Source organism: Comamonas sp. A23, from assembly GCF_004522605.1.
Classification (GTDB): Bacteria; Pseudomonadota; Gammaproteobacteria; order Burkholderiales; family Burkholderiaceae_C; genus Comamonas; species Comamonas thiooxydans.
The window spans coordinates 113,251-170,921 of the sequence record NZ_RSDT01000009.1 but is presented as its reverse complement, the minus strand read 5'-3'; the positions used below and the strand labels follow the sequence as shown (position 1 = coordinate 170,921).

General features: G+C 61.9%; 47 protein-coding genes (2 of these 47 only partly in view). 35 read left to right on the top strand and 12 right to left on the bottom strand.

Going from position 1 to position 57,671, the window contains the following annotated elements:
- Window positions 1-253: the start of a tripartite tricarboxylate transporter substrate binding protein gene (locus EIC84_RS19275; protein ID WP_004341375.1), read on the bottom strand. Its footprint begins 722 nt before the window's first position; the window shows 253 of its 975 coding nt (coding positions 1-253); it begins with the start codon at window positions 251-253; its stop codon lies beyond the left edge, outside the window.
- A gap of 183 nt (window positions 254-436) precedes the next feature.
- On the opposite strand from EIC84_RS19275, the gene prpR reads away from it, so the two are divergent.
- Together prpR and EIC84_RS19265 are read left to right on the top strand one after the other, a co-directional pair.
- Window positions 437-2,446 carry a propionate catabolism operon regulatory protein PrpR gene (gene prpR / locus EIC84_RS19270; RefSeq protein WP_004341373.1) on the top strand — a complete coding sequence of 670 codons (2,010 nt, stop codon included), beginning with the start codon at window positions 437-439 and terminating at the stop codon, window positions 2,444-2,446.
- A gap of 238 nt (window positions 2,447-2,684) precedes the next feature.
- Complete coding sequence (locus EIC84_RS19265; RefSeq protein WP_004341372.1) at window positions 2,685-3,632, top strand: sensor domain-containing diguanylate cyclase; 948 nt, start codon at window positions 2,685-2,687, stop codon at window positions 3,630-3,632.
- A 40-nt stretch (window positions 3,633-3,672) separates the two neighbouring features.
- On the opposite strand, the gene prpF is transcribed toward EIC84_RS19265, so the two are convergent.
- Genes prpF through prpC form a run of 5 tightly spaced genes read right to left on the bottom strand, consistent with a single transcriptional unit; the run spans window position 3,673 to window position 9,868 of the window.
- Window positions 3,673-4,866: a 2-methylaconitate cis-trans isomerase PrpF gene (gene prpF / locus EIC84_RS19260; RefSeq protein WP_004341368.1), complete on the bottom strand. Its 1,194-nt coding sequence runs from the start codon at window positions 4,864-4,866 to the stop codon at window positions 3,673-3,675.
- Between the two features lie 54 nt (window positions 4,867-4,920).
- Window positions 4,921-5,496: a 2'-5' RNA ligase family protein gene (locus EIC84_RS19255; protein ID WP_004341364.1), complete on the bottom strand. Its 576-nt coding sequence runs from the start codon at window positions 5,494-5,496 to the stop codon at window positions 4,921-4,923.
- A 9-nt stretch (window positions 5,497-5,505) separates the two neighbouring features.
- Complete coding sequence (gene acnD / locus EIC84_RS19250; RefSeq protein WP_004341362.1) at window positions 5,506-8,133, bottom strand: Fe/S-dependent 2-methylisocitrate dehydratase AcnD; 2,628 nt, start codon at window positions 8,131-8,133, stop codon at window positions 5,506-5,508.
- Between the two features lie 25 nt (window positions 8,134-8,158).
- On the bottom strand, window positions 8,159-8,647 hold the full coding sequence (locus tag EIC84_RS19245; protein WP_237704529.1) for a GntR family transcriptional regulator: 489 nt from the start codon (window positions 8,645-8,647) through the stop codon (window positions 8,159-8,161).
- Window positions 8,648-8,671: 24 nt separating this feature from the next.
- On the bottom strand, window positions 8,672-9,868 hold the full coding sequence (gene prpC / locus EIC84_RS19240; RefSeq protein WP_080554267.1) for a 2-methylcitrate synthase: 1,197 nt from the start codon (window positions 9,866-9,868) through the stop codon (window positions 8,672-8,674).
- Window positions 9,869-10,038: 170 nt separating this feature from the next.
- On the opposite strand from prpC, the gene EIC84_RS19235 reads away from it, so the two are divergent.
- The 24 genes from EIC84_RS19235 to EIC84_RS19120 all read left to right on the top strand — a co-directional run bounded on the left by EIC84_RS19235 (window position 10,039) and on the right by EIC84_RS19120 (window position 36,905).
- Window positions 10,039-11,526: a short-chain fatty acyl-CoA regulator family protein gene (locus tag EIC84_RS19235; RefSeq protein WP_034363669.1), complete on the top strand. Its 1,488-nt coding sequence runs from the start codon at window positions 10,039-10,041 to the stop codon at window positions 11,524-11,526.
- A 233-nt stretch (window positions 11,527-11,759) separates the two neighbouring features.
- Window positions 11,760-12,491, top strand: coding sequence for an SDR family NAD(P)-dependent oxidoreductase (locus EIC84_RS19230; protein ID WP_004341349.1), 732 nt, complete (start codon window positions 11,760-11,762; stop codon window positions 12,489-12,491).
- 12 nt (window positions 12,492-12,503) lie between these two features.
- Window positions 12,504-13,271, top strand: coding sequence for an SDR family NAD(P)-dependent oxidoreductase (locus EIC84_RS19225; protein WP_004341345.1), 768 nt, complete (start codon window positions 12,504-12,506; stop codon window positions 13,269-13,271).
- Window positions 13,272-13,287: 16 nt separating this feature from the next.
- Window positions 13,288-13,935, top strand: coding sequence for a nuclear transport factor 2 family protein (locus EIC84_RS19220; RefSeq protein WP_004341341.1), 648 nt, complete (start codon window positions 13,288-13,290; stop codon window positions 13,933-13,935).
- A gap of 9 nt (window positions 13,936-13,944) precedes the next feature.
- Window positions 13,945-15,027, top strand: coding sequence for an alkene reductase (locus EIC84_RS19215; protein ID WP_004341337.1), 1,083 nt, complete (start codon window positions 13,945-13,947; stop codon window positions 15,025-15,027).
- A gap of 294 nt (window positions 15,028-15,321) precedes the next feature.
- Window positions 15,322-16,224: a VOC family protein gene (locus tag EIC84_RS19210; protein ID WP_034363665.1), complete on the top strand. Its 903-nt coding sequence runs from the start codon at window positions 15,322-15,324 to the stop codon at window positions 16,222-16,224.
- Window positions 16,225-16,240: 16 nt separating this feature from the next.
- On the top strand, window positions 16,241-17,119 hold the full coding sequence (locus EIC84_RS19205) for a CoA transferase subunit A (RefSeq protein WP_004341330.1): 879 nt from the start codon (window positions 16,241-16,243) through the stop codon (window positions 17,117-17,119).
- A gap of 12 nt (window positions 17,120-17,131) precedes the next feature.
- Window positions 17,132-17,902: a CoA-transferase subunit beta gene (locus EIC84_RS19200; RefSeq protein WP_004341328.1), complete on the top strand. Its 771-nt coding sequence runs from the start codon at window positions 17,132-17,134 to the stop codon at window positions 17,900-17,902.
- A gap of 1 nt (window position 17,903) precedes the next feature.
- On the top strand, window positions 17,904-18,806 hold the full coding sequence (locus tag EIC84_RS19195; protein ID WP_004341324.1) for an enoyl-CoA hydratase: 903 nt from the start codon (window positions 17,904-17,906) through the stop codon (window positions 18,804-18,806).
- Window positions 18,803-19,891 (top strand): nitronate monooxygenase family protein, encoded by a 1,089-nt coding sequence (locus tag EIC84_RS19190; RefSeq protein ID WP_004341321.1) that lies wholly within the window; start codon window positions 18,803-18,805, stop codon window positions 19,889-19,891. Before EIC84_RS19195 ends, EIC84_RS19190 begins: the two co-directional genes overlap by 4 nt.
- A gap of 22 nt (window positions 19,892-19,913) precedes the next feature.
- Window positions 19,914-20,672: an enoyl-CoA hydratase family protein gene (locus EIC84_RS19185; protein WP_004341319.1), complete on the top strand. Its 759-nt coding sequence runs from the start codon at window positions 19,914-19,916 to the stop codon at window positions 20,670-20,672.
- A 28-nt stretch (window positions 20,673-20,700) separates the two neighbouring features.
- The gene (locus EIC84_RS19180; protein WP_004341316.1) at window positions 20,701-21,855 is read left to right on the top strand and encodes an acyl-CoA dehydrogenase family protein; all 1,155 of its coding nucleotides are present in this window, start codon (window positions 20,701-20,703) and stop codon (window positions 21,853-21,855) included.
- A gap of 17 nt (window positions 21,856-21,872) precedes the next feature.
- Window positions 21,873-23,012, top strand: a complete 1,140-nt coding sequence (locus EIC84_RS19175; protein WP_004341314.1) for an acyl-CoA dehydrogenase family protein — start codon at window positions 21,873-21,875, stop codon at window positions 23,010-23,012.
- Window positions 23,009-24,163 carry an acetyl-CoA C-acetyltransferase gene (locus EIC84_RS19170; protein WP_004341312.1) on the top strand — a complete coding sequence of 385 codons (1,155 nt, stop codon included), beginning with the start codon at window positions 23,009-23,011 and terminating at the stop codon, window positions 24,161-24,163. Before EIC84_RS19175 ends, EIC84_RS19170 begins: the two co-directional genes overlap by 4 nt.
- A gap of 100 nt (window positions 24,164-24,263) precedes the next feature.
- On the top strand, window positions 24,264-25,829 hold the full coding sequence (locus EIC84_RS19165; RefSeq protein ID WP_004341310.1) for an amidase: 1,566 nt from the start codon (window positions 24,264-24,266) through the stop codon (window positions 25,827-25,829).
- Entirely contained in the window at window positions 25,830-27,419 is a 1,590-nt protein-coding gene (locus EIC84_RS19160) for an amidase (protein WP_004341308.1), read from the top strand.
- Between the two features lie 57 nt (window positions 27,420-27,476).
- A complete protein-coding gene (locus EIC84_RS19155) occupies window positions 27,477-28,352 on the top strand; it encodes an SDR family oxidoreductase (RefSeq protein ID WP_004341307.1) in 876 nt (291 codons plus the stop codon).
- 68 nt (window positions 28,353-28,420) lie between these two features.
- Complete coding sequence (locus EIC84_RS19150; RefSeq protein WP_223305661.1) at window positions 28,421-29,560, top strand: acyl-CoA dehydrogenase family protein; 1,140 nt, start codon at window positions 28,421-28,423, stop codon at window positions 29,558-29,560.
- Window positions 29,557-30,720, top strand: a complete 1,164-nt coding sequence (locus EIC84_RS19145; RefSeq protein WP_004341303.1) for an acyl-CoA dehydrogenase family protein — start codon at window positions 29,557-29,559, stop codon at window positions 30,718-30,720. Before EIC84_RS19150 ends, EIC84_RS19145 begins: the two co-directional genes overlap by 4 nt.
- Before the next feature lie 215 nt (window positions 30,721-30,935).
- The gene (locus tag EIC84_RS19140; RefSeq protein ID WP_012837482.1) at window positions 30,936-31,721 is read left to right on the top strand and encodes an SDR family oxidoreductase; all 786 of its coding nucleotides are present in this window, start codon (window positions 30,936-30,938) and stop codon (window positions 31,719-31,721) included.
- A 2-nt stretch (window positions 31,722-31,723) separates the two neighbouring features.
- Window positions 31,724-32,209 (top strand): MaoC family dehydratase, encoded by a 486-nt coding sequence (locus EIC84_RS19135; RefSeq protein WP_004341299.1) that lies wholly within the window; start codon window positions 31,724-31,726, stop codon window positions 32,207-32,209.
- 136 nt (window positions 32,210-32,345) lie between these two features.
- The gene (locus EIC84_RS19130; RefSeq protein ID WP_004341296.1) at window positions 32,346-33,548 is read left to right on the top strand and encodes an acetyl-CoA C-acyltransferase; all 1,203 of its coding nucleotides are present in this window, start codon (window positions 32,346-32,348) and stop codon (window positions 33,546-33,548) included.
- 41 nt (window positions 33,549-33,589) lie between these two features.
- Window positions 33,590-34,837 carry a LuxR C-terminal-related transcriptional regulator gene (locus tag EIC84_RS19125; RefSeq protein WP_004341294.1) on the top strand — a complete coding sequence of 416 codons (1,248 nt, stop codon included), beginning with the start codon at window positions 33,590-33,592 and terminating at the stop codon, window positions 34,835-34,837.
- Between the two features lie 616 nt (window positions 34,838-35,453).
- Window positions 35,454-36,905, top strand: coding sequence for a sensor domain-containing diguanylate cyclase (locus EIC84_RS19120; protein WP_034363660.1), 1,452 nt, complete (start codon window positions 35,454-35,456; stop codon window positions 36,903-36,905).
- 209 nt (window positions 36,906-37,114) lie between these two features.
- Here the strand turns inward: EIC84_RS19120 and EIC84_RS19115 are convergent, their stop codons facing one another.
- Window positions 37,115-38,248, bottom strand: a complete 1,134-nt coding sequence (locus tag EIC84_RS19115; RefSeq protein WP_004341290.1) for a CaiB/BaiF CoA-transferase family protein — start codon at window positions 38,246-38,248, stop codon at window positions 37,115-37,117.
- Window positions 38,249-38,432: 184 nt separating this feature from the next.
- Here EIC84_RS19115 and EIC84_RS19110 point away from each other — a divergent pair, with 184 nt between their 5' ends.
- From EIC84_RS19110 to EIC84_RS19080, 7 genes are all read left to right on the top strand, one after another.
- Window positions 38,433-39,176: an SDR family NAD(P)-dependent oxidoreductase gene (locus EIC84_RS19110; protein ID WP_004341288.1), complete on the top strand. Its 744-nt coding sequence runs from the start codon at window positions 38,433-38,435 to the stop codon at window positions 39,174-39,176.
- A gap of 289 nt (window positions 39,177-39,465) precedes the next feature.
- The gene (locus EIC84_RS19105) at window positions 39,466-40,671 is read left to right on the top strand and encodes an acetyl-CoA C-acetyltransferase (protein ID WP_004341287.1); all 1,206 of its coding nucleotides are present in this window, start codon (window positions 39,466-39,468) and stop codon (window positions 40,669-40,671) included.
- A 17-nt stretch (window positions 40,672-40,688) separates the two neighbouring features.
- Window positions 40,689-42,860 (top strand): 3-hydroxyacyl-CoA dehydrogenase NAD-binding domain-containing protein, encoded by a 2,172-nt coding sequence (locus tag EIC84_RS19100; RefSeq protein ID WP_004341284.1) that lies wholly within the window; start codon window positions 40,689-40,691, stop codon window positions 42,858-42,860.
- Window positions 42,861-42,948: 88 nt separating this feature from the next.
- Complete coding sequence (locus tag EIC84_RS19095; RefSeq protein WP_004341281.1) at window positions 42,949-44,655, top strand: GMC family oxidoreductase; 1,707 nt, start codon at window positions 42,949-42,951, stop codon at window positions 44,653-44,655.
- Between the two features lie 29 nt (window positions 44,656-44,684).
- A complete protein-coding gene (locus tag EIC84_RS19090; protein WP_004341279.1) occupies window positions 44,685-47,096 on the top strand; it encodes an acyl-CoA dehydrogenase in 2,412 nt (803 codons plus the stop codon).
- 103 nt (window positions 47,097-47,199) lie between these two features.
- Window positions 47,200-48,558 (top strand): MFS transporter, encoded by a 1,359-nt coding sequence (locus EIC84_RS19085; protein WP_004341277.1) that lies wholly within the window; start codon window positions 47,200-47,202, stop codon window positions 48,556-48,558.
- Window positions 48,559-48,822: 264 nt separating this feature from the next.
- Window positions 48,823-50,448: an AMP-binding protein gene (locus EIC84_RS19080; RefSeq protein WP_004341273.1), complete on the top strand. Its 1,626-nt coding sequence runs from the start codon at window positions 48,823-48,825 to the stop codon at window positions 50,446-50,448.
- A 101-nt stretch (window positions 50,449-50,549) separates the two neighbouring features.
- Here the strand turns inward: EIC84_RS19080 and EIC84_RS19075 are convergent, their stop codons facing one another.
- Entirely contained in the window at window positions 50,550-50,990 is a 441-nt protein-coding gene (locus EIC84_RS19075; protein WP_004341271.1) for a hypothetical protein, read from the bottom strand.
- 246 nt (window positions 50,991-51,236) lie between these two features.
- On the bottom strand, window positions 51,237-52,952 hold the full coding sequence (locus EIC84_RS19070; RefSeq protein WP_004341270.1) for an amidohydrolase family protein: 1,716 nt from the start codon (window positions 52,950-52,952) through the stop codon (window positions 51,237-51,239).
- A gap of 298 nt (window positions 52,953-53,250) precedes the next feature.
- On the opposite strand from EIC84_RS19070, the gene EIC84_RS19065 reads away from it, so the two are divergent.
- Window positions 53,251-54,546 carry an MFS transporter gene (locus EIC84_RS19065; RefSeq protein WP_237704528.1) on the top strand — a complete coding sequence of 432 codons (1,296 nt, stop codon included), beginning with the start codon at window positions 53,251-53,253 and terminating at the stop codon, window positions 54,544-54,546.
- Window positions 54,543-55,268, top strand: a complete 726-nt coding sequence (locus tag EIC84_RS19060) for an EthD domain-containing protein (RefSeq protein WP_004341265.1) — start codon at window positions 54,543-54,545, stop codon at window positions 55,266-55,268. The genes EIC84_RS19065 and EIC84_RS19060 overlap by 4 nt, the downstream gene beginning before the upstream one ends.
- A gap of 174 nt (window positions 55,269-55,442) precedes the next feature.
- On the opposite strand, the gene EIC84_RS19055 is transcribed toward EIC84_RS19060, so the two are convergent.
- From EIC84_RS19055 to EIC84_RS19045, 3 genes are all read right to left on the bottom strand, one after another.
- A complete protein-coding gene (locus EIC84_RS19055; protein WP_004341262.1) occupies window positions 55,443-56,552 on the bottom strand; it encodes a Rieske 2Fe-2S domain-containing protein in 1,110 nt (369 codons plus the stop codon).
- A gap of 158 nt (window positions 56,553-56,710) precedes the next feature.
- Window positions 56,711-57,547: an SDR family NAD(P)-dependent oxidoreductase gene (locus tag EIC84_RS19050; RefSeq protein ID WP_004341260.1), complete on the bottom strand. Its 837-nt coding sequence runs from the start codon at window positions 57,545-57,547 to the stop codon at window positions 56,711-56,713.
- A gap of 22 nt (window positions 57,548-57,569) precedes the next feature.
- A protein-coding gene (locus EIC84_RS19045) for an MFS transporter (protein ID WP_231879603.1) crosses the window boundary here: on the bottom strand, window positions 57,570-57,671 show its final stretch. Its footprint extends 1,233 nt past the window's final position; 102 of the gene's 1,335 nt are visible here — the last part of the coding sequence; its start codon lies off the right edge, out of view; it ends in the stop codon at window positions 57,570-57,572.

Sequence of the window (57,671 nt, the reverse complement as noted above, 5' to 3'; positions counted from 1 at the left end):
CCTTGGCCACGATATCGGCACCCACTGTGCCACCTGCGCCGGGGCGGTTGTCGATCACCACGGGTTGGCCGAGGATCTTGGAAGCGCCTTCGGCCGCCGAACGGGCCATCAAGTCATTGGCGCCGCCTGCGGAAAACGGTACCACGAGGCGAATCGGGCGCGTGGGCCAGTCGGCGGCCTGGGCCAGGCCAGCTGCGCCCAGCACGGAAAGAGTCAAGGCCTGGACAACAAGATTGCGACGGTTCAAAAACATGGATATCTCCTGGATCCAAATCCCTATTGGTATGGGCTGTTGCCGCAAGCACTGTGCCAGACGTATCTAGGGAAAACCCTTTGTTCTCCAAGCATTTGAAATCATTGGAATTTCTGGAGTTTTGTGGAGTGTCCATCTGCGGTTGTGTATGGCTTCTGTTTCGATGATGAAATAATAATTTTCATGAATGAAACAAATGCGATATCGAATCATGGCGTCAAACGTCTGCCGGCAGCTGGCCAGCCGCATTTGCCCCACATCGTCACCGTAGGCCGCTACCGTGTGGGGCGGGTGCTGGAGCGGCTGGCACAGCTCTGGTCGGGTGAGGCCAGGTTCTCGCATATCTCGGCCTCCTTCGATGATGCGGTAGCCCAGGTGCAGGCGCTCAATCTGCGCCAGCCCATCGATGCCCTGGTGGGGGCGGGAGCCAGTGGTGCCTGGATTCGAGAGCGCGTGGACGTTCCAATGGCCATGGTAGAAGTGCGTGGCCTGGATTTGCTGCAGGCGCTGCGCCAGGCCAAGTTGCAGACCACAGAAGAAGCTCCGCGCGTCGGCTTGGTCAACTTCGAGGTGCCGTCGCCCGTGGTGGCCCAGTTCGACAGCCTGTTCGGCCTGGGACTGGTCCAGATCGCCTATCAAGGTCCGCATGACGCGCCGGCCTGCGTGCAAAAGCTCAAGGCGGAAGGCGTTGGTGCCGTGGTGGCGCCGGGCCTGGTGGCCGATTTGGCAGAGCAGGCGGGCATGGCCAGCGTGTTGCTGTATTCCGATATTTCGGTGCGTCAGGCACTCAGCGACGCCATGCTGCTGGCCCGTCATCGACGTGCCGAGCGCGACCGGCATCAACGGCTGGAAACCGTGTTGCATCAACTGCAGGATGGTGTGGCTGCCGTGGACGAGCGTGGCCGTATTTGCGCGCTGAACCCACGAATGGCCGCCTTGCTCGGAGCCCCGGTCGATGCCTTGCACGGCCGCATGCTGGAAGAGGTGGCTCCGGCCCTGGGCACGGCTCGGGCGCTCGCTGGCGAGGAGGGCGGAGAAGAGGTGGTGCAACTGGCCCTGCGTACCCTGGTGGTGCGACGTGCGCCAATTGTGGAGAACGGGCTGGTGACCGGCGCTTTGCTGGTCTGCCGCGATCCAGCTGTCATTCAGCGGGCCGATCGCAGCCTGCGCGCCAGTCAGCGGCAAAGAGCCGCCGGTGTACGCTGGCGCATTGAGGACTATCTGGGCAGCAGCCCCGCTGCCCAGCGCGTGCGACTGCTGGCCAGGCAGTACGCGAACAGCGATGCGACGGTGCTGATTCTGGGTGAAAGCGGGACCGGAAAGGAGCTGGTGGCGCAAGGCATTCACAGCGCGGGACGGCGTGCGGAGCAGCCATTTCTGGCGGTCAACTGCGCGGCGCTCAGCGAAAGCCTGCTGGAGAGCGAGCTTTTCGGTTACGAGGAAGGCGCTTTTACCGGGGCCAGGCGCGGCGGCAAGACCGGGCTGGTCGAGGCAGCGCATACCGGGACCCTGTTTCTCGATGAAATTGGCGACATGCCGCTGGCACTGCAATCGCGGCTGCTGCGCGTGCTGCAGGAGCGCGAGGTATTGCGCGTAGGTTCCACCACGCCGATTCCCGTGGATGTGCGCGTGATTGCCGCCACCCATGCGGATCTGGCGAATCAGGTGGAGCGCGGCCGGTTCCGGCGCGATCTCTACTACCGGCTGGCGGTGCTGCGCCTGAGCACGCCTTCGCTGCAAATGCGAGGTGGTGCCGATGTTGCTGAACTGGGCCGCGCCATGCTGGCTCAGCGCCTGAGCGCTGCAAGCGGGTTGCCTCGCGCACTGCATGACAGAGTGGAGCAGCAGCTCGATGCACTGCTGGCCAGGGCTGCGGCGCATGACTGGCCCGGCAATGTCCGTGAACTGGACAACTGGGTGGAGCGCCTGCTGGCCTGCAGCGACTATCTGGACTCAGGCCGGGGTGGCCTTCTGGATATGGCGCGCTTGCTTGAAGTCTTCCCGGAGTGCGCCGACGGCCTGGCTCTGGCCGAGCCTGCCGCGGCTCGGCAGGCACAGCTCAGAGACGCGGGTCGCCTTGCCGAACAGAAGCGATTGCGCGAAGTGCTGGAGTCGGTCGGAGGTGATCAGCGCCAGGCCTGTGAAATTCTCGGCATCAGCCGGGCCACTTTGTGGCGGCGCATGAAGGCTTAGCAGCAACACTGCTTGAGCGCCTGCAGTGCACCATGCGTATGATTTCGGCCAATATCGTGAGTGCATAGCGTGAATTGCGGCATCCGGCGCAACAATCACCAGCAAGCGGAGATTGGGCTGTGCCTCGGGCTTTCTGGGTGTGAAAGACTGCAGGCTCCGCTGTCTGGTGGGCCGGGTCAAGACCAGCACCATAGCCAGCCTGATGTTTTATCGATTGAGATCGGGAGAGAGACGGGTTATGTCCGACGTGAGCGAGCTCGAGAACGAGAGTGCGGTCTATAGAACCTTGCTGGAATCCACCAAGGCCATTCCCTGGAAGATCGACTGGGCGACCATGAAGTTCGCCTATATCGGCCCTCAGATCGAGAGCCTGCTTGGCTGGAGCCGTGAAAGCTGGGTCAGTGTCGAAGACTGGGCCATGCGTATGCACCCCGAGGACCGTGAATATGTGGTGAATTTCTGCGTGAGCCAGTCCCAGGCGGGCGTGGACCATGAGGCTGACTATCGCGCGCTGACCAAGGACAACGGCTATGTCTGGATTCGCGATGTGGTCCATGTGGTGCGCAATGCGCAAGGCGAGGCCGAAGCGCTGATCGGCTTCATGTTCGACATCAGCGAGCGCAAGAAGACCGAGGAAAGGCTGCTGAGTCTGCAAAAGGAGCTGGAGGTGCTTTCCTTCAAGGATGGTCTGACCAGCATTGCCAACCGGCGCTGCTTCGATACCAGTTTCGAGCAGGAATGGGAGCGCACGCGCAGCGATGGCAAGCCCCTGTCCATGCTGCTGTTCGATGTCGACTTCTTCAAGCAATACAACGATTTATACGGTCATATCCAGGGCGACAAATGTCTGGTGGATATTGCCCAGACCCTGAGCCTGGCGCTGGACGGACAGCGTGACCTAGTGGCGCGTTACGGTGGCGAGGAGTTTGTGGTGCTGCTGCCCGAAGCCGATGCCGAAACTGCGCAAAAAGTGGCCGAGCGCTGCCAGCGCCTGATCCAGAAGCAGTCCATCGTGCATGCACTGTCGCCCCATGGCAGGCGGGTCACCATGAGCATTGGTGCGGGGACGGTGCAGCCGGCAGAGCATGATCGACCTGCCAGCTTTATCGAAGCCGTGGACCGGCAGCTCTATGCGGCCAAGAACAAAGGCCGCCACCGGATTGAAAGCGTCATCTTGAGCGCTTGAACCCTGCCCAGGCCTGCGTGCGGCAGGGCAATACCCGGTGTCAGGCCTGCAGCACCTCGCCAGGCACCCGTACCCAGCCTTCCATCAGAATGCGGGCGCTGCGGCTCATCAAGGCCTTGGTGACCTGCCATTGACCCTGGTCGCTCCTGGCTTCGGCCCCCACACGCAGGGTGCCGCTGGGATGGCCAAAGCGTACGGACTGGCGCTCGCCGCCGCCCGCCGCCAGATTGACCAGCGTGCCGGGAATGGCGGCAGCCGTGCCAATGGCGACGGCGGCCGTGCCCATCATGGCGTGGTGCAGCTTGCCCATGGACAGCGCCCGAACCACCAGATCAATATCCCTGGCTGCAATGGCTTTACCGCTTGAGGCGATATAGCTTTGCGCAGGAGCCACAAAGCCTATCTTGGGCGTGTGCTGGCGTGTGGCAGCTTCACCCAGATCCTTGATCAGACCCATCCTGAGTGCGCCATGGGCGCGGATGGCTTCGAACCTGGCCAGGGCGGGGCTATCGCTGTTGATGGCATCCTGCAGTTCGCAGCCGGTATAGCCCAGCTCTCTGGCATCGAGAAAGATGGTCGGAATGCCGGCATTGATGAGGGTCGCGCAAAAGCGGCCGACGCCGGGCACATCCAGCTCGTCGCAGACATTGCCGGTGGGAAACATGGCAGCTCCGTCCTCACCTTCATCGGCGGGGTCCAGGAACTCCAGGGCCACTTCGGCAGCGGCAAAGGTCACGCCGTCAAGTTCGAAGTCCCCGGTTTCCTGCACCTGACCATCGCGGATCTGCACATGGTTGATGATGGTCTTGCCGATATTGGCCTGCCAGATGCGAATGACGGCCACGCCGTTTTGCGGAATGCGCTCGGCCGGAATCAGACCCATGTGAATGGCGCAGGGGCCGACGGCAGCGCTCAGGTTGCCGCAGTTGCCGCTCCAGTCCACAAAAGGCTGATCGATGGAGACCTGGCCGAACAGATAGTCCACATCGTGATCGGCGCTTGCGCTCCGGCTGAGGATCACGCCTTTGCTGGTGGAGGATGAGGCATTGCCCATGCCGTCAATCTGTTTGCCATAAGGGTCGGGGCTACCCAGAGTGCGCAAAAAGATGGCGTCGCGAACAGGGCCGGGCTGCCGGGCCGCCTCGGGCAGATCCTGAAGCTTGAAGAACACACCTTTGCTGGTGCCTCCGCGCATATAGGTGGCGGGAATGCGGATTTGCGAAGTGAGGGACATGGAATGGCAAACAAACAAGGTATTCAAGGCTCAAGCCAGGGCTTGAGCCTTGAATCAGTGAAACAGGCGTAGCTGTTGAGGACGAGGCGGAGAGCCGGAAGCCAATGGCCAGCGATGCAGTAGCTGGTAGCGTAACTGCTTGCCTGTGCCGGTTCGCTCGACCAGCTGGATCTCATCGATCAGCCAGTCGACGGGATCGATACGCCGAGTGGGCAGGGCATGTAGAGCTTTGTAGCTGATGGTGATGTGCGGTCTATGGCCGTCATCCTTGAAACCGTGGGATTTCAACTCGGTCTGTAGCGTTGCCAGCAGTTGGTTGAAAGGCTCCGGACGTCCGCGGGTTAGCAAAGACCAGTGAATGCGCTCGCCCTCCTCACCGCGAATGCGGTTGAAGCTGAGCTCGAAGGCCTTCAGCTGCGCCGCTTGCACGGCATTGCCTGCGGCCAGCAAGGCGAGCAGTGCCTCTTGCCCGGAGTCAAACGGGCCACACCAGGTTTGGTGCCAGTTGTCTGGAGAGAACAGGCGCTCGCCCAGTTCCTTATCAAGGCCCAAAGCGCTGATCCGGGCACGCAGGCGATGACGTACCGGGCTTTTGGGCTGGGTGACAATCAGTATGCGTGCCTGGCTCATAGCTGCTCCTTAGCTCACAAGTTCAGCCGTCGATGTGGAATCGGCCGCTGCGCTGTCCGCCAGGAAGTCCTGGGCAAAGCGCTGCAGCACGCCACCGGCCTCGTAAATCGAGACCTCTTCCGCGGTATCGAGGCGGCACAGTACCGGCACTTCAGTGCGGACACCTGTCGTTCGGTGGATATGAAGTGTAAGCGTGGCCTGGGGGCTGCGCCGGCCGATGACATCAAAGCTCTCGGTGCCATTCAACCCCAGTGTGTGGCGGCTCGTGCCGGGCAGGAACTCCAGCGGCAACACCCCCATGCCGATCAGATTGGTGCGGTGAATGCGCTCGAAGCCCTCGGCCACGATGACCTCCACACCGGCCAGACGCACGCCCTTGGCGGCCCAGTCACGGCTCGATCCCTGGCCGTAGTCGGCGCCGGCGATGATGATCAGCGGTTGCTTGCGCTGCATATAGGTCTCTATGGCTTCCCACATGCGCATGGTCAGTCCCTCGGGCTCGACGCGGGCAAGAGAGCCCTGGCGCACCTTGCCCTGGTCGTCCACCACCATTTCGTTGAGGAGCTTGGGATTGGCAAGGGTGGCGCGCTGCGCGGTCAGGTGGTCGCCGCGATGCGTGGCATAGGAGTTGAAGTCCTCCTCGGGTAGACCCATTTTGTGCAGATACTCGCCTGCGGCCGAGTCCATCAGGATGGCATTGGAGGGCGAGAGGTGGTCGGTGGTGATGTTGTCGGGCAGGATGGCCAGAGGGCGCATGCCGCGCAGCGTGCGCTCTGTGGCCAGCGCCCCCTCCCAGTAGGGCGGACGGCGGATATAGGTGCTCTGCGGGCGCCAGTCATACAGTGCCTCGACCTTCCCGCCCTGGTCTGAGCGGATGGCAAACATGGGCTCGTAGACCGCGCGGAACTGCTCGGGCTGGACGGCAGCCTTGGCCACGGCGTCGATTTCCTCATCGCCGGGCCAGATGTCCTTGAGACGGATTTCGCGGCCCTGGAAGACGCCTAGCACATCGTTCTCGATATCGAAGCGCATGGTGCCTGCAATCGCATAGGCCACGACCAGCGGTGGCGAGGCCAGGAATGCCTGTCTGGCATGGGGGTGGATGCGGCCATCGAAGTTGCGATTGCCCGAAAGCACGGCTGTGGTGTGGAGGTCGCGATCCACGATTTCCTGCTGAATGGCCGGATCGAGTGCGCCACTCATGCCGTTGCAGGTGGTGCAGGCAAAGGCCACCACGCCAAAGCCCAGCGCTTCTAAGTCATGTAGCAGGCCGGCTTGCTGCAGATACAGCGGCACGGTTCTGGAGCCGGGGGCCAGCGAGGTCTTGACCCAGGGCTTGCGCGCCAGGCCCAGATTGCGCGCATTGCGCGCCAGCAGGCCGGCCGCGATCACATTGCGTGGGTTGCTGGTATTGGTGCAACTGGTAATGGCTGCAATGATGACCGCTCCATCTGGCATCTGCCCTTCGGTCTGCGTCCACTCACCGGCAATGCCTCTTGCTGCAAGCTCGCTGGTTGCCAGGCGAGCATGCGGATTGGAAGGGCCGGCTATATTGCGCACCACGCTGGACAGGTCAAAGCTCAGCGTACGTTCGTATTCGGCATTCTCCAGGCTGTCTGCCCACAGACCTGCCTGTTTGGCGTAGTTCTCGACCAGTTGCACCTGTGCGGGCTCGCGCCCCGTCAGACGCAGATAGTCGATCGTCTGCTCGTCGATCGCGAACATGGCCGCCGTGGCTCCATATTCGGGAGCCATATTGGAGATGGTGGCGCGGTCGCCAATCGTCAGACTCCGTGCGCCCTCCCCGAAAAATTCAAGATATGCCCCCACCACTTTTTGTCGACGCAGGAATTGCGTCAAGGCCAGCACGATATCGGTGGCAGTGATGCCTGGCTGGCGCGTGCCGGCCAGTTGTACGCCAATGATTTCGGGCAGGCGCATCCACGAGGCACGGCCCAGCATCACGTTTTCTGCCTCCAGACCGCCCACGCCCACGGCGATCACTCCCAGTGCATCGACATGTGGCGTGTGGCTGTCGGTACCTACCAGAGTATCTGGGAATGCTTCACCATCGATAGCGTGGATCACAGGGCTCATGCGCTCCAGATTGATCTGGTGCATGATTCCGTTGCCCGGTGGGATCACCTCCACATTCTTGAAGGCTCGCTTGCACCAGTCGATGAAATGAAAGCGGTCCTCATTGCGCCGGTCTTCGATGGCGCGGTTTTTCTCGAAGGCCTCACGGTCGTAGCCACCGCACTCAACGGCCAGCGAATGATCGACGATCAACTGCACGGGCACCACGGGATTGACAGCGGCCGGATCGCCACCTTGCTCGGCAATCGCATCACGCAGGCCGGCCAGGTCGACCAGCGCTGTCTGGCCCAGGATGTCATGGCAGACCACGCGGGCCGGGAACCAGGGAAAGTCGCGCTCCCGCTTGCGGTCAATGATTTGCGTGAGGTACTCGGTCAGGTGGGCCGGATCGCTGCGCCGCACCAGGTTCTCGGCATGGACGCGGCTGGTATAGGGCAGTGTGGTCCAGCTGCCGGGGCGTATGGCTTCGACGGCGGACCGGACATCGAAGTAGTGCAGCGCAGTGCCGGGCAAGGGTTTGCGGTAGGTATGGTGGGTCATTGTCTCGGGGATTCTTTTAGGAGTCTCAATAGGCCAGAGCCGAGAGTGAGGCTTCTGCGCTGCCGGCACTGTGGCAGTGCGGGGATTGTGAAAGGGGCGCAGGCAATGGGGCAAGCATCGGCGCTTGGCTTGTCGGCTGCATGGCGAGCTGTGTACCCAGTGCGAGTTGGAGCCGGGCCTGCGACACGCGCAGCAACTGTTCGCAAAGCTGCGTGCTGGCAGTCTGCATCTGGCGTTGCCGCGCCAGATGGCCAGCCAGCAGGCTGCTCAGCAAGTGAGCCTCGGCCACCTGGGCTGCACTCAGGCAGGTCACGCTCATGCCGCGCCGGGGCTGAGCCGTCAGCAATCCTTCATGGCATAGCAGCTTCATGGCCTCGCGCACAGGAGTGCGGCTCACGCCAAACTCCTGTGCCAGTGCTCCGTCATTGATGTCCGATCCGGGCGGTAACTGATGGCTCAGAATGCGCTCGCGTAGCTTGTCGGCGATGGCAATGCACAGGGAATGGGCTTGCATGGGCTGGGCAGACATTGCTGGAGCTTACTGGCGTGCCTCGATAGGCACGAAATGAAGGTCGTCCGGGCCTGTGTAGTTGGCGCTGGGACGGATGATCTTGTTGTCCTGGCGCTGCTCGATGATGTGCGCCGCCCAACCGCTGGTGCGGGCAATCACGAACAGCGGCGTGAACATGGCGGTGGGCACGCCCATCATGTGATAGCTGACGGCGCTGAACCAGTCGAGATTGGGGAACATGTTCTTGACCTCCCACATCACCGATTCCAGGCGCGCGGCAATGTCGTACATCTTGCTGCTGCCGGCCTCGTCCGAGAGCTTTTTGGCCACGCCTTTGATGACCACATTGCGAGGGTCGCTCACGGTATAGACGGGGTGGCCGAAGCCGATCACGACTTCCCTGGCATCCACGCGGCGGCGGATATCGGTCTCGGCCTCTGCCGGGTTGTCGTAGCGCTTCTGGATCTCGAACGCCACCTCATTGGCTCCGCCATGCTTGGGGCCGCGCAGAGCGCCTATCGCAGCGGTAATCGCCGAGTACATATCGCTGCCCGTGCCTGCCACCACGCGGGCCGTGAAGGTCGATGCATTGAACTCATGCTCGGCATACAGATTGAGCGAGGTATGCATGGCGCGCACCCAGCTCTCGCACGGCCTTGTGCCATGCAGCAGATGCAGAAAGTGGCCACCGATGGAGTCGTCCCCGGTTTCGACCTCGATGCGGCGGCCCGAGTTGCTGAAGTGGTACCAGTAAAGCAGCATGGAGCCCAGGCAGGCCATCAGGCGGTCGGCGATATCGCGGGCGCCAGGAAGATTGTGGTCGTCTTTCTCCGGCAGCGCGCAGCCCAGGGCGGAGACACCGGTGCGCATCACGTCCATGGGATGGCTGGCGGCGGGTAGCTGTTCCAGCGCAGTCTTCACGCTGCCGGGCAGGCCGCGCAAAGCCTTGAGCTTGGCTTTGTAGGCCTTGAGTTCGGCGTGGGTGGGCAGCTTGCCGTGTACCAGCAGGTGGGCAATCTCCTCAAACTCGCAGACCTCGGCAATGTCCAGAATGTCGTAGCCGCGGTAGTGCAGGTCGTTGCCGTTCCTGCCCACGGTGCACAGTGCCGTGTTGCCTGCTGTCACGCCGGAGAGGGCGACGGACTTTTTTGGCCTGAAGCTTGCGGCGGCGTGGTTAATGGCGGTTGAAGATATTGGGGATGTTGGGGCTGTCACAGTGCTCATGGGTGTCTCCTTTGGATGTGCAGTGCAGGTCCTTGCCGGTCTGCGATACTTCGCAATCTACGCATTTGTTTTTTATGCGTACAGAGCTGAATTGGTGAATGCTTGCGAAGGTGATTGCATGTATTTGCAAATTTTGCGAATCTTTGGAGCCGGCAATAGGGAGCAGGTAAGTGGCCAAGACATTCATGGGCGTGCGTCTGCGCAGCCTGCGTGCCGAGCGTGGTCTTACGCAGGCTGCGCTGGCCCAGGCGCTGGAGTTGTCACCGAGCTATCTGAATCAGATCGAGCAGGATCAGCGCCCGCTCACGGTGGCCGTGCTGCTCAAGATTCACCGGGTGCTGGGCGTCGATATCCAGCAGTTCTCCGAGGATGAGGAGGCCCGCTTGCTGGCGCAGCTGCGCGATGCGGTGGCCGCCATGCCTCAGCCAGAAGGCTCGGTGCCGCTTCCCGAGCTGCGTGAGGTCGCAGCCAAGCTGCCGCAGTTGGCACAGATGCTGCTGGCCATGCACCAGCGTCACCTGGCAGACGCCGAGCGGCTGGAGGCCTTGACCGCCCATCTGGGTGATGGCCGCGCCGGGCCGGATGCCGACACCTCAGTTCACAGAGGTGTCGCCGGGAATGGCGCAATGGCAGGCCTGCTGGCTGAGCCCTTGCGCCAGATGCCGTTCGAGGCGGTGCGTGATTTCTTTTTTTCCCACCGCAATTACCTTGATGCGCTTGATCGTGCAGCTGAAGCGCTGGCTCGGCAGGCTGCAGAGCAAGGCGGTCATCTGCATGATTGGCTGCAATACCGGCTGCAGGCACGACATGGTGTATTGGTTCTGCATGCTCATGTCGGGACCGCTGAGAAAGCGGGCAGCCATAGGCGCTACGATGCGCTCACGCGCACCTTGTATGTGGCTCCGCAGCTGAGTCCCATGCAGCAGGCATTTCAGCTGGCTACGCAACTGGCGCTGCTGGAGTTTGATTCACTGATTGAAAGGGAGCTGCAAAGCGTGCCCTGGCAGGACGAGGCCACGCGCCGGCTGGCACGCATGGGGCTGGCCAATTATGTAGCCGGGGCATTTGTGCTGCCATATGGGGAGTTCTTGCGTGCAGCCGAAGGCCTGCGCTACGACATAGACTTGCTGGCAAAGCACTTCGGTGTGGGCTTCGAGACCGTCTGCCATCGTCTCTCAACCCTGCAGCGAAGCGATGCGCCGGGTGTGCCGTTCTTCTTTATACGAGTGGACCGGGCCGGCAATATCAGCAAGCGCCAGTCGGCCACGCATTTTCATTTCTCCAAGACAGGCGGCACCTGCCCGTTGTGGGTGGTGTACGAGGCTTTTACCCAGCCGGGCCGCATAGTGCCCCAGCTCGCCAGCATGCCGGACGGGCGCGTCTACCTGTGGATTGCTCGCACCATCAGCCATGCTGGCCAGGGCTGGGGGGCTCCAGGCAAGACCTTCTCCATCGGCCTGGGCTGCGACTTGCAGCACGCCGCGCGGCTGGTGTATTCCCAAGGCATGGATTTGCGCAATATAGGAGCGGCCACACCTATCGGCATGGGCTGCAAGGTATGCGAGCGCAGCGCTTGCCCGCAACGTGCTTTTCCGTACGTAGCCAAACCGCTCAAAGTCAATGAAAACGAGAGCGGATTTGTCCCCTATGGCGGTTAGTTGCTGCTGCCATGTGTGGTGAAGTTGAGAGGATGCATCTGACGCTGGATTGCTGTCACCAACTGATTAACAGGTGTGAAAATGCATTGGAGCAGAAATCTGTATTGTATTTATTGCTATTTATTTGATAGCTTTCCGAGAAAATTTGCTTAGTCTTCTTGGACGATGGGCTGAGGGCGATTTCTTCATACGCTGTCTCCAAGTTTTGATTGCACATCAACAAGGAGACAAGAATGCGTTTAGCCGGAAAAGTTGCCGTGGTCACGGGGGCGGGCCAGGGCATGGGGCGAGCGATTGCACAGCGTTTTGCCGATGAAGGAGCCACTGTGGTGGCCGTGGACTTGAATGAAGAAGCAGCCAGGCAGACCCTGGAAGGCAAGGGCAGCAAGCATCTGGCCCGTTCCTCCAATGTGGCTGACAGCGCTGCGGTTGATGCGCTGTTTGTCGAAATCCGCGAAAAGCTGGGCGCCGTCGACGTGCTGGTGAACAACGCCGGCGTAGGCTCGGTGGACCAGTTTGCCGATATTCCTGACGCGACCTGGGAGCGCGTGATTGGCGTGAACCTGAACGGCGCGTTCTACTGCGCCCGTGCCGCCGTCAAGCAGATGCAGGAAGGCAAGGGCGGTGCCATCGTCAATATCTCCAGCACCTCGGCTGTCAGCGGTGACGGTCCGGCGCACTATTGCGCTTCCAAGGCCGCCCTGATGGGCTTGACCCGTGGCATGGCCAAGGAGCTGGCGTCCAAGAAGATCCGTGTGAACACACTGGTTCCCGGACCCACCAACACGCCCATGATGCAGGGCATTCCCCAGGAGTGGGCCGATGCCATCATCGCCGGCGTGCCCATGGGCCGCATGGCTGAGCCAGAAGACATCGCCAAGGTGGCAGTGTTCCTGGCCAGCGACGACAGCGGCTTTGTGACGGGGCAGAACGTGGCAGTCAACGGCGGCAGCGCCTTCCTCTAAGGAGAGACAAGCATGAGCAAGCGTCTGGAAGGAAAGATTGCGTTTGTGACCGGTGGTGGCTCCGGTATCGGCGCCGCAACGGCTGAGCGTTTCGCACAGGAGGGGGCAACCGTGGTGATCTGCGGCCGCCGCAAGCAGCCTCTCGACGAAGTCGTGGCCAGGATCAAGGCTGCAGGCGGCAGTGCCGAGGCCATCGTGGCCGACGTGGGCAACGAAGCCCAGTTTGTCGGAGCGCTGGAGCAGACTGCCAAAAAGCATGGCAGCCTGGACATTCTGGTCAACAACGCCATGGCCTACACCTGGGGTGGCATCGACGGCATGACCACGGCAGACTGGCATGCCAACTTCAGCACATCGGTGGACGGCACTTTCTGGGGAACGCGTACTGCGCTGAAGCTGATGGGGCCCAAGGGTGGTTCCATCGTCAATATCAGCTCCATCTGCGGCACGCTGGGCACACCTTTTATGTCGGGTTACTCGGCAGCCAAGGCGGCCATCATCAACTTTTCGCGTGCAGCGGCTGCCGAAGGTGCTGCAGCAGGCATCCGCGTGAACGTGGTGATCCCGGCGGTGGTGGAAACGCCTGCCACGGCCGGCATGCTGGCTGATGAGGCATCGCGCAAGAACACCGAAAAACTCATTCCCATGGGGCGCGTGGGTCAGTCCGGCGAGCTGGCCAATGCCGTGCTGTTTCTGGCCAGCGACGAGGCCAGCTATGTGACAGGTGCCGCCTTGCCCGTGGATGGCGGCCGCTCCGCGGTGCTGGTGACGGCACTGTAAGAAAGAGGCTGAAGAGATGAGTGAACCCGTGAATCAGTGGCCACAAACGCTGGAAGAGCGTATCGACAGGCTGGAGTCGCTGGATGCGATTCGTCAACTGGCTGGCAAGTATTCCCTGTCGCTGGACATGCGCGACATGGACGCCCATGTGAACCTGTTCGCTCCCGATATCAAGGTGGGCAAGGAAAAAGTGGGGCGGGCGCATTTCATGGCCTGGCAGGACAGCACGCTGCGTGACCAGTTCACGGGAACCTCGCACCACCTGGGCCAGCACATCATCGAGTTTGTGGATCGAGATCACGCCACCGGCGTGGTCTACTCCAAGAACGAGCATGAATGCGGTGCCGAGTGGGTCATCATGCAGATGCTGTACTGGGACGACTACGAGCGCATTGACGGCCAGTGGTACTTCCGTCGTCGTCTGCCCTGTTACTGGTATGCCACGGATCTGAACAAGCCACCGATTGGCGACATGAAGATGCGCTGGCCCGGTCGTGAGCCCTACCATGGCGCTTTCCACGACCTGTTCCCGAGCTGGAAGGAGTTCTGGGCCCAGCGCCCCGACAAGGATGAGTTGCCGCAAGTGGCCGCGCCCGCGCCGCTGGAGCAGTTCCTCAAAAGCATGCGCCGTGGCACACCTGCGCCGCGCATGCGTGTGCGCTAAGGAGCCGGCATGAGTCAAACGCTTTTCACTCCCATCCAGCTGGGCAAGATTGCTCTGCAGAACCGCGTGGTCATGGCCCCCATGACGCGCAACCGCGCCGATGCCGATGGCACGCCCACCGACATCATGGCCGAGCACTATGGCCAGCGCGCTGATGCCGGCCTGATCGTGGCTGAAGGGGCCTGGCCCGAGGTCACGGGTCAAGCCTACTGTCGTCAGCCCGGCATCGAAACTGCCGCTCATGTGCGCGGCTGGCGCCGTGTGACGGACGCCGTGCATGCGCGTGGCGGATCCATCGTGCTGCAGATCATGCACTCCGGTCGTATCGGCAGCAGCCATATCAAACCCGCTGGTGTGCGTTCCGTATCGGCGTCCGCCATTCAGGCTCAGGGCAAGATCTGGACCGATGCGGCAGGCATGCAGGATTTCGACCAGCCCCAGGCATTGACCACCGAAGAAGTGCGCAAGGCGATTGCCGGGCATGCTGCGGCTGCTCGGCGCGCCATGGATGCGGGCTTTGACGGCGTCGAGCTGCATGGCACCAGCGGCTATCTGAGTCTGCAGTTCCTGCATTCCAGTACCAATCAGCGTACCGATGAATATGGTGGCAACGCCAGCAGCCGCTCACGTTTCGCCGTGGAATGCCTTGGCTCCATGGGAGAGGCCATCGGCATCGATCGCGTGGGGCTGCGCCTGAACCCCGGCAACACCTTCAATGACACAGCGGATGAAAACTCCGCGGCAACCCATGCCGAGCTGATGCGTCAGGCCGCCAAGCTGGGCATTGCCTATCTGCATGTGATGCGTGCAGTCTTCGATCCTTCAATCGATGCCTTCAAGCTGGCGCGTGAGAACTTTGGCGAGAACCTGATTCTCAACGATGGCTTTGATGCGCAAAGCGCCGAAGCCGCGTTGCAGGCAGGCGAGGGCAAGGCGGTATCTTTTGCGCGGCATTTCATCGCCAACCCCGATCTTGTGCAGCGCATGCGCCAGGGCCTGCCTTTGGCCAGGTTTGACCGCAACACGCTCTACACCCCTGGTGCCAGGGGCTACAACGACTATGCGTCTGCAGAGGAAGTGCAGACCGTCTGATCCATCAAGAAACTGAGTTCATCGTGTTGGCCGCATTCCCGCATGGGGGTGCGGCCTTTTTTTTTGTACCGAGGGTTTTCACGGCTGTCGCAAGGGTGTCGGTTCGGCCTGTTTCAAAAGGTTGAAAGCAATCTAGTCTATTCCGCTGAAATACATGCTGATTCTTGTATGAGTGCTATTAAATTTGGGTGATGAAGCGGCAAATCGTTAGTCTCAATGGACGATGTTTGCAAAGGCTCTCCTCTTCAGAATCCTCTGCATCACTAAAGGATTTGGGTTGGAGGCCCCGACATCATGATGGAAATACGTGGACTAGCGTACGTTGTTGCCGAGAGCTCTGATTTGGATCGCTGGGTCAGCTACGCACGTGACGTGCTTGGCATGATGCCGAGCACCACTGCCGATGGCGATCTGCTGATCAAGATGGATGAGCGTCAGTTCCGCTTCCAGGTTCAACCTGGCAGCAATGACAGATACTCCGCATCCGGTTGGGAAGTGGCCAACAAGCAAGCCTTCGAGCAGGCGCTCGAGGTGTTGCAGGCCGCTGATGTGCACTACGAAATGGGCAGCCACGAACTGTGTGCCAAGCGCCATGTGCAGGAGTTGGCCATCGTGATGGATCCGTCCGGAAACCGTCATGAGATCGTCTGGGGCTTCAAGTCCGACTTCAGCCATTTCGCATCGCCCCAGGGCGTGTCGCGTTTCATCACCGGTGACTATGGTCTGGGCCACACCGTGCTGCCTGCTCCCGACTTTGACAAGACCGTGGCCTTTGTGCGCAATGTGCTGGGCTTTGGCCTCTCGGATATTTACAACTTCAAGCCCGCAGGCGATGCCGGCCCTACGGTCCGAATTCACTTCTTCCACTGCGCCAACGCTCGTCACCACAGCCTGGCGCTGGCCGAATTCCCTTCTCCCTCGGGTTGCGTGCACGTGATGGTGGAGGTGGACAACATGCCCGAAGTGGGCCGTGCCATGGACCGCATGCAAAAGAGCCAGGTCAAGCTCTCTGCCACTCTGGGTCAGCACACCAACGACAAGATGATCTCGTTCTACATGAAGACGCCCTCCAACTTCGACCTGGAGTTCGGCTATGGCGGCGCCATCATCGACTGGGAACACCACATCACGCACGAGTTCACGACCGTAAGCCTCTGGGGGCACGACTTCAGCGTGGGCCGCCCTGAAAACAACTGATAGGAGGCTTGGAGACATGGCCAATAAATTGATGACAGCGAAGGACGTTGTGGCATCCATCAAGGACGGCATGGCGATCGGGATTGGTGGCTGGGGGCCCCGGCGCAAGCCCATGGCTCTGGTGCGCGAGCTGCTGCGCAGCCCCGTCAAGGATCTGACCGTGGTGGCCTATGGCGGTGCCGATGTGGGCATGCTGTGTGCGGCAGGCAAGGTCAAGAAGTTGATCTTCGCCTTCGTGTCGCTGGACTTCATCCCGCTGGAGCCGTACTTTCGCAAGGCCCGCCAGAGTGGTGAGATCGAGGTCATGGAAATTGACGAAGGTCATATGGTGCTGGGCCTGAAGGCTGCCGGCATGCGCATTCCCTATATTCCCACCCGAGTCGGTCTGGGCACCGATGTGCTCAAGCACAACAGCTCCATTCGCCTTATCGAATCGCCCTACGACGGCAAGGAGTGGGTGGCGATGCCCGCCATCAATCTGGATGTGGCCCTGCTGCACGTGGATCGCGCGGACTCTCGCGGTGTCTGCCAGATTGCCGGTCCCGATATCTATATGGACGACCTGTTTGCGCGAGCCGCAACCAATACGTTTGTGAGCTGCGACGAACTGGTCGAGTCCAGCAGCTTCGAGTCGGAGCAAGCCGCTCGCCTGGTGTTCTGGGAGCGCTCTGAAACCACAGGTGTCGTGCATCTGCCCGGCGGTGCTCACCCATCGTCCTGCGCTCCTCTGTATGGCTTTGATGTCAAGCACTTCAAGGAATACGCGGCCAGCAGCAAGGAGGAGGGCGGCTGGAGCAGCTACCAGCAGAAATACGTGCAGTGCACGGAGCAGGAATATCTGGAAAAAGTGGGTGGCATGGAAGCAATCAAGCGCCTGCCCTTGCCCGTGTTCTGAGGAGGCACAGAGATGAGTGAAATTGCATTGGTAGATCGCGTCATCTGCGCCGCGGCACGTGCCTGGGAAAACGACGGCGAGGTGTTGGCCACCGGCATTGGCCTGGTGCCACGTCTGGCGGCTTCGCTGTGCATGCGTTCCATCAACACCGATCTGATGATGACGGACTCTGAAGCCTGGGTGGTCAATGAACCCGTGCCCGTAGGTCCACGAGGTGAATACAAGATCAAGCGTGAAAGCTGGATGGGTTTCTCGCGCATCTTCGACAACGTCTGGGGAGGCAAGCGCCACGCCATGGTGGGTCCCGTGCAGGTGGACCGCTTCGGTCAGGGCAATATTTCCATGGTGGGCAGCGACTACGCTCGTCCCAAGTCCATGATGCTGGGGGTGCGCGGCTTCCCCGGCAATTCGATCAACCACGCGAATTCCTTCTTTGTGCCCAACCACAGCACCAAGGTTTTTGTCCCGGGTGAGGTCGATGCCGTGGGCAGCGTGGGCTACAACCCTGCGCGCCTGGCCAAGGGCTGGACGCTGGAGGAGACCACCGACATTCGCTTCATCTTCACCAATCTGTGTGTGATGGACTTTGGCGGACCCAGTCATCAAGTGCGCCTGGTGTCGCTGCATCCCGGCGTGACGGCGGTGCAGGTCAAGGAGGCCACGGGCTTTCCGATCCATGTTCCCGAGAGCGTGGGTGTGACACCTGATCCCACGCCCGAGCAACTGGCCTTGCTGGCTCAGCTCGATCCGCACAATCTGCGCGCTACGGCCATGGGAGTCTGATATGGATGATGCATCCAGCGAATTTGTGACACGCGAGGACAAAGCCGTCTATGAAACGGACGAGCCCGTTCTCTATAGCGTGGACAACGGCATTGCCACGGTCACCATGAATCGGCCCACGTTCAACAACGTGCAGAACTCGCAGATGACCTATGCGTTGGATGCTGCATTTCGCAAGGCGACCGATGACGATCGCGTCAAGGTCATCGTGCTGCGCGGCGAAGGCAAGCACTTCAGTGCGGGTCACGATATCGGCACGCCCGGCCGAGACATCAACAAGTCCTTTGACCGTGCACACCTGTGGTGGGATCACACCAACAAGCCCGGCGGCGAGCAGCTGTTTGCCCGTGAGCAGGAGGTCTACCTGGGCATGTGCCGGCGCTGGCGCGACATCCCCAAACCCATGATTGCCATGGTGCAGGGGGCATGCGTGGCGGGCGGTCTGATGCTGGCCTGGGTCTGCGACCTGATCGTGGCCAGCGACGATGCGTTTTTCCAGGATCCCGTGGTGCGCATGGGCATCCCCGGTGTGGAGTACTTCGCCCACGCCCACGAACTGCATCCGCGTATTGCCAAGGAGTTCCTGCTGCTGGGCGAGCGCATGCCGGCAGAGCGCGCCTATCAGATGGGCATGGTCAACCGCGTGGTTCCGCGTGCCGAGCTGCAGGATCAGGTCTATGCCATGGCCCAGCGCATGGCGGCCCAGCCGCGTCTGGGCCTGGCGCTGACCAAGATGGTCGTCAACAAGGCCGAGGAGCTGCAGGGCCTGCGTTCCACCATGGACATGGCTTTTGGCTACCACCACTTTGCTCACGCGCACAGTCAGGCGATGGGCATGGGGCAACTGGGCGGCCAGGATGCCAGGTCCATGGCAAAGGCCAATAAAGAAGAGTCAAAGGCATGAGCAATATGAACGATATGGGCAGTCTGCGCACTCCTATCTGCGACCTGCTGGGGTGCCGCTACCCCGTCATCCAGACGGCCATGGGCTATGTGGCGGGCGCTGATCTGGTGATAGGTACTACCAACGCCGGCGGCTTCGGCTTTCTGGCCGGCGCCACCATTCCCGCCGACAGGATCGAAGCCGAAATTCTGCGTGTCAAGCGCGAGACCGATGACCAGCCTTTCGGCCTGAATTTCCATATGTTCCAGCCCAACGCTCAGCAGTTGCTGGACCTGGCTGTGAAGCATCGTCTGCGTGCCGTCAGTTACGGCCGAGGTCCGGACAAGAAGGTGATCGGCCGTCTGCGTGATGCCGGCATCGTCTGCATGCCCACAGTGGGGGCCTTGAAGCATGCTCAGAAGGCGATCGAGATGGGCGCCAATGCCATCACCGTACAAGGCGGTGAAGGGGGAGGCCATACCGGCAGCGTTCCCACCACGGTGCTGCTGCCTCAGGTAGTGGATGCGGTCGATGTGCCCGTGATTGCCGCAGGCGGCTTTTATGACGGCCGTGGCCTGCTGGCTGCTCTGGCCTATGGCGCATCGGGTATTGCCATGGGCACGCGGTTCTTGATGACCAGTGATTCCAAGGTGCCCGCCGCCACGTTGCAGCGCTATCTGGCTGCAAGGGATGCGGAAAAGATCGCCATCTCGCATCTGGTCGATGGCATGCCCCAGCGCATGATTCCCAACGAATACCTGGCCATGCTCGAAAAAGCGAGCCCCATGAAGCGCTTGCGCATCGCCCTGGGTCTGGCATTGCAGTGGAAGGCCGAGACCGGCATGACCACGGGTCAGGCCTTGAGCATCTTCATGAAGGCCATGCGCGAAGACTCGTCTTCCGTCGCCCAGACCGTGATGGCTGCCAATGCCCCCATGTTGTTGCAGCGCTCCATGGTCGATGGCAATCCCGCAGAGGGTGTGATGTCTGCCGGCCAGGTGGCCGCGTTGATTGGCCGGCTCGACAGCTGTGAGGAAGTGATAGGCGGAATTGTCCGCCAGGCCATGGACCGTCGCAACGCATTGAACGCATTGACTCCCGCATAACAACAAGCCAACGAGACCGGATATGTCCACTCAACAATTTCACTCCAATATTCATGACAACGGCGTGGCGGAGCTGGTGATAGACCGTGCTCCCGTGAATGCCTTGAATGCAGCCGGCTGGAATGGCCTGGCCCGGGAAATCCAGGCGCTGGGCGACCGGCCCGAGGTGCGCGTGATCGTCATCCGTGCCGAGAACCGTGGTTTCTGCGCGGGTGTGGACATCAAGGAGCTGGCTACCGACGACAAGCTCATCATCGACGTGAACGCAGGCAACTACGCCACGTTCAAGGCCGTGCACCTGAACAAGGTGCCTGTGATTGCGGCCGTGCACGGCTTTGTGCTGGGCGGCGGCATCGGTATCTGCGGGGCATCGGACATCGTGATCGCCGCGGAAGACGCCACTTTCGGCCTGCCTGAAGTGGACCGCGGAGCCATGGGCGGTGCCGCCCATCTGCAGCGCATGTTCGGCGTGCAGAAGACCCGCTATCTGTTCTTTACGGGCGAGATGATCGCTGCGGCGGAAGCCCTGCGCCTGGGGGCCATCGAGCGTGTTGTTCCCCGTGAGCAGTTGCGCGACGTCGCCATGGAAATCGCCAACAAGATTGCCGCCAAGAGCCCCGCCATGATCCGCATCGCCAAGGAGGCGCTGACCGGCATCGAAGACGGCAATCTCGAAGACAAATACCGCTGGGAGCAGGGATTCACCCTGCAAGCCTATATGAGTCCAGATTCCGCCGAGACGCGCAGCGCCTTTGTGGAAAAGCGCGACGCCAAATTCTGAGCATCACTAGCGCGAAGAGGAGACAACCATGGATTTGACATACACCCCAGCGCAGAAGACCTTCCGTGCCCAGGTACGTGAATGGCTCAAGAACAATGTGCCCAAGGAACGACTGCAGAGCTATGACACTCGAGAGGGTTTCGAGCAGCACCGCCAGTGGGAAGCCAAGCTGGCCAGCGCCGGCTACAGCGCCGTGACCTGGCCCAAGGACTTGGGCGGCAGCGGCTGCGACCTGACCGAATGGCTGATCTTTGAAGAAGAGTACTGGGCAGCCGATGCTCCATCCCGCGTGAACCAGAACGGCATTCTGCTGTTAGGCTCCACGCTGATGGAATTCGGCACGCCCGAGCAGAAGGCCCGCTTTCTGCCCCGTATGGCCCGCTGCGACGATATGTGGGCCCAGGGGTGGTCGGAGCCCAACGCCGGCTCGGACATGGCTGCCATCAGCAGCCGCGCCACACGCATGGGTGACAAATTCATCCTGAACGGTCAGAAAATCTGGTCTACCCGTGCGATCTTTGCCGACTGGGTGTTCGGCCTGTTCCGCAGTGATCCGACATCGAGCCGCCATCATGGTCTGAGCTACATACTGGTGCCCTTGAATACGCCCGGCATCACCGTGCGTCCCATTCGTGCCATCAATGGTCGTGAGCACTTTGCCGAAATCTTCTTCGACGATGTCGAAGTACCCGTGGAGAACCTGCTGGGTGCAGAAGGCAAGGGCTGGCATGTGGCGATGGCGACGGCCGGCTTTGAGCGCGGCCTGCTGCTGCGCTCTCCCGCCCGCTATCAGCGCAGTGCGCAGAAGCTGGTGGACCTGTATCTGCGCAATCAGGTCGATGCCGACCGCGATCACTCGATTCGCGATGCTGTGCTGCGTGCCTGGCAGGGGGCGGAGGCATACACGCTGTCTTCCTATCACACGGTAGGCCGCCTTAACAAGGGCGCACAGATTGGCGCCGAAGCCAGCACCAACAAGATTGTCTGGTCCGAGCTGGACATCATGATTCACGAAACCGCGATGCGCATTCTGGGCGCGCGTGCCGAGCTCATCGATGACGCCGAGGCCAACGAATGGCTGGAAGGTTTCCTGTTCTCGCAGGCTGGTCCCATCTACGCGGGCAGCAACGAGATCCAGCGCAACATCATCGCTCAGCGCATGCTGGGCCTGCCCAAATCCTGATCGGCAGGGAGACAACCATGGACTTCACCTTTACCGAAGATCAAATCGCATTCCGTGACTCGATCAGCCGCTTTCTGATGACCGAAGCAGCCCCCGAGCTGCTGCGCGACATCTGGGAAACCCCGACCGGTCGCAGTCCCGAGCTGTGGGCCAAGATTGCAGAACAAGGCTTGATGGGCCTGTCCGCTCCCGAAGCCGATGGCGGCATGGGCATGGCCGATGTGGACTGGGCACTGCTGCTGCAGGAGGTGGGCTATTACGCTCTGCCCGATTCCCTGACCGACACCGCCTATGTGGCTGTGGGCATGCTGTGTGCATTGCCGCAAGGACATGAGAGCCGTGTCTGGCTGTCCAGGATTGCCGAAGGCAGCTGCCGCGTGGCCGTGGGCCATCCCGTCAACCTCAATGTGGCGGACGCGGCATTGGCCGATGTGCTGTTGCTGCCCCATGCCACGGCCACCGGCCTGGAGTTGCACCTGGTCAGGCCTGCACAGTGCGAGATCACGGCACTGAGCAGTATCGACTCTTCGCGCCGTCTGTCACAGGTACGCTGGACGGCATCCGATGCCACCCGTTTGCTCGACGGCACTCAGGGCCAGAAGGTCTGGGACACAGCCGGCGAGCGCGGTGCACTCGCCGCTGCTGCCCAGATGCTGGGTCTGGCCCAGCGCATGCTGGATCTCTCGGTGGACTACGTGGCACAGCGCAAGCAGTTCGACAAGGTCATAGGCAGCTTTCAGGCCGTGCAGCACCACCTGTCGGACATCGTCACCAAGATCGAGTTTGCCAAACCCGTTCTCTACCGTGCCTTCTACGCGCTGCAGCACGGTGAACCCGATCTGGCCGTGCGTATCTCGCACGCCAAGCTTCAGTGCAGCGAAGCGAGCTGGTTTGCCGCGCGCAACAGCCTGCAGGTGCATGGCGCCATGGGCTACACCTGGGAAGTCGATCTGCAGATGTTCATGAAGCGCGCCTGGGTGCTGGACGCTGCCTGGGGCGACAAGGCATACCACGCGGCCCGCCTGACTCAGGGCCTGCTGCGCAGTCCCAATGCCCCGGTGGGCCCCGGATCGACTTTTGATCGAGAAATCGATTCATGTGCCTCCTGCTCTGCGCAAGATGCTATCAAGAACGTTGCTGAAGAGGTGGCCGCATGAGCGCCCAGGCTTATATCGTTGATGCGCTGCGCTCTCCTACCGGAAAGCGCAAGGGCTCTCTTGCCACCGTGCACGGTGCCGACCTCGGCGCCCATGTGATCAAAGCGCTGGTTGAGCGCAACGACATTCCCGCAGCCGATTACGACGACGTGATCTTTGGCTGCGTGGACACCATAGGTTCTCTGGCTGGCGACATTGCCCGGACTTCCTGGCTGGCAGCCGGCATGCCCTTGAACGTGCCGGGCACCACGATTGATCGCCAGTGCGGCTCGTCCCAGCAAGCCATTCATTTTGCGGCCCAGGCCGTGATGAGTGGAACGCAGGACGTGGTGCTGGCCGGTGGCGTGCAGACCATGACCGCCATTCCCATTTCCTCGGCCATGCTCGCCGGCCAGCCCCTGGGCTTTACCACGCCGTTTGCCGAGAGCAAAGGCTGGCAGGCGCGTTTCGGTAACGCACCCGTCAACCAGTTCTACGCCGCCCAGCGTATTGCAGACCACTGGGGCGTGAGTCGTGCCGACATGGAAGTATTTGCCAAGGAAAGCCACGACCGCGCTTTGAATGCGATTGCCGAGGGCCGCTTCGACCGTGAAATCGTTCCCTTTGGCGTTTTCATGATGGATGAGACCGCTCGCCTCTCGACTCTGGAGAAGATGGCCACGCTGGAGCCGGTGGACCCCGACTATCCCTCCATCACTGCAGCCGTCTCAAGCTCCACCTGCGATGCGGCGGCTGCCGTGCTGGTGGTGTCCGAAGCAGCGCTCAAGCGCTACAACCTCAAGCCACGCGCTCGCATTCACCATATGAGCGTGCGCGCCGATGACCCCATCTGGCACCTGACCGCGCCGATTCCAGCCACGGAATATGCGCTCAAGAAGGCGGGCATGACCATGTCCGACATCGACCTGGTCGAGATCAACGAGGCCTTTGCTTCCGTGGTCATGGCGTGGCTCAAGGAGACCGGCTACGACCATGCCAGGACCAACGTCAACGGCGGTGCGATTGCGCTCGGTCATCCACTGGGAGCCTCAGGCGCCAAGCTCATGACCACGCTGCTGCACGAGCTGGAGCGCACCGGCGGGCGCTACGGCTTGCAGACCATGTGCGAAGGTGGAGGACAGGCCAATGTGACCATCATCGAGAGACTCTGACGGCAGACATGCAGGCACCCCTGGGTGCCTGTATTGCGTTGGAGCTCCGGTGTTGGCGGCTTAGCAAGTCATCCACAAAAATATCTACGGAGACAAAGACATGCAAGACAAAGCGACGGATTCAGATCGCAGAGCATTCCTGGCCGGAGCAACTGCCGCGGCGGCAGCGCTGGGTCTGCCAGCAGCGCAAGCTCAAGTCGGCACCAGGACCGTTGCGCAGGCCGATGCCATCACCATGGCAGCGCAGATGCGCAAAGGCGATATCACGCCGCTGGAGGCTCTTGATGCCGCCATTGCGCGCGTTGAAGCCTTGCCCAAGCTCAATGCCGTGGTCATCAAAGACTACGAACTGGCCCGCGAGCATGCCAAGAAGCTCTCGACCATGGGCCGCGATGCACGCAAACAGGCGACTGACAAAGCCCCGCTGTGGGGTCTGCCGTTTGTGCTCAAGGACCTGGGTCTGAGCATGGCAGGAACCGTGACCAGCAATGGTTGCCGCTTCTTCAAGGATGCTGTCGCTTCGCAGGACTCCACGCTGGTGATGCGCTACAAGGCTGCGGGTCTCAACATCTTTGGCAAGACGGCATCTCCCGAGTTCGGCATGACGACTACCACGGAGTCAAAGCTTTACGGCGTCACGCCCAACCCCTGGAACACCGGGCATACCACGGGCGGTTCTTCCGGTGGGACTGCCGCTGTGGTGGCAGCCGGCATTCTGCCCGTGGGTCATGCCAGCGATGGTGGCGGCTCCATCCGCATACCGGCCGCACATTGCGGCCTGTTCGGACTCAAGCCCAGTCGTGGACGTGTGCCTGCAGGGCCAGGAGCGCTGGATGGCGCAACAGGTTTGTCGGTGAACCACGTCATCAGCCGCAGCGTGCGCGACACAGCCTTGCTGCTGGACTTGAGTGCTGGGCCCGAGTTCGGCTCGCGAGTGCGACCTCCCTCTGATGTTTCTCGGGGCTACCTTGAAGCGATGCACCAGCCCGAGCGCAAGCTGCGTATTGCCGTCTGGCGCAAGAACTACTTCGGGATTCCCGTACATGCCGAATGCCTGGAGGCCGTGGACAAAGCGGCCAAGGCCTGCGAGGCCATGGGGCATTTTGTTGAAGAGGCCATGCCGGAGCTGCCGGTGAACGAAATTTTTGGTGGCATGGGTGCAGGCATGTCGGCAGGTCTGCTCAGCGCCATTGAATACCGTGAAAAGCAGCTGGGCCGCGCTGTGCGCGAAGACGAGATGGAGCCGCTGAACTGGGCTGCGTTGCAGGCCGCGAAGAAGGCCTCGGCGCTGGATCTGTACCGCAGCCGCGCAGGCTTCGACAAGGCGGGGCAATTGATCGATGCATTCCTGTCTAGGTACGACCTGATTCTGACGCCCACCACCGTGGTGCCTGCACAGAAGCTGGGCGCTCTGCGACTCGATCAACCCTATGAAAGCTATGCCGCCGAGGCCATGAACTCCTCCGCGTTTACCTCGCTGTTCAACATCAGCGGTCATCCGGCCATGTCCGTGCCGCTGCACTGGACGGCGGACCACCTCCCTGTGGGTTCCCACTTTGTCGCACCGTTTGGTGGCGAAGGCCGCTTGCTGCGTCTGGCGGCGCAGCTGGAGCAAGCCCTGCCATGGGCACATCGCGTGCCGGACCTGTCCGCACTCAAGGCTTGAATGTCCGGCAACAAGAAGGAGGAGAGCATGGAATCAGTGAATCAAGGTGTGGATCGTCGTGGCTTTATTCAGGGCGCAGGTGCCGTGGCCGCAGCAACAGCCATGCCGACAATGGCTGCACAGAAGAAAAATGAGGCGACGGCGGTGGATGGCTACGCCTGGGCAGAACAGATCCGCCGGGGCGATATCACGCCGCTGGAAGCGCTGGAAGCGGCGATTGCACGCACCGAGGCCTTGCCCAAGCTCAATGCAGTGGTCATCAAGGACTACGATCTGGCACGTGATCAGGCCAAGCAGATGTCGGCTCTGGGCAGCGCTGCACGTGCCGAAGCCACAGCCAGGGCGCCCATGTGGGGCGTGCCCTTTCTGCTCAAGGATCTGAACCAGTATCTGAAGGGAACGGTCACTACCAACGGCTGCCGCTTTTTCAAGGGGGCCGTGGCAGAGTACGACAGTACCCTGGTGGCACGCTACAAGGCGGCTGGTCTCAATATCTTTGGCAAGACGGCATCGCCCGAGTTCGGCCAGACGCCCACGACCGAGTCCTTGCTCTACGGCAAGTCGCCCAATCCATGGAATGCTGCCCACACGACGGGCGGCTCCTCGGGTGGTGCGGCATCGGTGGTTGCCGCAGGCATTGTGCCCGTGGCCCATGCCAGCGACGGAGGCGGCTCCATTCGCATTCCCGCTTCGCACTGCGGCCTGTTTGGCCTCAAGCCCAGCCGCGGCCGTCTGCCCGCCGGTCCGGCCAATATGGAAGGCTGGATGGGCTTGTCCATGAACCATGTCATCAGTCGCAGCGTGCGCGACAGCGCTCACCTGCTCGATCTGACGCAGGGGCGCGAGCCGGGCTCGCGCACCGTGCCGCCGCGCGACGTGGAGGGCAGCTATCTGGACGCCCTCCAGCAGTCGCCCAAGAAGCTCAGGATCGCCGTCTGGTCCAGGAACTATTTTGGCATTCCTGTGCATGCGGACTGTCAGGCTGCGGTGGACAAGGCCATCAAGGCCTGCCTGGCGCTGGGGCATGAAATCGTGGAGGACATGCCGGAGTTGCCTGTGGCTGAGGTGTTCTCGGGCCTGGGCGTGGTGACATCCGTGGGCATGATGGCCAGCATCCGCGCCCGCGAAAAGCTGCTGGGTCGCGCCGTGCGCCAGGATGAGGTAGAGCAGATGGACTGGCTGTATCTGGAAAAGGCCAAGTCCTATACCGCCGAGCAGATGCTGATGGCGCGTACCAACTTCGATACGGCGGGCCAGATTCTGGACCGATTTTTTCTGAAGTACGACTTGATTCTGACCCCGGTGATGGCTGTGCCGCCACCGCTGTTGGGCGTGCTGACGCTGGACCAGCCTTATGACTCATTCGCGCGCGAAGCCGTCAAGGCTTCGCCCTATACCGCGCTTTTCAATATGACAGGCCAGCCCGCCATGTCTGTGCCCATGCACTGGACCAGGGACAACTTGCCTGTGGGCGCGCACTTCGCTGCGCCGTTCGGTCGCGAAGGGCGCTTGTTGGCGCTGGCCGCGCAGCTGGAACAAGCCGTTCCCTGGGCACATCGTCAGCCTGATCTGTCGGTCTTCAAAGCGTAATTTCAAGAAGGCAGACGGCCATGAGGTTGTCTGCATTGCAAGCAAAAGGGGAAAGAAATGGGTATTTGCAACCAGAGAACCGTCGTCATCACCGGTGCAGGCGGTGGCCTGGGCCGCGCTTATGCGCTGGCCTTCGCGCAAGAAGGTGCAAATGTGGTGGTCAACGACATCCGTGCCGAAGCCGCCCAGGCCGTGGCCGAGGAAGTCAAGGCCGCTGGTGGCAAGGCGCTGGCCAACACGGGTGACATCACCACGGTGGCCGGAGCGCAATCGATTCTCGATGCGGCACTGGCCGCCTTTGGCGATGTGCAGGTCATCGTCAACAACGCGGGCGTGCTGCGCGACCGCATGTTCCTGAGCCTGTCCGAAGAGGACTGGGATATGGTCATGCGCGTGCATCTGCGCGGACATTTCTGCATGGCCAAGGTGTTTGGCGGCTACTGGCGCGATCAGAAGAAGGCCGGCAAGGACGTGGATGCGCGCATCATCAACACCAGCTCCGGCGCGGGCCTGCAAGGCTCCATAGGCCAGAGCAACTATGCTGCAGCCAAGGCCGGCATCGCCGGTCTGACACTGGTGCAGGCCGCGGAGCTGGCGCGCTACGGCATCACAGCCAACTGTCTGGCACCTGCTGCGCGCACCTCCATGACCGAAGGCGCCATGCCCGATATGGTCAAGAAGCCCGAATCCGGCTTCGACGTCTGGGACCCCATGAACGTGGCCTCCATCGTCGTCTGGCTGGGCAGCAGCCAGTCCAGGCATGTGACGGGCCGCTGCTTCGAAGCCAAGGGCGGCGAGCTGTCCGTGGCCGACGGCTGGTTCACCGGCAAGATCAATGACAAGCAGGCGCGCTGGGAGCCTGCCGAGCTGTCAGGTGTGGTCGATCAGCTGATCGCCGAGGGCAAGGCTCCTCAGAAGGTCTACGGGACCTAAGCAGAAGAATCAGCCGGGGCATGGGCCCGGCCTTCCCATTCGATGAAGAACTCAGGACGCGAGCCATCATGGATTTAAGTCTGAACGAAGAACAAAAAATGATCGCCGAGAGCGCCGCGGTGTTTCTGCAGGAAAAAAGCAGCACGGCGCAGGTGCGCAAGGTTTCTGAAACCGAGGGCGGGCTGGACCGTGCCCTGTGGCAGGAAGTGCTGGACATGGGCTGGTGCAGCGTGGCCCTGCCCGAAGCCGCAGGTGGCATGGGTCTGGGCTGGCGCGAGCTGGTGCTGCTTCAGGAGCAGATGGGCTATCACCTGGCCTGCGTGCCATTTTTTGACGCTGTCGTCGCAGTGACGCCGTTGTGGCAAGCGTTGAGCCAGACCGGGCAGGGTCTGGGCGTGGTGGAGCGCCTGGCGGCCTCGGGCCGGATCTGCGTTCTGGGCATGACGGTGCGTGGTGAGCTGCCCGCGGCCGCGACCGTGAAGCTCGAAGGCGATGCGCTGGTGCTCAATGGCCAGTGGAGTCAGGTGGGATCCGGAGCACATGCCGATGTGTTCCTGCTGCCCGCTACTCTGCCTTGCGGCTCGCTGGCCCTGCTGGAAGTGCATGCCAAGGAAGAAGGTTTGAGCGTGCAGGCGCTGACTACGGTGGACGCCACACGCAGCAGTGCCGATGTCATGGCCGTTAATGTGAGATTGACTGGCGCTGCCGTGTTGATGCATGGCGAGGCGCTCAGGAGCCTGTGGGCGCAGACCCGCAATCTGGCGGCCATCGGTTTGGCGGCTGAACAAGTCGGTGTGGCCGAGCGCGCGCTGAATCTGGCCGTGGAATACACCAAGGAGCGTCAGCAGTTCGGCAAGGCCGTGGGCAGTTTTCAGGGCGTCAAGCACCGGGCAGCGCAGATGCTGGTGAAGGTGGAGACCGCTCGTTCTGCCGTCTATGCTGCAGCTTTCATAGCTGATGGCGCCGACGTCACGAGCGATCTGAGCTACTTCGCGGCTCAAGCTCGCACAGATGCAACGGAGGCTGCTCTCTTTTCCACGCGCGAAAGCATTCAGTTGCACGGCGGAGTGGGATTCACCTGGGAGTTTGATCCGCATCTGTTCTTCCGCCGCGCGCAGGCATCCAGCCAGCGCATGGGCACGGTGGAGCAGTGGCGCGAGCTGGTGGCTGCGCGTTTGTTGGACGAGAGCGTGACGGAGGCAGCATGAAGATGCAGGAGTCGGAAATCAATGAAGCCTTTCGCGCTGAAGTGCGTGAATGGATGGCCCAACATCTGACAGGGCGGTTCGCCCCGCTCAAGCATGCCAGCGGTCTGGGTGCTGAAGGTTATGACGCGCAACTGGCCAAGGAATGGGAGCAGGAGCTGGCCAAGGGCGGCTGGACCGGCCTGGGCTGGGAGACCCGGTACGGCGGCCGCAACGTCCCGCTGGCCCAGCAAGTCATCTTCCACGAGGAGTATGTACGCTGCGGCGGTCCCGGCCGCATCGGTCATATCGGCGAGACCCTGCTGGCCCCCACGCTGATGGCTTTTGGCACGCCCGAGCAGAAACAGCGTTTTCTGCCCGGCATTCTGGCCGGTACCGACTATTGGGCTCAGGGCTACTCCGAGCCCGGCGCGGGCTCCGACCTGGCCGCGATTCGCACCAAGGCACGCCGCGATGAAGCCACGGGCGAGTGGGTGATCGACGGCCAGAAGGTCTGGACATCGTGGGCCCATGAATCCGAATGGATTTTCGTGCTGGCGCGTACCGAAGAGGGCAGCACCCGTCACTCGGGTCTGAGCCTGCTGCTGGTGCCCATCAACCAGCCTGGCGTGGAAGTGCGTGCCATTCGCCAGATCACCGGTGGCTCGGAGTTCAACGAAGTTTTCTTTGATGGCGCACGCACCGAAGGCACCCTGCATCTGGGCCCCGTGGGCGATGGCTGGAAGGTCGCCATGTATCTGCTGGGCTGCGAGCGCGGTGCATCCACGCTGGGTCAGCAGGCACATTTCCGCCATGAGCTGGACCTGATCATAGCCCTGGCCAAGCGCAATGGCGCTGCCCGCGACCCGCTACTGCGCCAGCGCCTGGCCAAGGCCGATATGGGTCTGCAGACTCTGCGCGCCCATGCGCTGCGCGCAAGCGATGTGAGCACGCCCTTCCGTGTGGCTTCCGTATCCAAATACGCATGGTCCAACTGGCACCGTGATCTGGGCGAGCTGGCCATGGATGTGCTGGGCGAGCAGGGCGAACTGGTGCTCAGGGATCCCGCGTTCAGCGCTTTGCAGCAGCTATGGCTGGTCAGCCGTGCCGACACCATCTATGCAGGCACCAACGAGATTCAGATGAACCTCATTGCCGAACGTGCACTGGGCATGCCGCGCTGATCGAACGCGCCTGCTCCTTGGTCATTGGAGTAGGTGAATACGCTGAGTGGCTCCAAAGAAGATGCTGTGAACCGCGGGTTCTCCCTGGTGGTTTGCAGCATTTTCTCCTTTGAAATGTCCTCCCAGCGACATTAGGGAATGACCTATCGTCCAAAGTGACGATGCTGCAGCGCAGCGGCGATCGGAAGATCGAGGCAACTACTTTTGAATGACAAATGACTAGCGCTCCCTCTTACGTTGCTCCCCACGGCCTGCTCAAAGACAAAACTGTGCTCGTTACCGCTGCTGCTGGCGCCGGTATCGGCTTTTCAGCTGCAAAACGAGCAGCAGAGGAGGGCTGCAAGGCCTTGTTCATCTCCGACGTGCATGAGCGTCGGCTGGCCGAAGCCGTGGAGCAGATCAAAAAAGATACGGGTTTGTCCCAGGTCTTTGGCAAGCTCTGCGACGTGAGCAAGGAAGAGCAGGTGCAGGCGCTGATCTCCGAAGCCGACAGCGCCATGGGCGGTATCGATGTGCTGATCAATAACGCGGGTCTGGGCACCAGTTGCAAGGTCGTCGACATGGGCGATGACGAGTGGAGCAAGGTCATCGACATCACGCTGACCGGCACCTTCCGCATGACGCGCGCAGCGCTCAAGCTGATGCAGCCACGCGGCAAGGGTGTGATCGTCAACAACGCCTCGGTGCTGGGCTGGCGCGCCCAGACCGAGCAGGCTCATTACGCGGCAGCCAAGGCGGGCGTGATGGCCCTCACACGCTGTTCGGCGCTGGAAGCGGCCGAATTCGGCATCCGCATCAACGCCGTGGCGCCTTCCATCGCCATTCACGCCTTCCTCAAGAAGTCGGCCTCTGAAGAGCTGCTGGCCAAGTTGTCCGAGAAGGAAGCCTTTGGTCGGGGTGCCGAGCCCTGGGAAGTAGCCAATGTGATGATCTTCCTGGCCAGCGACTACTCCTCGTACATGACGGGTGAAGTGGTGTCCGTCAGCTCGCAGAGGGCCTGAGCATGAATGCAGTCGCAGACAAGATGCTGTTTGACTCGGCAGCCTCGGTGCAGGCATCGGTGGGGCGTCAACTGGGCGAGACCGAATGGGTGCAGATCACGCAGGAGCGCATCAATCAGTTTGCCGATGCCACGGGCGATCACCAATGGATTCACGTGGACCCCGAGCAGGCCAGGAACGGTCCGTTCGGCGCCTGCGTGGCCCATGGATATCTGACGCTGTCTCTGGCCAATCTGTTTTTGCCTCAGCTGGTCAGCTATCAGGGGCTGAAGATGGGCGTCAACTATGGTTGCGAGAAGGTGCGTTTTCCGGCTCCGGTGCTGGTGAACAGCTTCGTGCGTGGCAGCGGCGAGGTGGTGGCGGCGACGCCTATCGGAGAAGACGGCGTACAGGTCACGATCCGAATCACCGTACAGGTCAGGAATCAGGATAAACCCGGCTGTGTGGTTGAAACCATCAGCAGGCTGTTCTTTATCCGGGAAAATTGAGTGTGTGCAAGCGCCTGCTTCGGCGGGAGATTGCATTTTTTGTGAAGAGGGATGAGCTGCCGACAGAGTGGCCGACCTCGATACGGCAGCAAAAGCTGCCCAGGGCGCGACGAAAAGAAAGTTAGGAGACAAAGACATGAAAGACGCAGTCATCGTTTCGACGGCACGTACCCCCATAGGCAAGGCTTACCGTGGTGCCTTCAACGACACCGAAGCTCCGGTGCTGGGCGGACACGTCATTCGCGCGGCGCTCAACAAGGCGAACGTGGCTGGTGCGGATGTGGATGATGTCATTTTGGGCATTGCCGCGCAGCAGGGCACGCAGGGCTACAACCTGGGGCGTCTGTGCGGCTATACCGCCGGCCTGCCGGAATCCGTGGGCGGAATGGTGATCGATCGCATGTGCGCATCGGGCCTGATGAGCATTGCCACGGCTGCCAAGGGTGTCATGACCGGCGAGATGAATATCGCTGTGGCCGGCGGGCTGGAGTCCATTTCCCTGGTTCAGAACAAGTACAAGAACTCGTACCGCGCCCAATCGAAGGCTGTGCTGGCCGCAGAGCCCACAGCCTACATCCAGATGATAGAGACGGCCGAGCTGGTCAGCCAGCGTTACGGCATCAGTCGTGAAGCCCAGGACGAGTACTCGCTGCGCAGCCAGCAGCGCGTGGCCGCCGCACAGGCTCGTGGCCTGTTCGACGATGAAATCGTGCCGCTGACCACGGTCAAGCAGCTGTTTGACAAGGAAGGCAATGTCACCGGCAGCGAGGAAGTCACGCTGACCCGCGACGAGGGCAACCGTGCCGACACCACGCTTGAGAATCTGGCCAAGCTCAAGCCTGTATGGAAGAGCGGCCAGTGGGTGGAGCAAGGCCAGTTCATCACGGCCGGCAATGCATCCCAGCTGTCCGACGGTGCCAGCGCCTGTGTGGTGATGAGTGCCGACGAAGCCCGCAGTCGCGGCCTCGCGCCTCTGGGCATCTATCGCGGCGTGGCCGTGGCAGGCTGCCGTGCCGATGAAATGGGGATCGGCCCCGTCTATGCCATCCCCAAGCTGCTCAAGCAGCATGGGCTGACGGTTGGCGACATCGGCCTGTGGGAAATCAACGAGGCATTTGCCTGCCAGGTGATCTACAGCCGCGACAAACTGGGCATTCCCGATGAGCGCCTGAACGTCAACGGCGGCGCGATCTCCATCGGCCACCCCTTCGGCATGTCGGGCGCACGTCTGGTTGGTCACGCCCTGCTGGAGGGGCGTCGCCGCGGCGTGCGTTTTGTGGTTGTGAGCATGTGTATTGGCGGCGGCATGGGCGCTGCCGGCCTGTTTGAGCTGAGCTGATCCGATCTGTCTGCAACCAACCTTCAACCAAGGAGTTGAACATGATGGACAGCGCTTTCGCCAAGATGGGTTTTTCCACCTACACGCCAAGTTCCATCGCTTGCGTGATCAAGGATGTGCCCATATTCGACACCCCGACCCCCGTGCGCGCATCGGCCGATGCACCCTTCGTGAGCGCCGAGCAGTTCAGTGCGCTGATCAGTCAGCTCTATGAAGCTGCCATGGATCCGGAAGGCTGGAAGCCTTTTCTGGAGACTCTGCGTCTGCAACTGGGAGGCAATTACGCCTCGCTCATAGTGCGCCCAGGCTCCGCCGATGATGTGGGGCTGATCGTCTCGGCCGCAGGCGACCGCCGCGATCTGATGCCGAACTGCCCCAAGATCAGCATGAGCCCGTTTCGCAGCATGCCTACCGATCGTATCGTGACCGTGGGGGATGTGATGCCCGAGTCCGAGTGGCGCGCTTCAAGCTACTACAACGACTGGTGCAAGCAGCTGCAGGTGTTCCACGTGATGGCAGCCGACATCGTCACCAAGGACAGTTGCGTCTACGGTCTGCGCATCACGCGGCCCGAAGGTGCCCCGGCTTTCAACAAGCAGGAGCGTGCCTTTGGCTCCATGATGCTGCCGCATATCAAGCGCGCGTTGAACCTGCATCTGTCGGTGAACCAGGACCGTCAGGTCATCTCCCTCTACAGCAAGGCCACGGCCCAGCTGATGGTGGGGGTGGTCATCCTCGATCAGAACGGCAATGTGCTGGAGTGCAATCCCGCCGCGGCCAGCATTCTGGACATGCAGGACGGTCTGAAGATCTCCGGCGGCATGCTGGAGGCCAACTACGCCAATGACAACCGCAAGCTGCAGCGCCTGATCAAGGATGCGCTCATGCATACACAGGTCTCGCGCCTGTCCATGACCGAAGGCATGTCGGTCAGCCGGCAGTCCGGCCAGCTCAACTGGGGCGTGGTGGTGCAAAGCATTTCTCCCGACGAGTGGACCGAGGGCAAGCAGCGCCCCAGTGTCGCCGTCTTTGTACGCGACACCGGCGGCAAGGCAGACCCTCCCGTGAAGCTGGCTCAGCAGCTGTTCCAGCTGACGCCGGCCGAGACTTCGCTGGCCATTCAACTGGCCAATGGCCTGTCGCTGGAAGAGGCCGCCGAAGCGCTCAACATCCGCCGCAACACGGCGCGAGCCCATCTGCGCTCCATCTTCTCCAAGACGGGGGTGCGCCGCCAGACCGAGCTGGTGCGCATCTTCCTCAACAGCGTGGCCTGGCTGGGGAACAAGTGACGACGGTTGGTGGAAATAAAAAGCGGGCTTCGGCCCGTTTTTTGCATATGGCGCAGATCCGGGCAGTTTGCTTTCGACAATGACCGTGCAAAATACCTCGCGACAGCATGTCGATGGGAGGCCCGGATTCCGGTTGCTCGTGACCGGGCATAGGGCGGCCGTGACTCATTGAAGGCGAGGCCGGGACGAAATGGCGCCGATGCAGAAATGACTTTCCGGTTGGAGGCAAGCCCAGCGAATGAGCTCCATGCACTCCCTGGCGAAATCTTCAGGCTCTTGAGTCTGCTTGCGCACAGCTTGTCCGTGCAGGATGGTCCTGTGGTCTCCCAGGCTTGCTTCTCATAGATTCCATCCACGCCAGTTCAATCGTTTGAAAACAAGCTGGCGGTCGCGGCGCGAATGCCGGCCAGAGCAAGATAGCCCCCGACCCTCACCAGAGAAACCCAGGCAGAATGACAGGGCGCGGGGCGAGTATTCGGTGTTCCTACGGAAGAAAGCACTTGCATGGCTCAACAGAAGAAATGTGACCGGCTCGCTCAAATAAAGCAACGACATGAAACTATTTCGCAAGTCTGCTTTTGATCACTTCAAATTCATTTCTAGTGCGCCTTATGCAATGCTCTTGGTGGGAGGGGTTATTGCGCTGTCGATGACCGCGATCTGTACCGTAGTCCTCTACCAGAGTCGACTGGATGCAATGGAGCATGCGATAGAAACATCGCGCAATGTTGCCCTTCTTGCTGAAAATGACGTGGTTCGGAACTTCGAGCTCTATGCACTATCGTTGCAAGCCGTAGTCGATGGACTCAACGATTCCGAAGTGATGGCTGCCTCGCCGCATTTGCGTAATGCGGCCTTGTTCGACAAGGCCGCGACCGCGACCTATCTGGGATCCATCCTGGTTCTTGACGCAGACGGAAAAATTGCCCTCAATGCAGGGGCCGAGAATTCGGTGAACGGGCATTACTCGGATCATGACTTTTTCAAGGTGCACAAGGAAAGCTCAAGCATCGGGCTCTACGTGGGGGACCCTTATTCATCCGCGCTGCATGGCGGTTCCCTGAGCATTCCTCTGAGTCGTCGGATTTCCCATGCGGACGGCTCTTTCGCCGGCATTGTGCTGATCGATGTTCAGCTGGAGTACTTTCAGAAACTGTTCTCCGCGCTTTCGCTGGGCAAGCATGGATCGCTGGCCCTGATCAGAAAAGATGGCGCCATGATGATGCGTCAGCCCTTCGATGCCAAGGTCATCGGGCGCAATATCCGCAATGCAAGCACGTTCCAGCAGTTCATGTCGGCACCCGAAGGCAGCTTTTCGGATACGTCGTACCTGGATGGCGCGCAGCGCGCGTACTACTTCAAGAATCTTCCGAGCTTGCCATTCATCATCATGGTGGCGAAAGCGCATTCCGATATCTACGCAGTCTGGCGCCAGCGCGCCTTGCTGATTGCCTCCGTCATGGGAACGCTCACCATGGCTTTCATCGGCCTGTCCTTCGCGTTCGGAGTGCAGCTCAAGCGCCGCATGCGCGCAGAGTCCGAACTGGCGCTGCTGGCGCGTACCGATGGACTGACCGGCCTGAACAACCGCCGCAAGCTCGACGAGATCATCGAGCACGAGTGGCACAGGGCCAAAAGAAGTCACAGCGCCTTCTCGCTGCTGTTCGTGGATATCGACTGGTTCAAGGCCTACAACGACACCTACGGACATCAGGCCGGGGATATGGTTCTGGCGACCGTGGCCAGATGCATTGCCAGCAATATCCGGCGCCCCGAGGACAGTGCGGCCCGCTATGGGGGGGAGGAATTCATCGTGGTGCTGCCGGACACGACCCTGGATGGAGGCGCGCTGATTGCCGAGAACATCCGGGAGGCAGTCTCCGAGCTTGCGATTGCGCACACCGGAAGCGAATTCGGCTGCATCACGGTCAGCATCGGTTGTGCGGCCTGGGTGCCGGGCAAGGATCTGGACGTGCAGGAGGTGCTGCGTTCGGCCGACAAGGCGCTGTACGGCGCCAAGATGACCGGGCGCAACAAGGTCGTTCTATCCAGCACGTCTGCGGCATAGCGCCGCAGCCGCTCTGGTGACTTGGGGCTTGGCCTGCATGGCAGCGTCCACCCCGGCAAAGCAAGTTGCCTGAATAGTGATAGCTGCTATCGCCTGATATACATGGATTTCAATATGAAAAATATCTGAAATCTAGTCATATAAAGCGAGAGTAGCTATATTTTAAGTAGCTTCCATCCAGTGAACCGCTTGGTCGCCTCGCCGGCTGCTCAGGCACAGGCCTTGCTCTCGCGCAGCGCCGCTATATCGGCCTGGGCATAGCCCAGGGACGCGAGCACGGCATCGGTGTCCTGGCCGATTCTGGTTCCCGGTGTGGGGCTGCGCGCAGGGGTGCGTGAAAAGCGTGGGGCCGGCGAGGGCTGGCACTGGATACTGCCGTCCACTTCCAGATCGACGAACAGATTGCGCCGGGCGTTGTGCGGATGAGCGGGTGCCTCGGCCAGGCTCAGCACCGGGGCAAAGCAGACATCGCTGCCTTCGAGCTCTTCGCTCCACTGTGCCTGCGTCTTCCTGCGCACGATTTCGGCCACGCGGGCCTTGACTTCGGGCCAGTCGGAGCTTTGGTACTGGCGCCTGGGGTCCACATCGGTCAGGCCCAGCTTCTGCAGCTGCAGGGCATAGAACGGCGGCTCGATGGCGCCCAGGGTGATGTGCTTGCCATCTGCGCACTCGAACACTTCATAGAAGGGTGAAGTGTTGAGAAAGTGATTCTGCGCGGGATCGTCCTTCCAGTAGCCCATGCCACTGCGCATCTGGTGCATCAGGCCACTCATGGCGCTCACTCCGTCGATCATGGCTGCGTCCACCACCTGACCCCTGCCGGATTGACGTGCCTCGTGCATGGCGCACATGATTCCGAACAGCAAGAACATGGCACCGCCCGCCATATCGCCCACGATGGTGGGCGGCAGCACGGGCGCCTGGCCGGGGCGCATGGAGGTGGACATCACGCCCGTCAGCGCCACATAGTTGATGTCATGGCCTGCGGCCTGGGACAGGGGGCCGGTCTGGCCCCAGCCGGTGACGCGGCCAAAGACCAGGCGGGGCGCGCGGCGGGCGACTTCCTCGGGGCTGAAGCCCAGGCGCTCCATCACGCCGGGTCTGAAGCCCTCGATGAGCGCGTCGGCAGACTCGATCAGCTTCCAGGCGGCGGCGCGTCCGCCCTCGGACTTGAGGTCCAGCGCGATGGACTTCTTGCCCCGGTTCTGCGCCATGCGCGGGTAGCGGGATGCCGCAGCATGGTCTGCGCTGCGCTCGATGAGAATCACTTCGGCACCCATATCGGCCAGCATCATGCCGGCAAAGGGGGCAGGGCCGATGCCTGCAAATTCGATGACGCGCATTCCGCTCAAAGGCCCTGGGCTCTGGCCTTGGAAAGGGTGTTCTGTACTCAAGTCGGTCTCCTGTTTTTGTCTGCGACTTTTCTATCTTGTTGATCCTGCCGGTTTTGGACCCGTCCGTTTGGAGTATGTCCAGGGTGAAAGCCAGGCCAACACTGGACATTCCATAAAAAAAGGAGAGCAATACATGTTCAGGCTGGATGGGAAAGTGGCGCTGGTCAGCGGCGGCGGGCGCGGCATGGGGTTCGGCATCGCGCAGGCGCTGGCTGCGCAGGGCGCACATGTGGTGGTGAACGACTTTCATCAGGACCGTGCCGAGAGTGCGGCACGTCAATTGTGCGAAGCGGGATTGAAGGCATCGGCCCAGGCGGCGGACCTGACGGATCGCGCCGCCATCTTTGCCATGGTCGAGCGCATCCAGGCCGAGGTCGGTGTCGTCGATATCTTTGTGCACAACGCCGGCATCCCGGCCCAGGGCTGGGGCTACACGCCGTTTCTGCAGTCGCCCGAGTCCGAATGGAACGCCTGGCTGCAGCTCAATCTGCATGGGTTGATGCATGCCTGCCAGGCTCTGCTGCCCGCCATGCAGGAGCAGGGCTGGGGGCGCATTGTGGCCATCAACTCCGACGCGGCGCGCACGGCCACGGGCATGGGGCTGTGTGCCTATGGTGCGGCCAAGGCGGCAGCGATTGGCTTCATTCGCAATCTCTCGGGCGAAGTGGGCCCGCACGGGGTGACGGCCAACGCTCTGTCGCTGGGCACCATGAACAATTGGGAAGGCTCGGAGAAGATTGCCAGAAAGGGCACGTCCGTGGGCCGGGCCGGATCGCCCCAGGATGTGGGGGCGGCCGTGAGCTATCTCGCATCGACCGAGGCTGAGTGGGTCAACGGCCAGGTGCTGCCGGTCAACGGCGGTGGTCTGGTGGCCTGAGTTCAGCAGCCGTCCTCAACAGCCTTCCGGTGGTTCAAGCCGGGAGGCTTTTTTGTCGCTCATGAGACCGCGAGCTGCGGCACCGAAGGCGACAAAGCCCCTGCTGGGGGCATTCTGGCGGCGCAAACCGGCTTTCGCACCCACAGAGGCCGGCCATGTGCCACCAGGGGCGGATGCGACCGGTTTTTCTCATAGTCTGCCCCTAGTCCGAATCAGGTAGGTTTGGGCAAAAGCCGTATGGCAATCTGAATAAGAACTCGATAACAACCTGGTGATGTGAGGAAAGCAGATGGAGGCATTGATCTTCGACCATGTCCGAACCCCCCGAGGCAAGGGCAAGCCGGATGGAGCGCTGCATGAGGTGACGCCGGTCTGGCTGGCCGCGCAGCCGCTGGTGGCGCTGCGTGAGCGCAATCGGCTCGATACGGCGGTGGTGGACGACGTGGTCATGGGCTGCGTGGTGCCCGTGGGCGAGCAGGGCGGCAATGTGGGCCGCATGGCGGTGCTGCAGGCCGACTATGCGCAGAGCGTGGCCGGCGTGCAGCTCAATCGCTACTGCGGCTCGGGCCTGGAGGCGGTGAGCTTTGCTGCAGCCAAGGTGATGGCCGGCCAGGCCGATATGACGATTGGCGCCGGTGTGGAGATGATGTCCCGCGTACCCATGGGCTCCGATGGCGGCGCCTGGGCGCAGGACCCGCAGCTGGCCAGCAAGACCTATTTCGTGATGCAGGGCATCTCGGCAGACTTGCTGGCATCGCTGCGCGGCCACAGCCGCCGTGATCTGGACGAGTACTCGGCCGAAAGCCACCGCCGCGCGGCCAAGGCCTGGACGGAAGGTCGCTTTGACCAGTCTGTCGTTCCCGTCAAAGACTTCCTGGGCATGACGCTGCTGGAAAAGGACGAGACCATTCGAGCCGAGACCACCGCCGATTCGCTGGCCGCCCTCAAGCCCGCTTTCACCGAGATGGGCCAGAAATACGGTTATGACAGCGTGGCGCTGCAGCGCTATCCGCAGGTCGAGCAGATTCACCATCATCACCATGCAGGCAACAGCTCGGGCATTGTCGACGGTGCGGCTGCCGTGCTGATCGGCACGGCCGAGGCCGGTGCCAGGCAGGGCATGAAACCCAGGGCCCGCATCCGCGCCTTTGCCAGCATCGGCTCCGAGCCGACCTTGATGCTGGACGGCCCGGCCCATGCCGCACGCAAGGCTTTGGCCAGGGCGCGCATGCAGGCTTCGGACATCGATCTGTGGGAGCTCAACGAGGCCTTTGCCACGGTGGTGCTGACCATGATGGAGGAGCTGGACATTCCCCATGAGCGCATGAACGTCAACGGCGGAGCGATTGCCATGGGCCACCCGCTGGGGGCCACCGGCGCCATGATTCTGGGCACGGTGCTGGACGAGCTGGAGCGCAGCGGCAAGCGCACGGCGCTGATCAGCCTGTGCGTGGCTGCGGGCATGGGCTCGGCCATGATCATCGAACGCGTGTGAGTGAGGGAGCAGAAGTCATGACAACGGAAATCATTCGCTACGCCGTAGATGAGGACGGCATTGCCATGCTGACGCTGGATTACCCCGGCAAGACCATGAATGTGATCGACCAGGCCTTCATGGACAGCCTGGAGGCCTGTATCGCACGCATGCACGGCGACGACCGGGTGCGCGGCGGCATCATTACCTCGGGCAAGGACAGCTTTGTCGCGGGGGCCGACCTGATGGGCATGGAGGCCAATATCGACGCCATGGCGGACATGCCCATCGAGGAACTGTTCGCCTCCTGCGCATCGCTGTCCCGGCTGCTGCGCAAACTGGAGACCCTGGGCAAGCCGCTGGTGGCGGCCATCAACGGCATGGCATTGGGCGGCGGCTATGAAATCTGCCTGGCCTGCCACCACCGCATTGCAGCCGATGCCCCCACGGTCATGGTCGGTCTGCCCGAGGCTCAAGTGGGCTTGCTGCCCGGTGCCGGCGGCACCCAGCGTCTGCCGCGCATGATCGGCATTCTGGCCGCCATGCCTTTTCTCATGGAGGGCAAGCAGTTGCAGGCCGTGAAGGCCAGGGAAGCCGGTCTGGTGGACGAAGTGGTGGCTCCCGAGCAGCTGCTCGGCGCTGCCAAGGCCTGGCTGCTGGCCAGGCCCACGGCGCTGCAGCCCTGGGATGTGAAAGGCTTTCGCATCCCCGGTGGCGGCCCGCTGGATGCGCGTGTGGCCCCGGCCTTCGTGGTGGGCAACACCATGCTGCAGGCCAAGACCTTTCACAATATGCCAGCGCCGCTGTGCATTCAAAGCTGCATCTACGAAGGTTGCCAGCTGCCCATCGACAAGGGCCTGCGCATCGAGAGCAAGTACATGGCCACGCTGTCGCGCAGTCCCGTGGCGCGCGGCATGATTCGCACGCTCTTCGTCAACAAGGCCAAGGCCGAGAAAGGCATGCACCGTCCTGCAGGCTTGGAGCCCTTCCAATGCCGCAAGCTGGGTCTGATAGGCGCAGGCATGATGGGCGCGGGCATTGCCTTGGTGGCCGCCCAGCGCGGTATTCAGGTGGTGTTGATAGACCGGGATCAGGCAGCTGCGGACAAGGGCAAGCAGTACTCCGAGAAGGTGCTGGCCAAGCAGGTGGACAAGGGCCGCCAGAGCCGCGAGAAGGCCGATTCCATCCTCGCTCGCATCACGCCATGCACCGATTACGAGCAGCTGCACGATGCCGATATGGTGGTCGAAGCCGTGTTCGAAGACCGTGCCATCAAGGCCGAAGTGACCCGCAAGCTGGACGCCGTGCTGCCGCCCGGCTGCGTGCTGGCCAGCAACACATCGGCCCTGCCCATCAGTCTGCTGGCGCAGGCGAGTGAGCGGCCCGATCGCTTCATCGGTCTGCATTTCTTCTCGCCGGCCGACAAGATGCCGCTGGTGGAAGTCATTCGCGGCAGGCAGACATCGGATGCCACGCTGGCGCAGGCACTGGACTTCGTGGCTCAGCTCAAGAAGACGCCGATTGTCGTCAACGACAAGCGCGGCTTTTTCACCAGCCGCTTCATCGGTGCGTTTGTGGATGATGCCATCGGCATGGTGGCCGAAGGCATTGCCCCTGCATTGATAGAGAACTGTGCAAAACATGCGGGCATGCCTGTGGGGCCGCTGGCCATTACCGACGAGCTGTCGATTGATCTGTCCAAGCATGCGGGTGAATCTCAGGCCAAGGAGTTTCCAGAGGAGTACAGGCCCGGTCGCTCCGTGCCGGTGATCGGCAAGCTGTTCGAGCTGGGCCGCCTGGGCCGCAAGGTGGGCAAGGGCTTCTATGACTACGACCCCAGTGAGGGTGGCAGCGGCAAGCGCATCTGGCCGGGCCTGGCCGAGTATTACCCGCTGAAAGCCCCGCAGCCCAGTGCGCATGACCTCAAGCAGCGCATTCTCTATGTGCAGGCCGTCGAAGGAGCGCGTGCCATGGAGGAGGGCGTGCTGCTGGCGCCGGCCGACGGCGACATCGGCTCGATTCTGGGGGTGGGCTTTCCCGCCTATACCGGCGGCCCCTTCTGCTTTATCGACGGCATAGGTCTGGCGCAGTTCGTGGCCGAGGCCGATCGCCTGGCAGATCTGTTTGGCGAGCAACTGCGCCCGCCACAGCTGCTGCGGGATATGGCGGCCAAGGGCCAGACCTTCTACGGCAAGAGCGCAAGAGCCTGACAGGAGCACAAATGTGCCGCTAGGGGCGGGCCAGGGCTCGCCCCATGTGCAGACACTCATCCGATAAATACATCAATGGAGACAAGGCATGGATGAAGTCTTCGATTACATCGTCATAGGCGCGGGCTCGGCGGGGGGCACACTGGCTGCACGGCTGAGCGAGAACCGGCAGCACAAGGTCCTGCTGCTAGAAGGCGGCGCAAGCCACAAGGATTTGCTGGTCTCCATGCCTTCTGGCTGGGGCCAGATGATCAACAGTTCCCGTTATTCCTGGGGGCACGAAACAGAGCCCGAGCAGTACGCAGCCAAGCGCCGCATTAGCCTGCCGCGAGGCAAGCGCCTGGGAGGCTCATCTTCCATCAACGGCATGATTTATGTGCGCGGCGATCGCGCGGACTTCGACAGCTGGGCTGAGCAAGGGGCGGCGGGCTGGAGCTATGACGAGTTGCTGCCCTACTTTGTGCGCACCGAAGACCAGCAGCGCAGCGAACAAGAATTCACCCGGCCCTGGCATGGGCGCGGCGGGCCGCTGACGGCCAACAATCTGCACAACCCACATCCCGTATCGCTGGCCATGGTACAGGCCGCCATTCAAGCCGGCATGCCCGCATGCAAGGATTTCAACAACGGCCATCCCGACGGGGCAGGGCTGTTTCAGGTCAATCTCAAGAATGGTCAGCGCTCGTCGGTGGCCAAAAACGCCATCGAGCCCGCCATGCAACGGCGCAATCTGGATGTGCGCATGCAGGTGCTGGTCACCCGCATAGGTCTGGACGGGCTGCGCGCCAGCACGGTGCACTGGAGGGACAAGGCCGGCGCAAACCATGCAGCTCGCGCCAGCAAGGAAGTCCTGCTGTGTGCAGGGGCCCTGCAGTCGCCCCAGTTGCTGATGCTTTCGGGCATCGGCCCGGCAGCGCACCTGCAGGAGATGGGGATCGAGGTCAAGGTGGATCTGCCCGGGGTGGGCGCCAATCTGCAGGACCATGCGATTGTCCCCATGTCCTGGCGCATGAAGGCCGGAACGCCCAGCCTCAACCGCTCGCTGCGCGGCCTGGGGATTGGCGCTTCGCTCATTCAGTACCTGTTGACCAGGCAGGGCGCCATGGCCATGCCGGCTTCGGAGTTTGCCGCCTGGTTCCGCAGTGACTCCAGCCTGCCCTATAACGACATCCAGATTCACGGCCTGCCCGTGACCGGCGATATCGAGGGCTATATGCAGGGCGGCAAGAACTACCGCACCGAGGCCTTCCCCGGCATGACGATGGCGCCCTATCAGGTGCGGCCCTATTCACGTGGCCAGCTCAGGCTCAGGAGCAGCAAGCCCGAGGAGCTGGCCAGCATTCGCATGAACTTTCTGCACGACGAGCGTGACCGCAAGGCGCTGCTCCATGGAGTACGCATGGCCAGCAGGATTGCGCAGCAGCCCGCACTGGCCGGCCTGATCGAAACGCAGACGCGCCCGGCACCTGGCCTGCAAAGCGACGAGGAACTGCTGGACTGGATCTCCATGTACATGGGCTCGGGCCACCACGCCAGCGGCAGTTGCCGCATGGGCCATGCAGCCGATCCGCGAAGCGTGGTCACGCCCGAGCTCCGGGTCAAGGGCGTGCAGGGGCTGCGTGTGATCGATGCCTCGGTCATGCCGCATCTGGTGTCGGGCAATACGAATGCCGCATCGGTGGTGATTGGCGACAAGGGCGCGGATCTGGTGCTGGGCCTGGCGCCGCCCGCTGCAAGGCAGTGGAATGTGGCTGCTGTGCTACCGGATGTCGCGGGTGTCGCTGCCGTGGTTTGAGCTTTGGAAGAATGGGTGGAGACAAAAAGATGAACTTCGATTTCAGTGACGACCAGAACGCATTGCGCAACGAAATACGAAAATTCCTGACCAGGGAATCGCCGCTGACGCAGGCGCGTGCCTTGCTTGAGGGCGAGGGTCACCATGCCCAGGACGTATGGAGCGGCATGGCCCAGCTGGGTGTGACCAGCCTGATGCTGCCGGAGGACTGCGGCGGCATAGGCCTTGGTTCCATGGAAATGTGCGTGGTGGCCGAGGAAGTTGGCCGCCAGCTCAGTCCCGTGCCTCTGGCATCGACCATGTATCTGGCGGTGCAGGCCGTCCTGCTATCTACACAGGATCGGTCTGCACAACGCCAGCAATGGCTGCTGCCGGTTTCGGGCGGAAGCATTGGCTGTCTGGCAGCGCCGACGGACGGGCAGGAGCTGCCATCTGCTCTGCCCCTGTTTGACGGCAAGACCTTGAAGGGGGAATGTCCGTTGGTGGCCGACGGCATGGCCGCGCAATGGGGTGTGGCGCTGGCGCGCAATGCGACGGGGGAGGATGTGCTGGTGGCCTTCAGGTGTGATGGCTCGGTGCAGCGCAGGAAGCTCAAGACGCTGGATCCTTCCAAGCCCTATGCCTTGTTGCGCTTTGACGGCACGGCGGCCGAGCAGCTTGACGGAGCCAGCAGTGCTGCCAAGGTGCTGGCACGCGTGCGCAATCGTGCTGCCGTGATGTTGGCCTTCGAACAACTGGGAGCGGCCGACGCCGCGCTGGAGATGGCCTGCAGCTACGCCAGGGAGCGCAAGGCCTTTGGCCGGCCCATTGGGTCCTATCAAGGCATCAAGCACAAGCTGGCCAATCTCTACACCAACAACCAGCTAGCCCGTGCGCATTGCTATTACGGAGCCTGGGCGCTGACGGCAGACATGGCTCTGGCTGATGGTGCGCCCGAGCTGCCAGGCGCAGCCGCCGCAGCGCGCGTGAGCAGCACTCAGGCGCTGTCGGATGCTGCACAGGAAAACCTGCACACCCACGGCGGCATGGGCTATACATGGGAGATGGATTGCCATCTGTTCTACCGCCGTGCGCGCCAGCAGGCCGTGGAGCTGGGCAGTATCCACGCCTGGCGCGAGCAGGTGGCGGCCGAGTTGCAAAAACGATTGCTTGCTCCTGCGAAAGAGACGATTGTGCAGAGCTCGACCGCGGCTGACCGCCAGTCCATGGACTTTGGGGACACGCCCGAGGAAGCCGCCTTCCGCGCCGAATGCCGCGCCTGGCTGCAAGCCAATGCCGTGCCCAAGGCAAGTGCCGACGACTATTTCGGTCGTGACATGACTGCCGAGCAGCGCATGGAGGCAGCCCGGGTCTGGCAGGGCAAGAAGGCTGCAGCGGGTTTGGGTGCGATTACCTGGCCCAAGATGCTGGGTGGCCGTGGCGGCACGCCCATGCAGGAGCTGATCTGGCGCCAGGAAGAGGGCAAGGTCAAGGTGCCCACGGGCATGTTCAACGTCAGCCTGGGCATGGTTTTGCCATCGGTGATGGCGCACGCCAGCGCCGAAGTGCTGGCCCTGCATGTGGCCCCGGCACTGGGCGGAAAAAACCTCTGGTGCCAGTTGCTGAGCGAGCCGGGTGCCGGCTCCGATCTGGGCATGGTGCGCACACGTGCCGAGCGTGCCACCGATGGCCGTGAGGGCTGGATCGTCAACGGCCAGAAGGTCTGGACCTCTCTCGCGCAGTTTGCCCAGTTTGGTCTGGTATTGACTCGTACCAATCCCCAAGCCAGCAAGTTTGAAGGCTTGACCACCTTCTTCCTCGACATGAAGTCGCCCGGCATTACCGTGCGCCCGATTCGCCAGGCAGGGGGCGAGTCCGAGTTCAACGAAGTCTTCTTCGAGGACGTGTTCGTGCCCGATAGTCAGATGGTGGGCAAGCTGGGCAGTGGCTGGAAGGTCACGCTGACAGGCTTGATGGCAGAGCGCCTGGCCATTGGCGGCGTGATGCCCGCCGAGCTGTGGCGCACCACGGCTGGCTTGCTGGCCGATCATCGCTTTGACGGCAGGCCGGCGCTGCAGGACGGTCGCCTGCGCGAGCGCTGGGCCGACCTCTATCTGAAGGAGCAGGCGCTATGGCTGCTGCAGTGCCGCGCGCTGACGGCGCTGAGCAAGGGCCGCCAGCCCGGCCCCGAAATGAGCGGTGCCAAGAACGTGGCCGCTGCCGCGCTGCAGTCCTTTAGCTACTTCGCCATCGACTTGCTGGGCGAGCGCGGCGTGCTGGCCGCCAGCGAACTTGGCGAGCGTTTTGCCATGGTGGAGCGTCTGTGGTTCGGCTCTGCCGGCATGCGCATTGCCGGCGGTACCGACGAGGTGGTGCTCAACAGCATTGGCGAACGCGTGCTGGGGCTGGCTGCCGAGCCCCGTGCGGACAAGGACCTGCCCTTCTGCGAACTGCTTGCCTAGTGACTTGGCGCGGCACACCGCAATGTGCCGCGTCCTTTTTACTGGGCATACAAGCCTCCATTCAATCCACGTGGCGGAGATCACGTTTTTCAGGAGACAGGAAATGAGTGCATCTGCTGTGGCCCGTGTGCCGCAAGCCGCTTCGGCCAGGGTGATGCCGGTCAGCAATGTGACGGGCTGGCGTCGTCACTATCTGCTGCTGGTGCTGTTGCTCGTCTATGGCGTGAGCATGATAGACCGTCAGATCATGGGGGTGCTGATCCAGCCTATCAAGCAGGAGATGGGGGTTTCGGACAGTGCCATGGGCCTGCTCACGGGTCTGGCCTTTGCTCTGTTTTACAGCATTCTGGCCGTCCCCTTTGGCCGCTTTGCCGACCGTACCAACCGCCGTAACCTGATTGCCTGGTGCTGCGCCGGCTGGAGCGTTGCCACGGGTCTTTGCGGCATGGCGGTGGGCTTCTGGAGCCTGACGGCCGCTCGTGTGGGCGTGGCTGTGGGCGAGGCGGGCAGCACGGCGGCATCGACCACCATGATCGCCGACGTCTACTCGCCCGAGCAGCGCAGCCGAGCCATGAGCGTATTCAGCCTGGGCCCGCATCTGGGCTCGCTGGTGGGTCTGGGCGTGGGAGCCTGGATTGCCCAGCACCATGGTTGGCGTGCGGCCTTTTTGTGGCTGTCTGTGCCCGGCGTGCTGATCGCTTTGGTGCTGCGCATGACTTGCCGCGAGCCTTTGCGCGGCGCGCAGGAAGGTCGTGCCGTGGTGCAGGCCGCAACCGAGAAGTTCAGCGAGGTGATGTCAGCCCTGGTGCGCAACAAGGCGTTTGTGGGCCTGGGGCTGGCCAGCATGCTGATGGCGTTCTCGGGCTATGCGATCGGCATGTGGAATACCGCGTTTCTGGTGCGCTCCCATGGTCTTCAGCTCAAGGACGCGGGCGCCATCATGGGATTCATCGGCGGGCCGGGGGCGATTTTCGGGGCTTTGCTCAGCGGCTGGGTCACCGATCTGATGGCAAGGAGGGATGTACGCTGGCAAATTGGCGTTCCGGTTCTGGGGACGCTGATTTCGATTCCGCTGGGGCTGGCTTTCTATCTGAATGACTCTGCGGGACAGTGGACGCTGGCCGGCCTGCAGATTCCGCACGCGATTGCCTACTACGGTCTGTTTTCCATCTTCTCCAGTTTCTGGGCTGCGCCGGTGTTTGCTGCACTGACCAATGTGATTGCTTCCAGCGGTCTGGCGACTTCTCTGTCCATCTACAACCTGCTGCTGACTGCAGTTGGCGGTGGTCTGGGACCTCTGACGGTGGGTCTGCTCAGCGATGCATTCATCGTTCGGGCGGGCAGTGAATCGCTGCGCTGGGCGCTGGTCTGCATGCTCGCCTTTTATGCGCTGGCGCTGCTGATCTATGCCTGGACCATCAAGCCCTATGCATCGATGGTGACCGCGAAAAAGATCGCTTGAAGCGATTTGGAAACAGACGATGGAGAGAGTTTCCACTGAGATTGTGCTTTCTTCGACCAAGTCTTGGGAAATGCCTTGGCGGAAGTTTTTTAAGGGTAGGTGCTGTTGGGAGCTGCTTGCCTATCTGCGAGCATGCACCCTCGAAACCACAAGGGTCTGCACCAGGTTCAAGCAGACGATGAATGTGGACAGGCCGTCGTCGAGCATTGCAGCACCTGCGGGACAAGTGGATTCGTAAAACGGGAAGACAGACGGAGACAAGAGATGACACGGACCTTCAATCTGGCGGATATTTTTGAGTTGGTGGTGCAAGCTGTGCCGGATCGCATTGCCTTTGGCTGCGGCAGGCAGAAGCTCAGCTTCAAACAGCTCGATGAGCGAGCCAATCAGCTGGGCAATGCGCTGCGCGCGCGCGGCATAGGACGGGGCGACAACGTCGGCATCCAGCTCTACAACTGCGCCGAGTATCTGGAGGCCTTTTTCGCCTGCAGCAAGATCGGTGCCGTGCCGGTCAACGTCAACTACCGCTACGTGGCCGATGAGCTTCAGGGGCTGTTCAACAGCCTGGACCTGCGCGGCCTGGTCTATGGAGCGGACTTCGATGCGTCGGTGCTGGAAGTCATTGCCCTGGTGCCCACTTTGCGCCTGGCGCTGCGGGTTGGCGAGGAGCGTCATGGCCTGCCCAGGACAGTGCAATCCTACGAGCGCGTGTTGGCCGAAGGTGGACGGGAACTCACGGACGCCGAGCGCAGCGATGACGATATCTTCATGCTCTGTACCGGCGGCACCACGGGGCTGCCCAAGGGCGTGATGTGGCCGCATAAATCCTTGTTCATGGGGGCCTTGGGCGGTGGCGGCTATTACTTCCGCAGACCTCCCATCGAAAGGCCGGAGGAGCTGCTGCAACTGGTGCCCAACGGCCCGGCGCTGGCCTATCTGGCGGCGGCACCGCTCATGCATGGCGCAGCCATGTGGGCCACCCTGATCAGCCTGTTTTCCGGACATCCGGTCTATGTGAACGATCGCAAGAACTTTGATCCCGTACACATGCTGGATCTGATCGAGCATCACCAGATCAATGTGATGGCCGTGGTCGGCGATGCCATGGCCTTGCCCATCATCCAGACGCTGGAGAACAACCCCGGGCGCTGGCCTCTCAAGTCACTGATGATCTTCGGCAACGGCGGTGCCGTGTTCTCGCGTCACCTGCAGGAGCGGCTGCTGGTGCAGGTGCCTCATCTGGTGCTCAACAACGGCATGGCCAGCTCCGAATCCGGAGTCTTGGGCGGGGGGGAGAAAACGCCCGAGGGCGAAGGCTTTATGCGCATCGCGCCGCGTCCCGACCTCAGCGTGATCTCCGAAGATCTGCGCATTCTGACGCAGCCAGGTGAAGAAGGCATTCTTTCGCGCCGTGGCCACATGCCCCTGGGCTATTACGGAGATCCCAGGAAAACGGCCGAGACCTTTGTGATGGTCGAGGGCAGCCGCTGGGTGTTGACAGGGGACAGGGCCCGCATCGACACCACGGGTGAATATGTGGTGCTGGGCCGTGGTTCGCAGTGCATCAACACAGGAGGCGAGAAGGTTTACCCCGAAGAGGTGGAGGAAACCGCGCGCCGCTACCCGCCGGTTCAGGATGTGGTGGTCGTGGGCCTTCCTGACGAACGCTGGGGCAGCAAGGTGGTGGCCGTGGTGCAGGTGCAGCAGGGCCACGAGTTCGATCTGCAGGAGTTCGAAAAGATCTGCCGCAGCAATCTGTCGGGCTACAAGCTGCCGCGCGCCGTGTATCTGGCCACTGAAGTCAAGCGCAGCCCGGCAGGCAAGGCGGATTACCGCTGGGCCAAGGCCTATGCGGCGGAGCATGAACCGCTGAGCGCCATAGAGGCCTGAACCGGAGGAAAAAACAGTTACAGACAGCACAAAGGATACCCTGTTCGTCGCGCCTGACGACGGGATTTAAAGGAGGCCCCGGCCTCCTTCTTTTTTTATCTTCAGCGTGGCGCAGCGCAGATCCGGTGCGCCGATTTCTCGGACTTCAGCGCCACAAAGGCTTTGGCTTGCGTGTCATAGCGGTGTGCAATCACATACCGGCTGCAGCGATCCGAATAGCGCGCGCAGGCCTGCATGGCAATGCAAAGATGGGGCCCATTCCCCCAGACCTTGGCGGGCGGCCGGTCGTAAATGCCTTCGTACAGCGTCTGCTCCTGCGCTCCCCCGTCATTCCATCTGGCCACGATTTCAGAAGAGAAATGGTCAAAGCCTGCGCTGCTGTAGCCCACCTCGTAGTCAATCGTGCCCAGCCTGGTGATGGAAGTGCGGCCCGTGACCTGTTTTTCCCAGGCCGCAGCTTCCTGCGCGCTGCAAGGCATGACGCAAAAGCTCAGCAGCATGAGCCAGATCTGAAGCGGGATACGGAACTTGCGCAAATGCATGGGGTATGGACGTGGAAGATGACGGGGTCACTATATCGCTGGCATCCGCATGGCGTGAACACGATCTGCTCAAGGCGCTTGGTCGAGGCGCCCGATCTCTGCGAAGGAGGCCAGCGAGGATGGCTGCTCGCAAGCAGGCGGGCCTGGCGGATTGGGTCCGTTTTTGAATGAGGAGGGGATGAAAAACGAGCGCAGGCCTCAAGAGCCGGGCTTGCTTCGAGGCCTGGTGGGGAGGACCGGCAGCGTTCAGCTGGCCCTGTGCTCGCTGCGCTTGAGCAAGCGGCCCGGCAATGCATCGGTGGCCATGCTGTCGCGGTAGGTGATCTGGCCGGACTTGATGGTGTAGCGATAGCCCTGCGCGCCTTGCAGGAAGCGCTTGCCGCCGGCGGGCAGGTCGCGAGCTATGTGCGGCGGCAGAATTTTGAGCGCCTGCAGATCGATGAGGTTGAGATCCGCCAGTTTGCCGACCTGCAGGACCCCTCGGTCGGCAAAGCCGTAGAGCGAAGCCGGCCGCTGCGTCAGCATATGGACGGCCTGCTCGATGCTGAACAGGCCGCGCTCGCGCACCCATTCGGTGAGCAGAAAGGTCGTGGCGCTGCCGTCGCAGATGGTGCCCACATGGGCGCCGCCATCGCCCAAGGCGGGTACGGTGTGGGGATGGCCGAGCAGCTCGTGCAGGGCGCTGCAATCATGGTCCAGATAATTGGCCATGGGCAGATAGACCAGCGCCTGGCCTTCATTGCCCAGCATGAAGTCATACATCCAATCCAGCGGTGGCTGGCCGGCTGCGTCGGCCAGAGCCTGAACCGAATCGCCTTCTTGCGGCAGATAGTTGGGCTCTTGGCCGCTCCAAGGGTACATGCCCGCAAAGTTCTGGCCGAAGTACTCCATGAACAAATGGGGATTGCGGTCCTTCTCGCCGAGGATGGCGCTGCGCGTGCCTGGTCGTGACAGCTCTTTGATGCGTTCTGCCGGACTGAGCTGCGCCAGCGCTTCATAGCTGGGCTTGCTGGAAAAGGGGTTCAGGCTGCATTCAAACCCCATGAGTACGCCCACAGGGCGGTTGAGCACCTGGCCCATGATGCGCAGCCCGCCGGCATTGGCTGTTTCAATATGCTGTAGCAGCTCTCGGTGCAGCTGCGGGCGGTGCGGATACTGAAGCACGGTGAGCGTGCCGGCGCAGCCCGTGCCCTGACTGACGCGGGTGAGAATGCCGAATTCGTCCTCGATGTGCTCGAAGTCCGAGATCATCTGGAAGACGCTGTTCGGATAGCTCTTGAGCGAGAGTCCCAGCTCCAGCAACTCCTCGCTCACGGCCTGGTACATGGGGGTGAAGTCACCCGACTTGGAGCGGTGGGCCATGGTGCGCGAGGTTGACAGACCAACGGCTCCGGCGGCCAGACCTTGCTTGATCAGCTCCTGCATGGTGCCGATGTCCTCGGCATTGGCCTGCTCGCGCCGTATGGCGCGCTCGCCCATGGCATAGACGCGCAGCGGACCGTGAGGCAGCAGGGCTGCAATATCGATGTCGTAGCGCCGCCCTGCCAAGGCTTGCAGATACTCAGGAAAGCTTTCCCAGTTCCAGGGCAGGCCTTCATGCAGCGCGGTGTCGGGGATGTCTTCCACGCCCTCCATGAGCGCAATCAGCGTGTCGCGGTCCTCGGGCCGGCAGGGGGCAAATCCCACGCCGCAGTTGCCAATCACTGCGGTGGTCACGCCCTGCTGGGAGCTTGGCCAAAGCCTTTCATCCCAGGTCGCCTGACCGTCAAAGTGGGTATGCACATCCACAAAGCCCGGCGTCACCAGCAATCCGTCGGCATCGATTTGCTGCGCGGCGATGCCCAGGTCTTGGCCGATGGCGGCGATGCGCCCGTTGTGCAAGCCGAGGTCTGCGTGGTAAGCGGGGGCGCCGGTGCCGTCCACGATGCGGCCGTTGCGGATCAGCAAGTCGAATTGCTGCATGTGTCAGTCTCCTTGAGGTTCTGGTGTGCGGTCGAGCCCGCAGCCGCATTCCATTAAGAGGCAATCCGCACCCAAGGCCAATCAGGGTTAGGGAATCGTCCGTTGGGACGATGTGGGGGCGGCTGCTCATGACCACGATGCTCAAGGCGGCGCCATCGGACTGGACATGGATGCGGCCGCGATGCGAGACGTGCGCAAAGACCTGCGCCCGCGCTCCTTGCGTCCGAGGGCAGACAGCGCTGCTGAGGCGTGAGCAGCGGCGAGAGCCATGACGTGATGCAAAAAAACCAAGAAAACAATGACAAACAAAAATCATCAGAACCCATCAAGGGTGTATGTGCTGGCGCTGTTGACGGCCCTGTCTGCCCTGACCTTCATGGACCGGCAGATCCTGGCTGTGCTGCTGCAGCCCATCAAGCAGGAGTTCGGCTTCTCGGACTTGCAGATCGGCCTGATCACCGGACTCGGTTTTGCGCTGACGTTCGCAGTACTGGGCATTCCTCTGGGACGATTGGCAGATAGACAAGAGCGTCGCAGCCTGATTGCATGGTGCCGTGGCGTTGGTGGCAGCGTTGCGGCGCTGGGCGCGCTGGCCACTGGTTCGGGTGGACTGACTGCATCGCGCGCCGGTGCCGCATTGGGGGATGCCGGTGGCGGCGCTGCGTCTATGTCCATCCTGGCAGATCTGTACAAGCCCCATGAGCGCTCGCGTGCCATGAGCGTTTTTGGTGTCGGCAATGCGATGGGCGCCTTGCTGGCCTTGCTGCTGGGGCCGTTGTTTGCCGAGTGGTGGGGCTGGCGTGTGACCATGGTCATCGTCGGTGTAGCCATCATGGTCTTGTCCCTGGTGCTGCGCCTGAGCATCAGCGAACCCGCTCGTACCATCGCACAGGTGATCTCCGAGCCGCAGGACGGCCGGCAGCAGGCCAAATCTGCCGTCGCCTTGATATGGAAAGAGCCCGTGACCCGGTTTCTGATCGTGGGCGCTGCTTGTGTCCTGATCGCGGGAATCTCGATCGGCGCCTGGAATGTGGCTTTGCTTGCGCGGCGCTTCGATCTCAGTCTCAAACAGGCGGGGACAATTTCTGCAGGGGCCGCTGTGCTCTCGGTCTCGGGCAGCCTGTTCTCTGGCTGGTTGACGGACCGGCTGGCGCGCAGCGATGTACGCTGGCAGATTCGCATCCCCGTGATCGGCACCAGCGTGGCCATGGTGCTGGGTTTCGGCTATCTGCTGGTGGGCTCGGGCATGTTCATGCTGTCCATGGCCTGCATGTTGATCTATTCGTTCTTCACATCCTGGTGGGCTCCGGCCACCTACGCTGCCCTGAGCCTGGTCGTGCCGACCGAGCGGCGAGCCACGGCCAGCGCCATGGTGCTGATGGCCGGAGCCCTGCTGGGCAACGGAGTGGGGCCTATCGTGGCGGGCTGGCTCAGTGATGTGCTCAACACCGTTGCGTCCGGCGAAGGCCTGCGCTATGCCATGGCGATCATGATGTGCACGCTGTTGCCCGCGGTATGGGCGTTTTACCGTGCTCTGCAGCATTACCCCGGCGCCTATCGCAAGGCCCACGCCCCCGTGGCAGTTGCCGCATGAAGGCGGAAGAAGTGACCGGGAAGGATTCTTGCGTCGTCTGGAAGATGATCTATCTGGCGCGGCGCAACCCGGCGCTGCGCCCGGAGGAGTTCGCGCAAGCCTGGCGCGAGCATTCCGCGCTGGGCCGCCAGTGCCGCAACGTGGGCCAGCGCGTCAAGGCCGTGGCCCAGTGCTCACGCCACCTACAGGCAGATGCCGCAGAGCTGAGCAAGGACTATGACGGCGTCAACCTCATGGTGCTGGCCGAGCGCGAAGCAGGCTCTGCGATCTGGAGCGACCCCGAAACCCTGGCTGTCATGCGCCCCGACGAGCCGCGCGTGTTTGCCGACTATGTTCGCAATTTCTCGCTGCTATGCCGTCAGCAGGTGTTGCGTGGCAGCCTGTGCGCAGATGTCTTGCCGCAGCACAAACAAGTCATGCTGATCGGCTTTTTGCAGCGCAGCGACGTCTGGCGCGGGGCTGCGGCCTTGCCGGAGATTTGTCCACCGCAGTGGCAAAGCCCTGCTCTGGGCCTGGCCAGCCGCATTGTCTGCAACACCATCGATGAGCAGCCTCCTTTCGGCTACGGCTATCGCCATGTGGTCGAGTGGTGGTTTGACTCGGTGGAGCAGGCGCAGGCGGCAGCGGCTTCACTCGATGTTTCGGCCCGTGCGCAGGACGGCGAGTTCGGCTGGGGCGTGCATGTCTTCATGCTGACTGAGGTGACGCATGCCAGACCTTGAGGACTTGAAAAGATAGTAGCTGCTTGCGCTTTATGAATAAGGATTTCAATATGTTTTGTATTGAATTTCCATGGAGATAAAGCGTTGGAAGCTATGGTTTTATAGGGCAGACCTTCACCTCGACAAAAAGGCCCATGCAAGCGCATGGGCCTTTGGCCTTGGAGATTCTCGGGATCAGGCCGTCGCTTCCTCGGTTTCCTGGGTATAGGCCACCATGCCGCGAGGAATGTACCTGCCTTCGCACTGGTCCAGATACTCGCCCGCCTTGGCGCGCGGGTTGTAGAACTGCTTGTACCAGATGCGGGCCTTGAGGAAGGCTCCGTCGCTGGGGATGAACAGAGGGTTCAGGCAGGGCGCCTTCTGAGACCAGACTTCGAAGTCCTGGGCAAAGGCCAGGCGGCTGGCTTCCTGGTACTGCTTGGCTGCGACTTCGTCAGCCTTGGTGGGCAGGCCGCCATGTGCAGTCTTGACCAGCAGGTTGTGCCAGACCTTGATCCTGCCGTCCTCGATGGGGGTATGCATGATCATCATGAAGGAGTTGAACATGCCGCTGACCTTGGAGACCAGGATGGCGGGGCCGTGGTACCAGGTGTCGGTGTGCAGATCGGCGCTGGCGCCGCCTTCGCCCACCAGGGTGCGATGGCCGCCGCACTGGCGCTGGATGGCGTTGTGGCCCTTGAACTCGTTCTCGAAGCGCGCCACGGTGGAGCCGTGGATGGGGCTCAGATGACCATAGTCGGCAATATTGTCCACGACCTCCATGGGATGCTGGTTCAGCTCGCCCAGGTAATCCCACTGGCCGTTGACATAGGTCTCGTCACTCCAGTCGCCAAAAGTGGGCAGATCGTAGTCGGGCTCGCCGCCTTCGGGATCGAACCAGACCCAGATGGCTCCGTACTGCTCGACAACCTTCCAGCTCTTGACTGCGGCCGCGGCCGGAATGGCTCCGTCGTGATAGGGGATGTGGTTGCACTTGCCGTCCGCTCCGAAGCGCCAGCCATGATAGGGGCAGCGGATGCCGTCGCCTTCCACATTGCTGCCGCCTCCGTCGATCACCACATAGCTGGTGGCATTGGGCGCTGCCAGATGCGTCTTCATATGAGGGCAGTAAGCGTCCAGCAGCACGACCTTGCCGCTTTCGCGGCCACGGTACAGCGCGAAATCCTGGCCGAAGAAGCGCACGGCCACGGGCTTGTGGGTGTCGAGCGCCTTGGCCTCGGAAATCATGAACCAGCCACGTGGGTAGGTGAATTCACCGAGGCGGTAGTCCTTCGTGGTTGCCATTGCAGAGGTCTCCGTATTTAGTTTTGGACGGATGAATCTTCTGGCAAGCGGCGTTGCCGCGCATACTCTGTTTGGACGAGTGAAGGCGCGGCTTTGATCTGGCTCAAACCGCACAGGGTTTGCCCTTGCTTGGGTGTTTGCGCACGCTTACCTGCTGCTCACGTGGTCGCAGCCACGCGCTCTTTGTGAAGTGGTTGCAGGTCAATCATGGTGTGACTCTTGGCCAGTGGCAGAGCGTCTTTCTCAGTGCCCAGCCAGAACAGTGCCGCCGCAATTTCTTCGGGGGTGGAGGCACCATAGCGCTGAGCCAGCAGGCCATCGTCGCCCAGCGTGGCCTTGACGGCCTCGGTCGTCACCACGCCGGGGTTGACGCTGAAGGCGCGTACATTCTGCTGCTTGTACTCGGTGTTGATGCAGCCGGCCAGGCGCGCAATGGCGGCCTTGGAAGCCCCGTAGGCAAAGCCCCAGCCGCCCTGGTCGGCCGGCACGGGCGGGTTGTACTGGCCCGCAGCCGAGCACACATTGATGATGCGGCCGCCGCCTTGTGCCGCCATGGCCGGCAGCAGGCGCTGAGCCAGATGGAAAGGGGCGATGACATTGCCCAGCATGGAGCGCTGCAGCGACTCGGCCGTTATCTCGGGGATCAGATGGTTGATCTCGCGGTTCTGGTAGACGGCGTTGTTGATCAGCAGATCGACACGGTCAAAGCGTTTCAGCACAGCGTCGGCGGCCTTGTCCAGGCTGCTCAGGTCCATCAGGTCCATGACATGCGGAAACACCTCGCCGCCAGCGGCCTCAATGGCCTTGGCTGTGGACTCCAGGCTGCCGGACAGAAGCTGGCCGCCTGGCAGGCGCAGCTGGTTTTCCATCTGCGCACCGTCGGTCAGCGTGCGGGCAGTGATGGCCACGCGCCATCCCTTGATGGCAAAGAAGACGGCGGTTGCAGCGCCAATGCCGCGGCTGGCACCGGTGATGAGAACTACGGGTCGGCTCATGAGAGTCTCCAATTTTTGATGATCAGGCGGCATTCATCTGTAACTGCTGCAGGCGCTGCTTATAGGGGCGGATGGCCAACGCGAAGAAAAGCGAAGTGATGACTAGCAGCGAGGTCACGCCCAT

Excerpts from the sequence above, each read along its gene's own strand:
- EIC84_RS19100 (WP_004341284.1), top strand. The coding sequence starts at position 40,689 with ATGACAACGGAAATCATTCGCTACGCCGTAGATGAGGACGGCATTGCC.
- EIC84_RS19265 (WP_004341372.1), top strand. The coding sequence starts at position 2,685 with ATGTCCGACGTGAGCGAGCTCGAGAACGAGAGTGCGGTCTATAGAACC.
- EIC84_RS19245 (WP_237704529.1), bottom strand. The coding sequence starts at position 8,647 with ATGCAAGCCCATTCCCTGTGCATTGCCATCGCCGACAAGCTACGCGAG.
- EIC84_RS19110 (WP_004341288.1), top strand. The coding sequence starts at position 38,433 with ATGTTCAGGCTGGATGGGAAAGTGGCGCTGGTCAGCGGCGGCGGGCGC.
- EIC84_RS19185 (WP_004341319.1), top strand. The coding sequence starts at position 19,914 with ATGTCCACTCAACAATTTCACTCCAATATTCATGACAACGGCGTGGCG.
- EIC84_RS19150 (WP_223305661.1), top strand. The coding sequence starts at position 28,421 with ATGGATTTAAGTCTGAACGAAGAACAAAAAATGATCGCCGAGAGCGCC.
- EIC84_RS19140 (WP_012837482.1), top strand. The coding sequence starts at position 30,936 with ATGACTAGCGCTCCCTCTTACGTTGCTCCCCACGGCCTGCTCAAAGAC.
- EIC84_RS19230 (WP_004341349.1), top strand. The coding sequence starts at position 11,760 with ATGCGTTTAGCCGGAAAAGTTGCCGTGGTCACGGGGGCGGGCCAGGGC.
- EIC84_RS19170 (WP_004341312.1), top strand. The coding sequence starts at position 23,009 with ATGAGCGCCCAGGCTTATATCGTTGATGCGCTGCGCTCTCCTACCGGA.
- EIC84_RS19055 (WP_004341262.1), bottom strand. The coding sequence starts at position 56,552 with ATGGCAACCACGAAGGACTACCGCCTCGGTGAATTCACCTACCCACGT.
- prpF (WP_004341368.1), bottom strand. The coding sequence starts at position 4,866 with ATGTCCCTCACTTCGCAAATCCGCATTCCCGCCACCTATATGCGCGGA.
- EIC84_RS19115 (WP_004341290.1), bottom strand. The coding sequence starts at position 38,248 with ATGCGCGTCATCGAATTTGCAGGCATCGGCCCTGCCCCCTTTGCCGGC.
- EIC84_RS19065 (WP_237704528.1), top strand. The coding sequence starts at position 53,251 with ATGACAAACAAAAATCATCAGAACCCATCAAGGGTGTATGTGCTGGCG.
- EIC84_RS19205 (WP_004341330.1), top strand. The coding sequence starts at position 16,241 with ATGGCCAATAAATTGATGACAGCGAAGGACGTTGTGGCATCCATCAAG.
- EIC84_RS19080 (WP_004341273.1), top strand. The coding sequence starts at position 48,823 with ATGACACGGACCTTCAATCTGGCGGATATTTTTGAGTTGGTGGTGCAA.
- EIC84_RS19090 (WP_004341279.1), top strand. The coding sequence starts at position 44,685 with ATGAACTTCGATTTCAGTGACGACCAGAACGCATTGCGCAACGAAATA.
- EIC84_RS19085 (WP_004341277.1), top strand. The coding sequence starts at position 47,200 with ATGAGTGCATCTGCTGTGGCCCGTGTGCCGCAAGCCGCTTCGGCCAGG.
- EIC84_RS19120 (WP_034363660.1), top strand. The coding sequence starts at position 35,454 with ATGCTCTTGGTGGGAGGGGTTATTGCGCTGTCGATGACCGCGATCTGT.
- EIC84_RS19070 (WP_004341270.1), bottom strand. The coding sequence starts at position 52,952 with ATGCAGCAATTCGACTTGCTGATCCGCAACGGCCGCATCGTGGACGGC.
- EIC84_RS19135 (WP_004341299.1), top strand. The coding sequence starts at position 31,724 with ATGAATGCAGTCGCAGACAAGATGCTGTTTGACTCGGCAGCCTCGGTG.
- EIC84_RS19225 (WP_004341345.1), top strand. The coding sequence starts at position 12,504 with ATGAGCAAGCGTCTGGAAGGAAAGATTGCGTTTGTGACCGGTGGTGGC.
- EIC84_RS19215 (WP_004341337.1), top strand. The coding sequence starts at position 13,945 with ATGAGTCAAACGCTTTTCACTCCCATCCAGCTGGGCAAGATTGCTCTG.
- prpC (WP_080554267.1), bottom strand. The coding sequence starts at position 9,868 with ATGAGCACTGTGACAGCCCCAACATCCCCAATATCTTCAACCGCCATT.
- EIC84_RS19200 (WP_004341328.1), top strand. The coding sequence starts at position 17,132 with ATGAGTGAAATTGCATTGGTAGATCGCGTCATCTGCGCCGCGGCACGT.
- EIC84_RS19130 (WP_004341296.1), top strand. The coding sequence starts at position 32,346 with ATGAAAGACGCAGTCATCGTTTCGACGGCACGTACCCCCATAGGCAAG.
- EIC84_RS19125 (WP_004341294.1), top strand. The coding sequence starts at position 33,590 with ATGATGGACAGCGCTTTCGCCAAGATGGGTTTTTCCACCTACACGCCA.
- EIC84_RS19145 (WP_004341303.1), top strand. The coding sequence starts at position 29,557 with ATGAAGATGCAGGAGTCGGAAATCAATGAAGCCTTTCGCGCTGAAGTG.
- prpR (WP_004341373.1), top strand. The coding sequence starts at position 437 with ATGAATGAAACAAATGCGATATCGAATCATGGCGTCAAACGTCTGCCG.
- EIC84_RS19160 (WP_004341308.1), top strand. The coding sequence starts at position 25,830 with ATGTCCGGCAACAAGAAGGAGGAGAGCATGGAATCAGTGAATCAAGGT.
- EIC84_RS19255 (WP_004341364.1), bottom strand. The coding sequence starts at position 5,496 with ATGAGCCAGGCACGCATACTGATTGTCACCCAGCCCAAAAGCCCGGTA.
- EIC84_RS19210 (WP_034363665.1), top strand. The coding sequence starts at position 15,322 with ATGATGGAAATACGTGGACTAGCGTACGTTGTTGCCGAGAGCTCTGAT.
- EIC84_RS19175 (WP_004341314.1), top strand. The coding sequence starts at position 21,873 with ATGGACTTCACCTTTACCGAAGATCAAATCGCATTCCGTGACTCGATC.
- EIC84_RS19095 (WP_004341281.1), top strand. The coding sequence starts at position 42,949 with ATGGATGAAGTCTTCGATTACATCGTCATAGGCGCGGGCTCGGCGGGG.
- EIC84_RS19105 (WP_004341287.1), top strand. The coding sequence starts at position 39,466 with ATGGAGGCATTGATCTTCGACCATGTCCGAACCCCCCGAGGCAAGGGC.
- EIC84_RS19075 (WP_004341271.1), bottom strand. The coding sequence starts at position 50,990 with ATGCATTTGCGCAAGTTCCGTATCCCGCTTCAGATCTGGCTCATGCTG.
- EIC84_RS19050 (WP_004341260.1), bottom strand. The coding sequence starts at position 57,547 with ATGAGCCGACCCGTAGTTCTCATCACCGGTGCCAGCCGCGGCATTGGC.
- EIC84_RS19190 (WP_004341321.1), top strand. The coding sequence starts at position 18,803 with ATGAGCAATATGAACGATATGGGCAGTCTGCGCACTCCTATCTGCGAC.
- EIC84_RS19195 (WP_004341324.1), top strand. The coding sequence starts at position 17,904 with ATGGATGATGCATCCAGCGAATTTGTGACACGCGAGGACAAAGCCGTC.
- acnD (WP_004341362.1), bottom strand. The coding sequence starts at position 8,133 with ATGACCCACCATACCTACCGCAAACCCTTGCCCGGCACTGCGCTGCAC.
- EIC84_RS19180 (WP_004341316.1), top strand. The coding sequence starts at position 20,701 with ATGGATTTGACATACACCCCAGCGCAGAAGACCTTCCGTGCCCAGGTA.
- EIC84_RS19165 (WP_004341310.1), top strand. The coding sequence starts at position 24,264 with ATGCAAGACAAAGCGACGGATTCAGATCGCAGAGCATTCCTGGCCGGA.
- EIC84_RS19060 (WP_004341265.1), top strand. The coding sequence starts at position 54,543 with ATGAAGGCGGAAGAAGTGACCGGGAAGGATTCTTGCGTCGTCTGGAAG.
- EIC84_RS19220 (WP_004341341.1), top strand. The coding sequence starts at position 13,288 with ATGAGTGAACCCGTGAATCAGTGGCCACAAACGCTGGAAGAGCGTATC.
- EIC84_RS19155 (WP_004341307.1), top strand. The coding sequence starts at position 27,477 with ATGGGTATTTGCAACCAGAGAACCGTCGTCATCACCGGTGCAGGCGGT.